The organism is Nocardioides sp. CCNWLW239 (assembly GCF_037137035.1).
In the GTDB taxonomy this organism is placed as follows: domain Bacteria; phylum Actinomycetota; class Actinomycetes; order Propionibacteriales; family Nocardioidaceae; genus Nocardioides.
In genome coordinates this window covers 111,465-167,982 of record NZ_JBBBNW010000007.1, presented here as the reverse complement: position 1 = coordinate 167,982, position 56,518 = coordinate 111,465, and the positions used below count along the sequence as shown (strand labels likewise).

The 56,518-nt window shown below is 69.9% G+C and carries 53 protein-coding genes (2 of these 53 only partly in view); 18 read left to right on the top strand and 35 right to left on the bottom strand.

Annotated features, from left to right (window positions below; translation table 11 throughout):
- Both WBG06_RS23095 and WBG06_RS23090 read right to left on the bottom strand, forming a co-directional pair.
- Window positions 1–902, bottom strand: partial view of an AurF N-oxygenase family protein gene (locus tag WBG06_RS23095; protein ID WP_336739649.1) — the 5' portion only. 136 nt of this gene lie to the left of the window's left edge; only the first 902 of its 1,038 coding nucleotides appear in the window; its start codon is at window positions 900–902; the stop codon falls past the left edge of the window.
- An 84-nt stretch (window positions 903–986) separates the two neighbouring features.
- The gene (locus WBG06_RS23090) at window positions 987–1,652 is read right to left on the bottom strand and encodes a DUF2470 domain-containing protein (protein WP_336739647.1); all 666 of its coding nucleotides are present in this window, start codon (window positions 1,650–1,652) and stop codon (window positions 987–989) included.
- A gap of 174 nt (window positions 1,653–1,826) precedes the next feature.
- Between WBG06_RS23090 and WBG06_RS23085 the strand changes: the two genes are divergently transcribed.
- Window positions 1,827–2,894 (top strand): class I SAM-dependent methyltransferase, encoded by a 1,068-nt coding sequence (locus tag WBG06_RS23085; RefSeq protein WP_336739643.1) that lies wholly within the window; start codon window positions 1,827–1,829, stop codon window positions 2,892–2,894.
- An 83-nt stretch (window positions 2,895–2,977) separates the two neighbouring features.
- On the opposite strand, the gene WBG06_RS23080 is transcribed toward WBG06_RS23085, so the two are convergent.
- The 16 genes from WBG06_RS23080 to WBG06_RS23005 all read right to left on the bottom strand — a co-directional run bounded on the left by WBG06_RS23080 (window position 2,978) and on the right by WBG06_RS23005 (window position 18,665).
- Window positions 2,978–3,406, bottom strand: a complete 429-nt coding sequence (locus tag WBG06_RS23080; RefSeq protein ID WP_336739642.1) for an Ohr family peroxiredoxin — start codon at window positions 3,404–3,406, stop codon at window positions 2,978–2,980.
- A complete protein-coding gene (locus WBG06_RS23075; protein WP_336739640.1) occupies window positions 3,406–4,197 on the bottom strand; it encodes an aspartate/glutamate racemase family protein in 792 nt (263 codons plus the stop codon). The genes WBG06_RS23080 and WBG06_RS23075 overlap by 1 nt, the downstream gene beginning before the upstream one ends.
- Window positions 4,194–5,225, bottom strand: a complete 1,032-nt coding sequence (locus WBG06_RS23070) for an NAD(P)H-quinone oxidoreductase (protein WP_336739639.1) — start codon at window positions 5,223–5,225, stop codon at window positions 4,194–4,196. The genes WBG06_RS23075 and WBG06_RS23070 overlap by 4 nt, the downstream gene beginning before the upstream one ends.
- Window positions 5,222–6,226, bottom strand: a complete 1,005-nt coding sequence (locus tag WBG06_RS23065) for an amidohydrolase family protein (protein WP_336739637.1) — start codon at window positions 6,224–6,226, stop codon at window positions 5,222–5,224. Before WBG06_RS23065 ends, WBG06_RS23070 begins: the two co-directional genes overlap by 4 nt.
- A 5-nt stretch (window positions 6,227–6,231) precedes the next feature.
- Window positions 6,232–6,768 (bottom strand): 3-hydroxyanthranilate 3,4-dioxygenase, encoded by a 537-nt coding sequence (locus WBG06_RS23060; RefSeq protein WP_336739635.1) that lies wholly within the window; start codon window positions 6,766–6,768, stop codon window positions 6,232–6,234.
- Window positions 6,765–7,202, bottom strand: coding sequence for a RidA family protein (locus WBG06_RS23055; RefSeq protein WP_336739633.1), 438 nt, complete (start codon window positions 7,200–7,202; stop codon window positions 6,765–6,767). The genes WBG06_RS23060 and WBG06_RS23055 overlap by 4 nt, the downstream gene beginning before the upstream one ends.
- A complete protein-coding gene (locus WBG06_RS23050; protein ID WP_336739631.1) occupies window positions 7,199–8,038 on the bottom strand; it encodes a 2-keto-4-pentenoate hydratase in 840 nt (279 codons plus the stop codon). The genes WBG06_RS23055 and WBG06_RS23050 overlap by 4 nt, the downstream gene beginning before the upstream one ends.
- On the bottom strand, window positions 8,035–9,489 hold the full coding sequence (locus WBG06_RS23045; protein ID WP_336739629.1) for a 2-hydroxymuconic semialdehyde dehydrogenase: 1,455 nt from the start codon (window positions 9,487–9,489) through the stop codon (window positions 8,035–8,037). Before WBG06_RS23045 ends, WBG06_RS23050 begins: the two co-directional genes overlap by 4 nt.
- Complete coding sequence (locus WBG06_RS23040; protein ID WP_336739627.1) at window positions 9,482–11,386, bottom strand: ATP-dependent acyl-CoA ligase; 1,905 nt, start codon at window positions 11,384–11,386, stop codon at window positions 9,482–9,484. Before WBG06_RS23040 ends, WBG06_RS23045 begins: the two co-directional genes overlap by 8 nt.
- Window positions 11,383–12,534 carry a thiolase family protein gene (locus tag WBG06_RS23035; protein WP_336739625.1) on the bottom strand — a complete coding sequence of 384 codons (1,152 nt, stop codon included), beginning with the start codon at window positions 12,532–12,534 and terminating at the stop codon, window positions 11,383–11,385. Before WBG06_RS23035 ends, WBG06_RS23040 begins: the two co-directional genes overlap by 4 nt.
- Window positions 12,535–12,625: 91 nt before the next feature.
- Window positions 12,626–13,585, bottom strand: a complete 960-nt coding sequence (locus WBG06_RS23030; RefSeq protein ID WP_336739623.1) for an ABC transporter substrate-binding protein — start codon at window positions 13,583–13,585, stop codon at window positions 12,626–12,628.
- Between the two features lie 88 nt (window positions 13,586–13,673).
- A complete protein-coding gene (locus WBG06_RS23025; RefSeq protein ID WP_336739621.1) occupies window positions 13,674–14,477 on the bottom strand; it encodes an ABC transporter ATP-binding protein in 804 nt (267 codons plus the stop codon).
- 20 nt (window positions 14,478–14,497) lie between these two features.
- On the bottom strand, window positions 14,498–15,313 hold the full coding sequence (locus tag WBG06_RS23020; RefSeq protein WP_336739619.1) for an ABC transporter permease: 816 nt from the start codon (window positions 15,311–15,313) through the stop codon (window positions 14,498–14,500).
- A complete protein-coding gene (locus tag WBG06_RS23015) occupies window positions 15,310–16,188 on the bottom strand; it encodes an ABC transporter permease (protein WP_336739618.1) in 879 nt (292 codons plus the stop codon). Before WBG06_RS23015 ends, WBG06_RS23020 begins: the two co-directional genes overlap by 4 nt.
- Before the next feature lie 24 nt (window positions 16,189–16,212).
- Window positions 16,213–17,856 carry a thiamine pyrophosphate-binding protein gene (locus WBG06_RS23010; protein WP_336739616.1) on the bottom strand — a complete coding sequence of 548 codons (1,644 nt, stop codon included), beginning with the start codon at window positions 17,854–17,856 and terminating at the stop codon, window positions 16,213–16,215.
- Window positions 17,856–18,665: a cyclase family protein gene (locus tag WBG06_RS23005; protein ID WP_336739614.1), complete on the bottom strand. Its 810-nt coding sequence runs from the start codon at window positions 18,663–18,665 to the stop codon at window positions 17,856–17,858. The genes WBG06_RS23010 and WBG06_RS23005 overlap by 1 nt, the downstream gene beginning before the upstream one ends.
- A gap of 137 nt (window positions 18,666–18,802) precedes the next feature.
- Between WBG06_RS23005 and WBG06_RS23000 the strand changes: the two genes are divergently transcribed.
- Together WBG06_RS23000 and WBG06_RS22995 are read left to right on the top strand one after the other, a co-directional pair.
- On the top strand, window positions 18,803–19,753 hold the full coding sequence (locus WBG06_RS23000) for a LysR substrate-binding domain-containing protein (RefSeq protein ID WP_336739612.1): 951 nt from the start codon (window positions 18,803–18,805) through the stop codon (window positions 19,751–19,753).
- 101 nt (window positions 19,754–19,854) lie between these two features.
- Window positions 19,855–21,042 (top strand): MBL fold metallo-hydrolase, encoded by a 1,188-nt coding sequence (locus tag WBG06_RS22995; RefSeq protein WP_336739610.1) that lies wholly within the window; start codon window positions 19,855–19,857, stop codon window positions 21,040–21,042.
- A 21-nt stretch (window positions 21,043–21,063) separates the two neighbouring features.
- Here the strand turns inward: WBG06_RS22995 and WBG06_RS22990 are convergent, their stop codons facing one another.
- Window positions 21,064–22,239, bottom strand: coding sequence for a 4-hydroxybenzoate 3-monooxygenase (locus tag WBG06_RS22990; RefSeq protein WP_336739608.1), 1,176 nt, complete (start codon window positions 22,237–22,239; stop codon window positions 21,064–21,066).
- A 181-nt stretch (window positions 22,240–22,420) separates the two neighbouring features.
- On the opposite strand from WBG06_RS22990, the gene WBG06_RS22985 reads away from it, so the two are divergent.
- The 4 genes from WBG06_RS22985 (at window position 22,421) to WBG06_RS22970 (ending at window position 28,000) form a co-directional block, all read left to right on the top strand.
- On the top strand, window positions 22,421–24,274 hold the full coding sequence (locus WBG06_RS22985) for an AMP-dependent synthetase/ligase (protein WP_336739606.1): 1,854 nt from the start codon (window positions 22,421–22,423) through the stop codon (window positions 24,272–24,274).
- A gap of 162 nt (window positions 24,275–24,436) precedes the next feature.
- Window positions 24,437–26,119 carry a sugar ABC transporter substrate-binding protein gene (locus tag WBG06_RS22980; protein ID WP_336739604.1) on the top strand — a complete coding sequence of 561 codons (1,683 nt, stop codon included), beginning with the start codon at window positions 24,437–24,439 and terminating at the stop codon, window positions 26,117–26,119.
- Between the two features lie 97 nt (window positions 26,120–26,216).
- A complete protein-coding gene (locus tag WBG06_RS22975; protein WP_336739602.1) occupies window positions 26,217–27,089 on the top strand; it encodes a ribonuclease HI in 873 nt (290 codons plus the stop codon).
- Between the two features lie 11 nt (window positions 27,090–27,100).
- Window positions 27,101–28,000, top strand: a complete 900-nt coding sequence (locus tag WBG06_RS22970; RefSeq protein ID WP_336739600.1) for an amidohydrolase family protein — start codon at window positions 27,101–27,103, stop codon at window positions 27,998–28,000.
- On the opposite strand, the gene WBG06_RS22965 is transcribed toward WBG06_RS22970, so the two are convergent.
- Both WBG06_RS22965 and WBG06_RS22960 read right to left on the bottom strand, forming a co-directional pair.
- Complete coding sequence (locus tag WBG06_RS22965; protein WP_336739598.1) at window positions 27,997–28,470, bottom strand: hypothetical protein; 474 nt, start codon at window positions 28,468–28,470, stop codon at window positions 27,997–27,999. The genes WBG06_RS22970 and WBG06_RS22965 overlap by 4 nt on opposite strands.
- Before the next feature lie 70 nt (window positions 28,471–28,540).
- Window positions 28,541–29,656: an MGDG synthase family glycosyltransferase gene (locus WBG06_RS22960; RefSeq protein ID WP_336739596.1), complete on the bottom strand. Its 1,116-nt coding sequence runs from the start codon at window positions 29,654–29,656 to the stop codon at window positions 28,541–28,543.
- A 114-nt stretch (window positions 29,657–29,770) separates the two neighbouring features.
- Here WBG06_RS22960 and WBG06_RS22955 point away from each other — a divergent pair, with 114 nt between their 5' ends.
- Window positions 29,771–31,969: an Eco57I restriction-modification methylase domain-containing protein gene (locus WBG06_RS22955; RefSeq protein WP_336739594.1), complete on the top strand. Its 2,199-nt coding sequence runs from the start codon at window positions 29,771–29,773 to the stop codon at window positions 31,967–31,969.
- On the opposite strand, the gene WBG06_RS22950 is transcribed toward WBG06_RS22955, so the two are convergent.
- On the bottom strand, window positions 31,966–32,814 hold the full coding sequence (locus WBG06_RS22950; protein ID WP_336739592.1) for an acyl-CoA thioesterase domain-containing protein: 849 nt from the start codon (window positions 32,812–32,814) through the stop codon (window positions 31,966–31,968). The genes WBG06_RS22955 and WBG06_RS22950 overlap by 4 nt on opposite strands.
- Window positions 32,815–32,948: 134 nt before the next feature.
- On the opposite strand from WBG06_RS22950, the gene WBG06_RS22945 reads away from it, so the two are divergent.
- From WBG06_RS22945 to WBG06_RS22920, 6 genes are all read left to right on the top strand, one after another.
- Window positions 32,949–34,331, top strand: coding sequence for an NAD-dependent succinate-semialdehyde dehydrogenase (locus WBG06_RS22945; protein WP_336739590.1), 1,383 nt, complete (start codon window positions 32,949–32,951; stop codon window positions 34,329–34,331).
- A gap of 43 nt (window positions 34,332–34,374) precedes the next feature.
- On the top strand, window positions 34,375–35,133 hold the full coding sequence (locus WBG06_RS22940; protein WP_336739588.1) for an alpha/beta hydrolase family protein: 759 nt from the start codon (window positions 34,375–34,377) through the stop codon (window positions 35,131–35,133).
- A gap of 323 nt (window positions 35,134–35,456) precedes the next feature.
- Window positions 35,457–37,664 carry a DEAD/DEAH box helicase gene (locus WBG06_RS22935; protein WP_336739586.1) on the top strand — a complete coding sequence of 736 codons (2,208 nt, stop codon included), beginning with the start codon at window positions 35,457–35,459 and terminating at the stop codon, window positions 37,662–37,664.
- Between the two features lie 81 nt (window positions 37,665–37,745).
- On the top strand, window positions 37,746–37,886 hold the full coding sequence (locus tag WBG06_RS22930; protein WP_328529202.1) for a hypothetical protein: 141 nt from the start codon (window positions 37,746–37,748) through the stop codon (window positions 37,884–37,886).
- A gap of 94 nt (window positions 37,887–37,980) precedes the next feature.
- Entirely contained in the window at window positions 37,981–38,349 is a 369-nt protein-coding gene (gene trxA / locus WBG06_RS22925) for a thioredoxin (RefSeq protein WP_336739583.1), read from the top strand.
- 43 nt (window positions 38,350–38,392) lie between these two features.
- Window positions 38,393–38,692 carry a chorismate mutase gene (locus WBG06_RS22920; RefSeq protein ID WP_336739581.1) on the top strand — a complete coding sequence of 100 codons (300 nt, stop codon included), beginning with the start codon at window positions 38,393–38,395 and terminating at the stop codon, window positions 38,690–38,692.
- Between the two features lie 79 nt (window positions 38,693–38,771).
- Here the strand turns inward: WBG06_RS22920 and WBG06_RS22915 are convergent, their stop codons facing one another.
- A complete protein-coding gene (locus tag WBG06_RS22915) occupies window positions 38,772–40,022 on the bottom strand; it encodes an FAD-binding protein (protein ID WP_336739579.1) in 1,251 nt (416 codons plus the stop codon).
- A 127-nt stretch (window positions 40,023–40,149) separates the two neighbouring features.
- Here WBG06_RS22915 and WBG06_RS22910 point away from each other — a divergent pair, with 127 nt between their 5' ends.
- Window positions 40,150–41,298, top strand: a complete 1,149-nt coding sequence (locus WBG06_RS22910; RefSeq protein ID WP_336739578.1) for an endo-1,4-beta-xylanase — start codon at window positions 40,150–40,152, stop codon at window positions 41,296–41,298.
- Window positions 41,299–41,380: 82 nt separating this feature from the next.
- Complete coding sequence (locus WBG06_RS22905; protein ID WP_336739576.1) at window positions 41,381–41,569, top strand: hypothetical protein; 189 nt, start codon at window positions 41,381–41,383, stop codon at window positions 41,567–41,569.
- Between the two features lie 11 nt (window positions 41,570–41,580).
- Here the strand turns inward: WBG06_RS22905 and WBG06_RS22900 are convergent, their stop codons facing one another.
- The 6 genes from WBG06_RS22900 to WBG06_RS22875 all read right to left on the bottom strand — a co-directional run bounded on the left by WBG06_RS22900 (window position 41,581) and on the right by WBG06_RS22875 (window position 48,321).
- Window positions 41,581–43,095 carry a CoA-acylating methylmalonate-semialdehyde dehydrogenase gene (locus WBG06_RS22900; RefSeq protein ID WP_336739574.1) on the bottom strand — a complete coding sequence of 505 codons (1,515 nt, stop codon included), beginning with the start codon at window positions 43,093–43,095 and terminating at the stop codon, window positions 41,581–41,583.
- Between the two features lie 19 nt (window positions 43,096–43,114).
- Window positions 43,115–44,416 carry an aspartate aminotransferase family protein gene (locus WBG06_RS22895; protein ID WP_336739572.1) on the bottom strand — a complete coding sequence of 434 codons (1,302 nt, stop codon included), beginning with the start codon at window positions 44,414–44,416 and terminating at the stop codon, window positions 43,115–43,117.
- A gap of 161 nt (window positions 44,417–44,577) precedes the next feature.
- Window positions 44,578–45,603: a TIGR03842 family LLM class F420-dependent oxidoreductase gene (locus WBG06_RS22890; RefSeq protein ID WP_336739570.1), complete on the bottom strand. Its 1,026-nt coding sequence runs from the start codon at window positions 45,601–45,603 to the stop codon at window positions 44,578–44,580.
- A gap of 4 nt (window positions 45,604–45,607) precedes the next feature.
- Window positions 45,608–47,041, bottom strand: a complete 1,434-nt coding sequence (gene hydA / locus WBG06_RS22885; RefSeq protein ID WP_336739569.1) for a dihydropyrimidinase — start codon at window positions 47,039–47,041, stop codon at window positions 45,608–45,610.
- A 17-nt stretch (window positions 47,042–47,058) separates the two neighbouring features.
- A complete protein-coding gene (locus WBG06_RS22880; protein WP_336739567.1) occupies window positions 47,059–47,907 on the bottom strand; it encodes a nitrilase-related carbon-nitrogen hydrolase in 849 nt (282 codons plus the stop codon).
- A 114-nt stretch (window positions 47,908–48,021) separates the two neighbouring features.
- Window positions 48,022–48,321 carry a hypothetical protein gene (locus WBG06_RS22875; protein ID WP_336739565.1) on the bottom strand — a complete coding sequence of 100 codons (300 nt, stop codon included), beginning with the start codon at window positions 48,319–48,321 and terminating at the stop codon, window positions 48,022–48,024.
- A 273-nt stretch (window positions 48,322–48,594) separates the two neighbouring features.
- Here WBG06_RS22875 and WBG06_RS22870 point away from each other — a divergent pair, with 273 nt between their 5' ends.
- Complete coding sequence (locus tag WBG06_RS22870) at window positions 48,595–49,872, top strand: DUF445 domain-containing protein (RefSeq protein ID WP_336739563.1); 1,278 nt, start codon at window positions 48,595–48,597, stop codon at window positions 49,870–49,872.
- Between the two features lie 161 nt (window positions 49,873–50,033).
- On the top strand, window positions 50,034–50,240 hold the full coding sequence (locus WBG06_RS22865; protein ID WP_442945501.1) for an RNA-binding S4 domain-containing protein: 207 nt from the start codon (window positions 50,034–50,036) through the stop codon (window positions 50,238–50,240).
- 66 nt (window positions 50,241–50,306) lie between these two features.
- Here WBG06_RS22865 and WBG06_RS22860 read toward each other — a convergent pair whose 3' ends face one another.
- From WBG06_RS22860 to rsgA, 6 genes are all read right to left on the bottom strand, one after another.
- On the bottom strand, window positions 50,307–50,681 hold the full coding sequence (locus tag WBG06_RS22860) for an FKBP-type peptidyl-prolyl cis-trans isomerase (protein ID WP_336739558.1): 375 nt from the start codon (window positions 50,679–50,681) through the stop codon (window positions 50,307–50,309).
- 6 nt (window positions 50,682–50,687) lie between these two features.
- Window positions 50,688–53,306 (bottom strand): DUF4153 domain-containing protein, encoded by a 2,619-nt coding sequence (locus WBG06_RS22855; RefSeq protein WP_336739556.1) that lies wholly within the window; start codon window positions 53,304–53,306, stop codon window positions 50,688–50,690.
- Window positions 53,303–54,004 (bottom strand): response regulator transcription factor, encoded by a 702-nt coding sequence (locus WBG06_RS22850; RefSeq protein WP_336739554.1) that lies wholly within the window; start codon window positions 54,002–54,004, stop codon window positions 53,303–53,305. Before WBG06_RS22850 ends, WBG06_RS22855 begins: the two co-directional genes overlap by 4 nt.
- Window positions 54,005–54,075: 71 nt before the next feature.
- Complete coding sequence (locus tag WBG06_RS22845) at window positions 54,076–54,510, bottom strand: CBS domain-containing protein (protein ID WP_336739553.1); 435 nt, start codon at window positions 54,508–54,510, stop codon at window positions 54,076–54,078.
- 56 nt (window positions 54,511–54,566) lie between these two features.
- Window positions 54,567–55,439, bottom strand: a complete 873-nt coding sequence (locus WBG06_RS22840; RefSeq protein ID WP_336739551.1) for an inositol monophosphatase family protein — start codon at window positions 55,437–55,439, stop codon at window positions 54,567–54,569.
- A 113-nt stretch (window positions 55,440–55,552) separates the two neighbouring features.
- On the bottom strand, window positions 55,553–56,518 hold the 3' portion of the coding sequence (gene rsgA / locus WBG06_RS22835) for a ribosome small subunit-dependent GTPase A (protein ID WP_336739549.1). 57 nt of this gene lie beyond the right edge of the window; the window shows 966 of its 1,023 coding nt (coding positions 58–1,023); the start codon falls outside the window, past its right edge; the stop codon is at window positions 55,553–55,555.

The following is a 56,518-nucleotide window of genomic DNA, read 5'->3' as shown; positions in this document are numbered from 1 at the left end:
TGCCTGCGGAAGGCCGCGGCCTCGGCACCTTCGCCCCACACCTCGCGGACCACCGAGTCCGGCATGCCCATGAGCTCCCGGTCGGCGCGGGAGGGGATGATGATGGCGTCGGCGCCGAGCCGCATCGCCAGCGGCGTGAGGATGCCGAGAGCGATCCGGGAGACCGGGTTGAGCGAGGGGGCGTGCTCCTCGAGCCAGGCGTGGGCGAACCCGATGTGGCGGGCCTCCTCGGCGATGTGGATGGCCATGATCCGGTCCAGGAGCGGGTGGGTCCCGCCGGAGCGCATGACCTCCTTCTGCACGTGGTCGATCGGCTCCTCGCCGGCGAGAATGATGGCGAAGAAGAGTGCCGGGTAGAGCCCGCCGAGATGTCCCACGAGCGGGATGGCCCGCATCAGCCACTCCGGCGCTCCGGCGACGTCGGGGCACACCCGGTTGGTGAACTCCTGGAACATCTGGATGTGGTGGGTCTCTTCGGTGAGCTCGTGCATGAAGTAGCGGAACTCGGGGTCGCCGTTGTCGACGCCCATCAGGAACTGGGTGCCGCCCAGGAGCAGCAGCTGCTCGAACTGGGAGCCGGTCTTCACCATCGCGGTGAGGCGGTGGCGGCCGACCTCGATCTGCCGCGCCTTGGGCAGCGACTGATACCAGGGGTGGGCGCCGAGCAGGTCGAGCGGAGGCAGGATCCAGCGCTCGTCGTCCTCGTCGACGGCCATCTCCGGGGCGTCCCAGTCGACGTCCTTGAATGCGTTGAAGTATTTCTCGACGGAGGCCTCCGACAACGTACGCAGCGTCTCGTCGTACTCCCGGCGGGGGTGCGAGCGAGGAGCGATCACGCGGGCCGGAGTGCCGGCCACGGCGCCCACGTAGCCACCGATCGAGCGAAGTGTCTGCACAACCATCCGAGCCTCCTTGCGCGATGTTGATACATCATCAAGGTACATGGGATTTGTGTCCCGGAAAACGGTTCCGGTGGCGTGTCTCGCTCAGCAGATCTCGGCAGCCAATGCCTTGCGCACGCCGGCGACCAGATCGTCAGGGGTCCGCGCGGGTCGGTCGAAGGTGGTGCGTGCGCTGTGCGCCCCGCGCTCGTCGACCCACTGGAATTCGAATCCATCGGCGTCGAGGCCGGTGATCTGGGCGGCCAGGATGCTGTCGACCGGGAGGTAGGTGCGGGTCGCGACCGCCGCGCGAAGCTCGTCGGGGTGATGGTTGTTGAGGTGATCCTGGTTGCGGTGGAGCACGCCGTCGTTCAGGTCGAGACTGTGATCGGTGAAGGTGTCGAGCGGGATCGGTAGCGCAGCTCCGTCGGGGCGGACCAGCATGACGCCGGACACGTCCATGACGACCTCCTCCCACTCTGTCTCGCAACAGGTGCAGGCGTCGGTACGCAGCCACCTGAGCGTGCCGGTGAGCCGGATCGCCTCGCCGGCGCCGAGAGTGCCCTGCAGGACCAGGACGACATGGCTGCCGCGCCGGCCGGCGTACGCCATCCGCCGCTCGGGTGGGCACAGGAAGGTCGGCCGCCCGCCGTCGTCGGCGAAGCCCTGCATCTCGAGCTCCTCCATCGAGTAGGGGATCCCGTCGATGACCACGCTTCCGCCGCGAGGGCAGGACAGGATGCTGCGGGCGATGCTGGCGGTCGAGTCCATGACACCTCCATGTTTAGGTAAGGCTTACCTAAACATGAGTTGATCGGACGGGCAAGGCCGAGGCGGCATCCGCGCTTCAGATCGTGAACTATCCGGCCGCTGGCGGCGGAGCTAGCGTCGAGGTGATCCGGTCGACCGACCGGACATTCTCGGGCACACGAGAGGGGGAAATCAATGACCGTCACCGACATCGACACCGACAAGCTGATGGCATTCGTCTTCAGGGCCGTCGACGAGGTGGGTGCCACGCTCAACGCCGCTCTGGTCGTCATGGGCGACAAGCTGGGCTACTACCGCGACCTCGCCGCCCACGGACCGTCGACGGCCGAGGAGCTGGCGCGGCGTACCGGCACCGTCGAGCCCTATGCCCGCGAGTGGCTGCGGGCGCAGGCTGCCGGCGACTACCTGACCTACGACGCCGAGACCGACCGGTTCACGCTCCCCGCGGAGCAGGCGGTGGCGCTGACCGTGGAGGACAGCCCGGCGTTCCTGCCGGGGTTCTTCCAGATCGCCCTCGGCACCGTGCACGACACCGCGCACATCATCGAGGCCGCTCGGATGGGGACAGGCGTCGGCTGGGGAGACCACGACAGCGACGTACACAACGGCTGCGAGCGGTTCTTCCGCCCCGGCTACAACGCCAACCTCATCCCGGCGTGGCTGCCCGCGCTCGAGGGCGTGGTGCCGAAGCTGGAGGCGGGTGCGTCCGTCGCCGACGTCGGCTGCGGCCACGGGGCCTCGACGATCCTGATGGCCCAGGCCTACCCGCGCTCGACCTTCGTCGGGTACGACGCCCACGGCCCCTCCGTCGAGATGGCCCGCAGGCGCGCCGCCGACGCCGGCGTCGCCGACCGGGTGCGGTTCGAGACGGCCACGGCCCAGTCGTTCGGCGGCGAGGGCTACGACCTGGTCACGATGTTCGACTGCCTCCACGACATGGGCGACCCGGTGGGCGCCGCCCGTCAGGTCCGTGCCGCCCTCGCTGACGACGGCACCTGGATGATCGTCGAGCCGAGGGCGGGCGACCGCGTCGAGGACAACTTCAACCCGGTCGGGCGGGCCTACTACGGCTTCTCGACGCTGCTCTGCACACCGGGCTCCTACTCACAGGAGGGCGCCGCGGCACTGGGCACCCAGGCGGGACCCGCGCGGATCCGAGAGGTGACCACCGAGGGTGGCTTCAGCTCCTTCCGGACCGTCGCGGAGACGCCGTTCAACCTGGTCTACGAGGTGAGGGCCTGAGGTCCTCGGGGCTGCCCGGCCACAGGATGACAGGGCAGCCCCGTCCCGCCACATCGTCGGGGCGTCGATCAAGGTGCCCGTCGTCAGGGCTTCTGGGCCAGCGACAGCGTCACCGGGATGTTCCCGTTGACAGCCCTCGAGTAGGGGCACTTGCGATGTGCCGCCTCGAGCAGCGCCTCGCCGGTCTCCACCGGGACGTCGGGCATGAGGGCGACCAGCTCGACCGCCAGATCGAAACCGGCGCCGCCCCCACTGATCGTCACCTTCGCCTGCACCTGTGCGTCGCGGAGCTTGACGCGTCGCGCGCGGGCGACCGAGTTCAGGGCCGAGAGGAAGCACGCCGCGTAGCCGGCGGCGAACAGCTGCTCGGGGTTGCTGACCTCCCCGCCCGCGCCACCCAGGTCCTCGGGGATGCCGAGATCCAGGTCGACGAGGGCGTCGCTGGAGCGGACGTGTCCGTTGCGGCCGTCACCGGTGGCCACGGCGTCGGCGGTGTAGCTGAGTGTCGTCATCATCGATTCCCTTTCACGAGAGCGAGAAGCTCGTCTACTGCTTGCTGGGTTGCTCGCGCGAAGGTGCCTCCGCGAGAAACCGGGGTTCCGGCGGCGCGGGCGATCGCGACCGACGCCTCGGCCTGGCGCACCGCGAGGAGCGTCGGGTTCACCACCAGGGCACCCGGCACCTCGACGTGGTCCTCGGCGCTGAGGAGGGCGAACAGGCCTCCGGCCGACATCACCACGTCGACCTGGCTCTCCTGAACCATGGCGCTGGCCTGGGAGATGAAGGTGTCCTTGATCGACTGGTAGGCCCGCTCGTCGTCGTACGCGGCGACCGCCTGGTCCGGAGTCAGCCGGAACGCGCGGACGTCGACCACCCGAGACTCCAGGCCGTAGCGTGCGATCTGCTCGCGGTGCCACGGGAGATAGACCGGGTCGAGGGTCACCAGGCCGATGCGGCCACCGAGCATGCACGCCTGGAGCATGCTCGCCTCCCCGTGCCCGATGACGGGAATGTCCACCGCGGTCCGCGCCTCGTAGAGGCACGCATCCTGGAAGTGGCCGACGAGGACCGCGTCGAAGCCCTCCGCCGCCGCCTCGACGATGCCGTCGATCGACTGGACACCGCAGCGCAGCTCGCTGAGTCTGCCCAGCTGGGTGTCGGCCGGGCTGATTCCCCTGACCTCGTAGGTGACCCCCGGCGCCGCGATCTCGGTGAGATAGGCCTCCAGCCGCTTCAGGTAGGGCTGGTGCACCGCCGGGTCGGTGAAGCTCTGGTAGAGGATCCGGGTAGGAGAGGTGTTCATGTCTGCCTATCGGGTGTCGGGGACAGGTCCGGGTCCGCGAGGAGCAGGACCTTGCCGCGGTGGTGGGATCGCTCGAGCAGGAGATGCGCCTCGGCAGCCTGCTCGAACGGGAACGCTGCGTGCGTGGTGGGGACGACGGCGCCGCGTTCGTAGAGCGGCCAGGCGTTCCGGACGAGATCGTCGATGATCCGGTCCTTCTCGTGGTCGGGGCGCATCCGCAGACCGCTGCCGCTCACCGTCAGGTTGCCCAGGAGCAGGCGGGTGAGGTCGATCTGGGCCGACGAGCCGCTCTGGTGCCCGATGATCACCAGACGTCCGCCTCGCCCGAGCACCTGCAGGTTCCGCTCCAGGTAGTCCGCACCGACGATGTCGAGGACGGTCGCCGGGCGGATATCTCGGTCGAGCAGCTCATCGGCGAAGTCCTGGCGGCGATGGTCGATCACCAGCTCCGCGCCCAGCTTCTCGACGAACAGGCCCTTCTCGGGGGAGCCGACCGTGGTCGCCACCCGCACGCCGTGCGCGACGGCGAGCTGGACGGCGAGCGAGCCGATGCCGCTGGCACCGCCGTGCACGAGCATCCAGGAGCCGGGCTCGGGCGGGCCCGGCAGGTAGAGGTTGGACCACACGGTCGCGGCCGCCTCCATCAGGCCGCCGGCGTCCCGGAGGGAGACCCCGGCCGGCACCGGCGCGAGGTGGGCAGCCCGCACGGCGACGTACTCGGCGTACCCGCCGCCCGGGAGCAGCGCACACACCTCACGGCCGACCAGGTCGTCCGAGACACCGGTGCCGGTGGCGACCACCACGCCGGAGACCTCCAGGCCGAGGATCGGGTCAGCCGCCGCCGCGGGGTACGTCCCGGCCCGCTGCATCAGATCGGCGCGGTTGACCCCGGCGGCGGCGACGCGGACCAGCGCCTCGCCGTCTCCTGGCTGCGGGACGGCGCGCCGGGTCACAGAGAGCACCGCCGGCCCGCCCGGCCGGCTCGCGACCACGGCCCGCATCTGCGTCGGTAGTGGCTTCTCGGTCACGACGCCGTGGCCATCCGGTCGGCGCCCAGCCAGGTGGTCGCGTTCCCGCGCAGCAGGAGCTCGCGGTCGCCGTCGCTGAGGAAGCTCGCCCTCCGCACGACCGCGCCGACCGGACGTTCCCCCAGCGGGTAGGGGTAGTCGCTACCCACCATCACCTGGCTGGCGCCCAGGGTGTCGACCAGCAGACGCAGCGGCGCCTCCTCGAAGACCACCGTGTCGACGGAGAACCGGTCGCGGTAGTGCGAGGGCGGGTGCTCGGAGGTGCCGATGACGTCGTGCCGCTGGCGCCAGGCGTTGTCCATCCGGCCCAGCCAGTAGGGGAAGGACCCGCCGCCGTGCGCGAAGCAGATCCGCAGGTCGCTCGACACCCGGTCGAAGACCCCGCCCAGCACCATCGCCAGGATCGAGAGGTGCGTCTCCGCGGGCATCCCGGTCAGCCACTGCGCCATCCACCGGTCGAGGCGTGGTGAGCTGGGCAGGTCCCAGGGGTGCACGAAGACGGGCACGCCGAGGCTCGCGCAGTGCTGGAGGAAGGTCACGACGCCGGCGTCGTCGAGGTCACGGTCGCCGACGTGGTTGCCGATCTCCACACCGACGTGGCCGTTCGCCAGGGAGCGCTCCAGCTCGGCGCAGGCGAGGTCGGTGTCCTGCAGCGGCACCTGGCAGAACGGGAGCAATCGCGACGACTCGGCGGTGGTCTCGAGCGCGAGATCGTTGAAGATGCGGGCGATCGCGGCCGCGTCGGACGGTGCGGCGTCGTAGCTGAAGAACACCGGTGTCGGTGAGACGACCTGCATCTCCACGTCGTCGGCGTCCATGGCGGCGAGACGGACGTCGGCCGCCCAGGCCGAGGAGCTGATCCGCCGGAACTCGCGCGAGCCGATCATCATGACCGCCTCGCGCTCGCTGGTGACGTCGAGCCACAGCCGAGGCTCCGGTCCGGGAAGCTGCGGCCATCCGTGGGGTACGGAGTGCGTGTGTACGTCGATGGCCGAGGTCACGCGCCTCAGCCCTTTCCGGGGTGGAGGGCCTGGCACCGGCCGCATGTGCGGGCGGCCTCGTCCTCGTAGAACGCGGTGAACACAGGGGGAAGGTCGGCGACGATGTCGCGCACCTGGAGCTCGACCTCGTGCACGAGCGCCGAGCACTCGAGGCAGTACCACTGGAACTTCTCCAGCGTTCCCTCCTCACGGATCCGCTCGATGACCACGCCGATCGACCCGGCCTCGGGACGCTGGGGAGAGTGCGGGAGGTTGCCGGGCAGCAGCCAGGTCTCGCCCTCCTTGATCTCGACGGTGACCTTGCCCTCCTCGGTCATGACGTCGACGTGCATGGAGCCCTTGATCTGGTGGAACCACTCCTCGTAGGGGTCGACGTGGAAGTCGGTCCGCTGGTTCGGTCCGCCGACGACCTGGACGATGAAGTCGTCGCCGGTGAAGATCGCCTTGTTGTTGACCGGCGGCTTCAGGTCTTGCTCGTTGTCGCTGATCCACGTCATGAAGTCGAGGACCGGGGGGACGCTGGTGGTGGTCGGCTGGGTCATTTCGTTTCCTCCTGAGGGGTGGTGGCGGGAAGGTGTGCCACGGCCTGGATCTCGATGAGCAGGTGCGGGTGGGGCAGCTGATGGACGGCGACAGTGGTCCGGGTCGGCCCGGACTCGTCGAAGTAGGAGCCGTAGACGTCGTTGTAGCCGCCGAAGTCGTTCATGTTGACCAGGTAGGACGTCACCTGGACCAGGTCGTCGAGATCGCCGCCGGCGGCTCGCAGGATGTCGCGGATGTTCTCGATCACCGCGGCGGTCTGGGCGCGGATGTCGAGCCGGGTGGTCCCGAGCTCGTCGACCTCGACACCGACGAAGGTGTTGTCGGGCCGGCGGCTGCTGGTGCCGGAGACGAAGAGCAGGTCGCCGGCCCGGCGGGCGTGCGGGAAGCGTCCGCGGGGCCGCGCCTTGGTCTCGACCAGGAACGCGTCGCTCATCGGCCACCGTCCTCGCCGAGCGGACGGGCGCGGTCCGGGACGCCGACGGCGCGGACCGTGCCGAGCCCGGCGACCTCCGCGCTGACCGGTCCGGGCGGAAGGGCTACGGCCTCGGTCGCGGCGCCGGCGAGGACGACGGAGCCGGCGGGCAGCCGCAGGCCCAGGCGGCCCCCGAGGGCGACCAGGCGTGGCAGCGTACGCAGGGGGTGGCCGAGGATGGCCGCGGTCGTGCCTTCGGCGATGACCTCGTCCCCGGAGCGCAGGGTGACCGGGACGTCGTCCAGGTCCACCTCGTCGGGGGAGTGCCACGGCCCCAGGACGAACATCGCGGCTGAGGTGTTGTCGGCGACCACGCGCGGCAGGTCGAACCTGAACCCGTCGTAGCGGGAGTCGATGATCTCGAGCCCTGCGGCCACGCCGGTGATCGCCGCCGCCAGGTCGACGTCCGGATCGGCGAGGTCGATGTCGGTGCCGATCAGGAACGCCACCTCGGGCTCGACCCGCGGGTGGATGAGGCTCGCCAGGTCGATCGTGCCCCCGTCCGGGACCTGCATCCCGTCGGTCAGCTGGCCGACGATGACCTCGTCGACCCCCATCTGGCGCATCTTGGCCTCGCTGGTGAACCCGAGCTTGAGCCCGACCCCGTGCTCGCCGCGCTCGTGGCGGCGAGCGATCAGCGCCGACTGGCTCGCGTACGCCTCGTCGAGGCCGAGCTGCGGCCACGGCGTCTCCGTGCCCACCGGGATGGCGTTCTGCTGGGCGGTGTCGAGGAGCCGGGCGACCTGGGAGACCACGTCGACGGGCGTCGTCCCGTCACGTCCTGCTGCCGCGTTCACAGTGCCACGCACACGTTCGTCGTCTCGGTGTAGAAGTCGAGCGAGTGACGCCCGCCTTCACGACCGATGCCGGACAGGCCGATCCCACCGAAGGGCGACCGCAGCTCGCGCAGGAACCAGGTGTTGACCCACGAGATCCCGGTCTGCATCCGGCCCGCCACCCGGTGCGCGCGGCTGAGGTCGGTCGTCCAGACCGCCGCCGCGAGCCCGTAGTCGGTGTCGTTCGCCAGATCGATCGCCTCGTCCTCGGTGTCGAACGGCATCAGCGCCGCGACAGGCCCGAAGATCTCTTCACGGACCGGTCGGTCGTTGTTGGTGAGACCCGTCCACAGGGTCGGCTCGACCCAGAACCCGCCGTTGAGGGCGCCTCCCGGTTCGGCGGCCCGTCCACCGGTCAGGGTCTTGGCGCCGGCCTGCTCGGCGAGGTCGACGTAGTCGAGGATCTTCTGCTGATGGGCTCGGGAGATGACCGGACCGGTGGTCGTCGCGGGGTCCGACGGGGCCCCGAGGCGGAGAGCCTCGGCAGCCGCGACGAGCCGCTCGGTGACCTCGTCGAAGACCGAGCGCTCGATGTAGACGCGCTCGGTGCACAGGCAGACCTGGCCGGTGTTGGCGAACACCGAACGGGTCAGGCCCGCGATGGTGGCGTCCAGGTCGGCGTCGGCGAAGACGAGCGCGGCGTTCTTGCCGCCCAGCTCGAAGGAGACCGGTCGGATGCGGGGTGCGACGGCCTTCATGATGCCGGCGCCGGTCGTGGTCGAGCCGGTGAAGGTGACGCCGTCGATACCCGGGTGGCTGGTGAGGTGCTCGCCGGCCGATCCAGTCCCGAAGCCGTGCACGACGTTGTAGACCCCGTCCGGTACGCCGGCGGCCGTGAGCACCTCGGCGAGCACGGTCGCCGAGCCGGGCGTCTCCTCGGACGGTTTCACCACGAGCGTGTTGCCGCAGGCCAGGGCCGGCGCCAGCTTCCACGTCAGCAGCAGCAGCGGGAGGTTCCAGGGAACGATGGCGGCCACCACCCCCAGCGGCTTGCGGACGGCGTAGTTCAGCGCCTGCCGGCCCTCACCCAGGTCCTGGAGGTAGGACTCCACGCCTTCGGCGCCCATGACGTCGGCGAAGGCCCGGAAGTTGGCGGCGGCGCGGGCGATGTCGAGGGCCCGTGCGCCGGCCTCCGGCTTGCCGGTGTCGGCGACCTCGGCCGCCAGCAGGTCGTCGGCTCGGCGGTCGATCTCGTCGGCGACGCGTCGGAGCAGGGTGCAGCGCTCCTGCACCGACGTACGCCCCCAGGGGCCGTCCAGGGCCTCCCGGGCCGCCCGGACGGCCTGGTCGACGAGGCCCGCATCGGCCTCGTGCACCCAGGCGACCTGCTGTCCGGTGGCCGGGTCGATGTCGGCGAACGCCTCGGCGCCGTCGGTGAACCGACCGCCGATGAAGTTCCTGTACTCACGCATGCGCTGTTCCTTCCGTTGGTGCCGAGACGGGAGCCGTCGGGCGGGGGCGGGGCGGTTGCCGATCCCACGCGCCGTCGGTCCCACGGCTGCGAAGCTCTGGTTTGCGGACCTTGCCGTTCTCGGTCAGCGGGAGAGCGTCGAGCCGGAGCATGAATCTGGGGATGGCGTACGCGGCGAGGCGTGGCCCGCAGAACTCGACGAGCTCCTCGAAGTCCAGGTTCTGCGCGTCCGTGGCGACGAGCGCCGCCATGACCTCGTCCTCGCCGAGCTCGGAGTCGACGGCGTAGACGGCGACGTCGGCGACGGCCGGATGGGCCCGGAGCACGTCCTCGACCTCCACCGACGAGATGTTCTCGCCGCGGCGACGGATCACGTCCTTGATCCGGTCCACGAAGCGCATCGACCCGTCCGCCTCCACGGCGACGCGGTCCCCGGTGTGGAACCACAGGTCCTGCCACGCCGCGGTCGTCGCCTCCGCCATGCCGAAGTAGCCGGAGGCGAAGGCGAACGGCTGGTCGCTGCGCAGCAGCAGCTCGCCGGGGGTCCCGGGCGGTACGTCGGCGCCGTCGGCGTCTACCACCCGCATGCGGAATCCCGGCTGCAACCTCCCCATGTAGCCCGGACGCTCCTCCCCGGGCCGGGTGGCGATGACCGCGTTGGTCTCGGTCGCCCCGTAGCCGTCGAGCAGCGTGACGCCGAACCGCTCGCGGAACGGAGCCAGCAGACGGCCGGGCGTCGCCGGCGACAGGGCCTTGCGCACCCGATGGGCCCGGTCGAGCTCCGAGGGCGGCCGGCTGTCGAGGATGCCGACCATCGCCCCGAGCAGGTAGGTGACGGTGGCGCCGCTGTCGACCATCTGCGACCAGAACCGGGAGGCCGAGAAGCGGCCCCCGAGGACGTACGTCGCCCCGCTGACCAGCGCCTGGCTGAACGCGTTGAGGGCGTTCGTGTGGAACAGCGGGAGACACGTGTGGAGCACGTCGTCGGACCGGATCCCGATCTGCTCACTGACGTTGCAGCCCCACCACCAGAACTGTGCGTGGGGGCACACGACACCCTTGGAGACGCCTGTCGTCCCGGAGGTGTAGAGGATCGCGGCCGGGTCCCCGGGCGCGACCGCTGCGGCCGGCACCGGAACGCCCATCTCGGCGGTCTCCTCGCCGAGGATCCACCTCGCCTGCAGATCGGGGAGGTCTGGGAGGGCGTCCAGGTGGGGCTCGATGTCGGCCTCGACGACCAGCAGACGCGCGCCGGAGTTGGCCAGGATGTGGTGCAGCTGGCTTCCGCGAGCAGCGGTGTTGATCGGGACCGCGACCGCGCCCAGCCAGGCGGCACCGAGCACCAGGTCGAGCAGCTCCACCCGGTTGGACGCGAGGAAGGCGACCCGCTCGCCGGGCGTGACGCCGCGCTCGGCGAGCGCACCCGCGCCACGGGCCACCGCCTCGACCATCTCGGCCGCGCTGCGGCGTACGTCACCACACACGAGCAGCGGTGCCTCGGGGGTCAGCGACGCCCGCGCCAGCAGCATCCCGGGGACGGTGCACTCGCTCAGCGGGGTCTCTCGCGGCAGCCGGGCCGGATCGTGGGCCGGATCGTCGGCCGCGGCGGCGGGGTCCGGGACGTACGCCGCGGGACCGGGGGTGAGGAGCGAGGAGGTGAGCGGCAGCTCCCGCTCGAGGTCGTCGGCCTCGCCGAGCAGGCGGGCGACGACGTGCAGGTCGGGTCCGCACTCGACGGTGAGCAGCGTCGTCCCGTCGCTCGTACGCGTGGACGCCGTGACGCGGCCGCGCTCGATCGGTGCGTCGGTGAACTCGGCGCACCCGCAGGTCGGGCACAGGATCCGGCGGGGGAAGCACTTCCTGCCGCACGCGCGGCAGCGCTGGGCCTGGATACTCATGCCGCCTCCAGCACGGCCACGTTCCCGCAGGACCCGTGCCGGTAGAGCACCATGCCGTAGCCTGTCACGACCCCGATCCGGGCCTCGACCTGCCGGCCGGGGGCTCGTCCGCGCAGCTGCTGCACGACCTCCACCATCCCGTGCATGCCGCCTCCGGCGCCGGCCTGACCGGCGGAGAGCTGACCGCCTGAGGTGTTGACCGGAAGGCGCCGGGTGGCGATCTGCTCTGCGACGACCGCCTGGATCGCCTCGGGCTCGGTCACCCCGAGGTCGACGAGCTGGGAGAGCACCATCGCGGGGTAGTCGTCGTACACGCTGATCACCTCCGCATCCGTCGGCGCGACGCCCGCGCGCTCCCAGGCAGCAGGGGCACAGGCGGCGACGGCGGTCCGGATCCCGTCGCCGACCTGGTCGTCGCCGTTGTAGGCGGCGGTGACCGCGAGCACACGTGCGTGCCTCCCCGTGGCCCGGTCCGCCGAGGTGACCACGATGGCGTCGGCGCCGGTGACGGGCGGGACGCAGTCGTAACGGCCCAGCGGGGTCGCGACCTGCGGTGCGTCGAGATAGTCGTCCAGCGTCATGGGCGCCCGGTAGACCGCACCCGGGTTGAGCCCGGCCCAGGTGCGCTGGGCCACCACGAGGTTGCCGTAGTCCTTGCGGTCCAGCTGCCACGCGGACATCTGCCGCTGCGTCAGCATGGCGAAGAGCGCGTTCGGCCCGGTCATCGGAAGACCTGCCAGGTGGTCGACGGTCGCCTGGTTGTACGCCTTGACCAGCCGTTCGTGCGCCGCGTTGTCCATGGCGTCACCGGCGACGAGGACGATCACCGAGGCGTCGCCGGCCTCGACGGCGCGCACGGCGTGCTGGAGCATGGCGCCGGCGCTGGCACCGCCGTTGGTGTCCTGCATGAGCCAGCGCAGGTGGAGCCCCAGGCGCCACGCGAGGTCGACCGCGTGGTCGGGGCCGAGCGTGAAGCTGGCGACTCCCAGTCCGTCGACGTCGCCGGGTTCGAAGCCGGCATCGCGCAGGGCACGGGTGACGGCGTCCCCCAGCACACCGGCGGTGGTGGTGCCGGCGGCAGGATGGCGGGTGTAGGGCGACTCCCCGGCGCCGGTGATGGCGACGTGATCGCGGGTGTGGTCAGGCATTGATCTCCTCCGACGGGCCGTACCGGTGGCGGTACGGCCCGCGCTGGTGGCGGTTGGGTCGTTCGGGGTCAGGTGCGCCGGGCGGTCGCGCTCAGCTGGCGTCTTGGTAGAGCTCGCTCGCGTCGAACGACTTCTCGAGCAGGCCCACCTCGACCATCAGGTCCACGACCTTCTGGACGCCGTCGGCGTCGTAGTCGACCTGGTACTCGGGAAGTCGCATCTTGGCGGCGACCTCCGGGGTCATCTCGGTGTACTCGGGCATCATCGCCTCGGCGACCGCGCGCGGATCGGCCTCGATGTCGGCGACGGCCTTGGCCAGGGCGGCCCGGAACCGCTCGACCACCTCGGGACGCTCCTTCATCAGCTTCTCGGACGTCGCGAAGAGGCCCTGCGGTCCGTTCTGGAACCCGATCGGCCGGATGTCGACCTCCGCCTCGGTGGCGCTGAGGGTGGGCTCGGTCTGGAAGATGCCGTCGACGTCCCCGGCCTCGAGCGCCGCAGCCATGTTGGCCTGCGGGATCTCGATGTAGGTGACGCTGTCGGGGTCGAGGCCCTCCTCCACCAGCTCCCCGCGGAACCAGATGTCGCCCACGGATCCCAGGGACGGTGTGGCCATCTTCTTGCCGGCCATGTCGGCGGGCTTCTGGATGTCGGAGTCGGCCAGCACGTAGAGACCGGACTCGTACTCGTCGGTCCCCGCGATCGCCGGTGCGGCGATGGTGACCGGCAGGTCCGAGGAGTAGGCGGTGATCAGCGACGGATAGGAGACGAGGGCGAGGTCGGTGCTGCCCGAGACCAGGGCGTTGATGGTGGTGGCGCCGTTCGCGGCCGGGGTGAGCTCGACGTCGAGACCCTCGTCGGCGAAGTAGCCCTTGCTGATCGCCTCGTACACCGGCAGCGAGTCGCCGACCGGCGGGATCGAGAGCGTGACCTTGCTGCTGTCGCCGGCGGACGCCGACGGGGTGGCTTCGCTGCCGCACGCGGCGGTGGCGCCGGCGAGCACGAGCGCGAGCCCGAGCGCGCCGAGGCGTCGATGGGTACGCAGGTTCATCTGTGTTCTCCTTGGGGGTTGCGTCGCTCGCGGTGGAGGCGTGACATCTGTCCAGAGATCCGGGCCGGTGGCGATGGGCAGGCGTCGCTCAATGAACGCTGGCCGCAGCGGCCAGCCCACCGGGGCTCGCCTGCCGGATCAGCCGGGCCACCTCGCTCCTGGTCTCGACGAACGACGGGTCTTCTCGGGTGTTGATCTGGTCCCGGGGGAAGGCGAGGGGGACCGGGACGTCGGCCGTCTTGACGGTCGGCGCCTTGCTGAGCGACAGCACCCGAGTGCTGAGGTAGACGCTTTCGTCTACGTCGTGGGTGACGAAGAGGATCGTCATGTCGAACTGCTCGCGGACACGGAGCAGGAGGTCCTCGAGGTCCGAGCGGGTCTGTGCGTCGACGGAGGCGAACGGCTCGTCCATCAGGAGGAGCTCCGGCCGCATGGCCAGCGCCCTGGCGATCGCCACCCGCTGCTGCATGCCGCCGGAGAGCTGCCAGGCGTACTTGTCGGCAGCGTCGGCCAGACCGACGGCCTTCAGCGACTCGACGGTGCGCGCCCGCCGCTCGGCCTTGGACACCCGGCCCAGCAGCGGGAACTCCACGTTCGCGCCGACGCGTCGCCAGGGAAACAGCGACGCCCGGTAGTCCTGGAAGACCATGGCGAGGCCCTTGGGTACGCCGGTGATCACGTTCCCGGACAGCGTGACCGTCCCGCCGGTCGGGCGGAGCAGGCCGGACAGCGTACGCAGCAGCGTTGTCTTGCCGCAGCCGGACGGGCCGACGATGGAGACGAACTCGCCGCGCTGGACGTCGAAGTTGATGCCGTCGAGGACCGTCTGGTCGCCCTGGCGGGTGCGGTAGGTGTGGCGGAGGTCGTCGACCTCCAGGAGCGTGGTGGACATCTGCGTTCCTTTCGGGGTGGTCAGTCCTGGACGGCCATCTGGAGCCGGTGCCAGCGCAGTACGCCGGACTCGACCCCGCTCAGGACGAGGTTGGACAGGTAGCCGAGCAGCGAGAGGGCGACGATGAACGACCACATGGGAAGCAGCTGGAAGGATCGTTGGGCCTGGGTCAGGCCGAACCCGATGCCGTCCGAGGCGGCCACCAGCTCCGAGGCGATGAGCAGGATGATGCCGAGCGAGGTGGAGACCCGGATGCCGGCGAAGATGCCCGAGCTGGCAGCCGGCAGAATCACCTGGAACAGGGTCCGCAGTCTCGAGACCCGCGCTGTGCGTGCTGTCTCCAGGTAGCCCTCGGGGACCCGGCGTACGGCGCTGTAGGTGTTGAAGAGGACCGGCCACACCGCCCCGAAGGCGATCAGCGAGACCCGCATCGTCGTTCCGGTTCCCACCAGGACCAGCGCCAGCGGGAGCAGCACCGGACCGGGCAGCGCCCGCATGAAGTGCAGGATCGGCTCGACGGTGTGGGCGACCGCGGGGATCCTGCCGAGGAGCACACCGAGCGAGATCCCGACCGTCCAGGCGACCAGCAGCCCGATCAGGAGACGCTCCAGGCTCGGGATGACATCGACGAAGAACGCGTCGGTCACGATGCCGCCGGAGAGCCCGTCGGAGAACCACCGCTCGCCGAGATCGTCGAAGATCTCCAGGGGAGTGGGGAAGAACAGCGAGTCGGAGCGCGCGGTCGCCAGCTGCCACACGACGAGCAGCAGCAGTGCGCCGCACCAGCCGACAGCGATCCTCAGCATGCGCTCGTTGGTCTGCACGGTGGTGCTCACGAGTCCTCCCGGGTTGCCCAGGCCGCGAAGCGGCGTTCGAGTACGGTGACGACACCGTTGATGAGGAGACCCAGCGCGCCGGCCACGACGACGCCGGCACAGACGGTCTCGATGCCGCCCGGCAGCATGCTCTGCTGGAGCAGCCAGCTGCCGAGCCCGTCGCGGCTCCCGCCGATGAACTCCGCGCCGACGCAGAGGATGAGCGCGACCGAGACGGTGATCCTCACGCCGGTGAGCACCGACGGGACTGCCGATGGCCAGACGACACGGAAGGCGACGGTCTGTGGCGACCAGCCGAACGAGCGGGCCGTGGCCTTCGCCGTGCCGTCGGTGGAGTGCACCCCGTGGATGGTGTTGATGAGCAACGGCCAGACGCAGCCGAGGGCGACCACCGCTGCCTTCATCTCGATTCCCTGGCCGACGACCAGGACCAGCAGCGGGACGAGGCCGACCGGCGGGAGCGGGCGGATCAGCTCGACCACGGTCGCAGTGGCGGCGTGCAGCCGGTCGGACAGGCCCAGAACCAGTCCGGCCGGGACCGCGATCGCCAGCGCCAGGACGTACCCGACCAGCGCTGCCCACAGGGTCGAGCCGATCTGCCCGAGGAACGCTCCGTCGCCGAGGAGCTGTGCGGCGTGCGCCAGCGTCGTGGATGCCGGCGGCAGCACGTCGCGGGGGAGCAGGTCGTAGCGCGCCACCAGCTCCCACAGGGCGAGGAAGCAGAGCACCCCTGCCACTCCTCGAACGGCGACGACGGTACGTTCGCTGGCCCGCCTGCGGCGGGGCGGCGTGACACGACTGCTGGCCTCGCCGGTCGGCGATATCGGGCCGATGCTCTTGGCCGCGGTCAGCACCGCGGGCCTGCTGCTCTCCATGTGTCCTCCAGACCTCGCGCCGGCTCAGTGGCCGAACGCCTCCTGCAACCACCAGGAGCCCTCGCGGGAGAGCACCTTGGCGTCGATGACCATCGGCCGGGTCGACTGTGACGACAGCCAGTCCTTGACCGGGGCGAGATCCGCGGTCTCCCGGACCGTGATCGCCTCGCACCCGTATCCGCGTGCGATCTGCGCGAGGTCGCTGTCGGGGAAGACGACGGTGTCCAGGGACGGACCGTCGAACCCGAAGTGATGCACCTCCGCGCCGTACATCGCGTCGTTGTAGATCACCACGAGGAGCGGCACCTCGAGCCGCACCGCCGTCTCGAGCTCGGTGATCCCCATGAGGAACCCGCCGTCCCCTACGCCCACCACCGGGAGCCGGTCGGGCTGTGCGAGAGCGGCTCCCAGGCCCGTCGCCAAGCCGAGGCCGACCGACTGGAACGCCTGGGTGAAGCAGAAACCGAACTCGTCCGGGACGTCGAGGTACATGCTCGGGTAACCCACGAAGTTCCCGGAGTCGACCGACACGATGCGCTCGCTCGGGAGGAGACGGTTGAGCTCCAGCGTGAGCGTCCGAGGGTCGATCCGTCCCTCGCCCGACTGGTCGGCGAAGTCGACCTGGTTCCAGCGCAGCGACGAGCGGATCCGGTCGCCGACCGCGGTGGTCCGGTAGCCGCTGCGGTCGCCGGGCTCGGTAGCCCGTAGAGCCGCAGTCGTCGCGCGGGCTGTCTCGGCGACACCGCCCCACAGCCCCAGATCGACATCGCGGTTGCGGCCGATCGCCTGGGGTTCGAGGTCGACCTGGACGACCTTGGCCTGGTCGCCGATGAGCCTGCCGTGCCTCATGGTCCACATGTTCAGCGCGCACCCGAACCCGACCACGAGGTCGGCGTCGGCGATGAGCTCGGCGCTGAGCGGCGAGCTGAACCCACCGGAGACGTCGATGCTCCACGGGTCGTCGTTGAACAGACCGCGCGCGACGGCGGAGGTCGCCAGCAGTGCGCCCGATGCGGCGGCGAGCTCTCGCAGCGCCTCCTTCGCGCCGTCGGCCCGGCCGCCTCGGCCCGCCACGAACACCGGCCGCTGCGCCGAGCGGATCAGCTCGACGAACCGGTCCACGTCCTCGGGTGCAGGCTGCGGCCTCCCGACGGGCTCGTACGTCCGGCGGGACGCCTCCGCGGGCAGCTCCATGTCCTGCACGTCGATCGGCACGTTCAGGACGACGGTGCGCTGCTGGTGGAGACACGCCGCGAAGGCACGGGCGACGTCGACCAGGGCGGTCTGCGGCGACCGGACGCGCATCGCCAGCGCGCCGGCGCCTTCGGCCATCCCGGCCTGGTCGATGAAGAAGTTCGAGGTGGGCTCGGTCGCCTCTGCGGTCAGCACGAGCAGTGGCGTCCTGCTCTTCGCTGCCTCGACAATGCCGGTGAGCGCGTTGGTGTAGCCGCACCCCTGGTGCAGCGACAGCACCGCGACCTCGCCGGACATCCGGGCGTACGCGTCGGCCATGGTGGCTGCGCCGCCTTCGTGGCGGGCGGCGACGAACCGTGCGCCGTGCTTCACGAGTGCGTTGGTGTAGTGGAAGTTCCCGCTACCGACCACGCCGAACACCGTCCGGACGCCGAGGTCGGCGAGCACCTCGCCGATCGCATCACGTACCAGCATCAGTCCACCTCCTGCCCGGCAGTGGGGACCAGGGCGAGGACCCGTGCGGGGCTGCCGGAGCCCCCCACGATCGGAAGCGGTGCGACCACGAGCAGGGCGCCCGTCGGTGGGAGCTGCGCCAGGTTCTGCAGCTGCGTGATGCCGTACTTGCCGGCACCGAGGAGGTGGCTGTGGACCGGGAAGGCCGGTTCGAAGGTGAACGCCTGCCCGGCGTCGGTGCCGACGGTCTCGACGCCGAACCCGATGATGTCGGTCTCGAGGGCGAGCCACTTGGCGCACTCGGGGTCCACGCCGGGGGTGTGCGGACCATCGCCGTCCGCGTTGAGGAACAGCTCCTGGTCGTGCGAGCGGGAGGCCCATCCGGTGCGGTAGAGGAGCCAGCCCCGCGGAAGCGGTCCGTGCTCCTGCTGCCACGCCTGGACGTCCTCGATGGTGAGCAGGTAGTCCGAGTCCTCGGCGACCTCGGCCGTCTTGTCGATGACCACCGCGGGGCCGACGAGCCGCTCCGGCGGCACCTGCGACACGTCGCCGTGCTCGATGCCGGTCACCCAGTGGCACGGCGCGTCGAAGTGGGTGCCGACGTGCTCGCCGGTGTGGATGCCGTTCTGGTAGGACGTCTCGCCGCGTTCGTCGTACTTCGCCAGCTCCTCCAGCTCGAAGCGCGGGATCGGGGCCATTCCCTCGGGCAGGGGGAGGACGGGTGTCGAGGCGGAGAGCTTCGCGGTCAGATCGACGACCGTGACGGCGCCCGAGGCCACGGCGCTGGCCAGATCCGACGGCGTGCGGTCCAGGTGAGACGAGGAGTGCATGCCTGCATCCTGCGGCCGTTGAGATCTACATCACCAATGCCAATCCGGAGGTAGGCATATCAGGGAAATTATATCTAGGCAGCGCGATATAAGGCGTTCTACGATGGCTCATCCGTCGTCGGCGAGAGGCGCCCAACGTGCAGACCCATGAACTGTTCGGCGGCAAGCTGAAGCTGCGCCACCTCGTCCTGCTCACGACGATCGCCGACGAGGGATCGTTCGTCGGTGCCGCCGAGGAGCTCTACATCTCCCAGCCCGCCGTGACCCGCAGCGTCCGAGAGCTCGAGGACCTCGTCGGCGCCGAGCTCTTCGTCCGCGGCCCTCGCGGCGTGTCGCCCACCCCGGCAGGCGAGATCCTGATCGAGCAGGCACGTTCCGCGCTCGGCAACCTGCGGCGCGCCTCCGAGCAGATCGAGGAGGTGCTCCAGGGCGGCGCGCGGCCGCTTCGGGTCGGGACCAACCTGGCCGGCGCCTACGCGCTGCTTCCACGTGCCGTGGTCGCGCTGAAGCGGGCCGAGCCGGACATCGCGGTCTCGGTCGTCGAGGGCACCGCGGAGCAGCTGACCACCAGTCTCCATCGCAGCGAGGTGGATCTGCTCGTCGGTCGCCTGGACCCCGGGACCTACCGCGGGGCGCTCCATCACATCCGGCTCTACGACGAGGCGGTGCGGGCCGTCGTACGCCGTGGCCACCCGGCCCTCTCCGTGACGCCGCCACGCCTCGTCGACCTGCAGGCCTACCCGTGGATCCTGCCGTTGCAGCCCAGCACCCTGCGGGCCGAGCTCGACGACATGTTCGCCCGTGAGGGCCTCAGCCCGCCGCGCGACGTCACCGAGTGCTCCACCCTGCTCACCTCCCGGGCGATGCTCCTGGAGACCGAGGCGATCGCGCCGCTGCCGATGCTGATCGGCGTACGCGACGAGCTGCTCCAGATGCTGCCCCTCCGCCTGGACACCGTCCCGCGTGCCATCGGCATCACGCTGCCTGCGGACCGTTCCGTCAGCCGGGAGGCGCGCCTGCTGGTCGACGCGCTGACCGCGACCGCGGCGGTGATCGCCACCGAGCTCGAGCACGCTGACTCGGCCTGATCGGAGCGGCGAGCGTCGCCGCCCGTTATGAGCAGGCGCACATATCCGTATCGGTTTTGGTATTGGTGGTCCGGACCGGGTGCTGCCCAGGATCTGTTGTCATGAACGTTCCCGAGGATCCAGTCAGCTCGACGCCAGGCTCCGGCGTCTCCCGGCGACTACTGCTGGCGGGGGCCGGTGCGGCGGGTGTGCTCGCGGGGTCGGGCACGCCGCCCGCCGCCGCAGCCGCGTCGCCGGCCTCCCGGAAGTTCGGGGCAGGCAGGCGGACCCGCCTCGTGCTCCTGGGGACGTCCGGCGGTCCGCCCTGGTGGCCGGGGACGGACCGGTCGGGAGTGTCGTCGGCTCTGGTCGTCGGCGACGCGTACTACATCGTGGACGCGGGTCATGGGGTGGGCCGTCAGGCACGGGACGCCCGGCTCGGCAGCTGGAGGCATGACACCGACGGCCCACTGGATGCTCTCCGCGCGATCTTCCTGACCCACCTGCACTCGGACCACACCATCGACCTGAACAACCTGCTCATCGAGGGGCTGTCCAACGGGCTCGCGCGGGTGACCGAGCCGGTGCAGGTGTGGGGTCCGGGGAATCGGGGCGCGCTGCCGCCTCGCTTCGGGCCGCCGCCGGACCCGCCGGTGACGGCACCGGAGAACCCGACGCCGGGGACCGCGGAGATGATCGACCTCATGATGCGGACCTTCGCGACCGACATCAACGACCGGGTCTTCGACACCCGCAAGCCCCCTCCATCGGCCCTGGTCTCCGGGCATGACGTCCCGATCCCGGAGAGGTATCTCGCCGATCCCAACGGGGACCCGCACCCCCGGATGAGCCCCGTACCGTTCTACGAGGACGACCGCGTCCGCGTCTCGGCGACGCTGGTTCAGCACGCTCCGGTCTTCCCGGCGCTCGCTTTCCGCTTCGAGACCGACGACGGGGTGGTCGTGTTCTCCGGCGACACCTCGCCGAGCGAGAACCTCGTCGAGCTGGCGCGCGGTGCCGACATCCTCGTGCACGAGGTCATGGACCGGCAGTGGGCCGAGGAGCTCTTCCCCGAGCCTCGAGACACCTCGGCCGAGGGCCGTTTCCAGCACCTGATCAGCTCGCACACCACCATCGACGAGGTGGGACCGATCGCCGAGGCGGCCGGGGTGGGAACGCTCGTCCTGAACCATCTGGTGCCTGCCAACTGGCCGGAGCACAGGTTCCGCCGGGCCCAGAAGAGATTCTCGGGTCTGGTCGTGGTCGGCCGCGATCTCGACGAGTTCGGGGTCGGTGCAGCGCTCGGCTGATCGCTGCACCGACCCCGTCGCTCAGAAGCCGATCGGCAGCCCGGCGTAGTTCTCCGCCAGCCCGGCGGCGGCGTGCTCGCTGGAGGTCACCCAGCGCAGCTGGGAGAGCTGGAGCTGGGCGTCGAACGGGTCCTCGGGCGTGTGGAGCATCGTGGTCATCCACCAGGAGAAGTGGGTGCAGCGCCAGACGCGGCGCAGGGCAGTCTCGGAGTAGCCGTCGGCCAGGCGGGGGTCCCCCTTGAGCAGTGCGGTGAGCGCGGGGGCCAGCAGCGCGACGTCCGCGATCGCGAGGTTGAGCCCCTTGGCCCCGGTCGGCGGGACGATGTGGGCGGCGTCGCCGGCCAGGAAGAGCCGGCCGTGGCGCATCGGGGTGGAGACATGGGACCGCATCGGCAGCACCGACCGGTCGGTGATCTGCCCGGGGTTCAGCGTCCAGCCGTTCTGCCCGTGGCCGAGCCGAGTGGCGAGCGCGTCCCAGATCTGGTCGTCGGACCAGGTCGCCGGGTCGGTGCCGTTGGGCACCTGGAGGTAGAACCGCGAGACGCTCTCCGAGCGCATCGAGTGCAGTGCGAAGCCATCGGGGTGCCAGGCGTAGATCAGCTCGTCGGTCGAGGGCGCTACATCGGCGAGGATGCCGAACCAGCTGTAGGGATACGTGCGGTCCCAGCTCTGTCGGGCGGGAATGGCGGCGCGGCTCGGGCCGAAGGATCCGTCGCAGCCGACGACGGCGTCGGCGGTGATCCGGCGAGCGACTCCTGAGGCGTCGGTGAAGGTGACCGAAGGCCGGTCGGACTCGAGATCGTGCAGCGCGGTGTCGCTCACCTCGTAGTGGACGACCTGTCCCGCGGCGCGCCGCGCGTCGATCAGGTCCTTCTGCACCTCGGTCTGCCCGTAGACGTAGACAGCCCGGTCGACCAGGTCGACGAAGTCGAGGTGGTGGCGCTCCTCGGGCCACTGCAGATAGATGCCGCGGTGCTTGTCGGCGTCGCGGGCCAGCCGGTCGCCGAGACCGACCTCGGTGAGCAGGTCGACGCTCGACTGCTCCAGGATGCCGGCTCGGATCCGAGCCGCGACGTACTCCTCCGACCGGGTCTCCACCACGACCGAGTCGACGCCGTCGGCGGCAAGGAGATGGCTCAGCAGCATCCCCGCGGGGCCGGCGCCGACGATCACAACCTGCGTACGTTCATCTGCCATGGCACGAGTCAACTCCCGGTCGGGGCGACTCGACCAGGCCCATTTTCCGTTGAGTGGAAAGTGCGAGGGCAAGCCCTGTGTCACATGGCACGGACGGGCTCTTGTGTCGGCGCCAGCGTGTCCCTACGGTCTAGGCAACCCAGTTGTGACACGAGTCACACAAACGCTTAGGAGCGCCCTGATGACCGACGTCCTCGCAGACCGCGCCGCCATCGAGTCCCAGATCGGCGACCGGACCATGATCGCCATCCTCGCCGAGGTGGTCGCCCGACGCGGCGACGAACCGGCCTTCTCCGACCGGCACACCGCCGATGGCACCGGATGGCGCACGCTGTCCTGGACCGAGCTGCACCAGCGGGCGCGCGAGCTCGCTGCTGCGTACGTCGACGCCGGTCTGAAGCCGGGGGAGTCGGTCGCGATCATGGCGGCCAACCGCATCGAGCACATCGTCGCCGACCTGGCCGCGGTGCTCGCCGGCGGTGTGCCGATCAGCATCTACAACACCCTCGCGCCCGACCAGGTCGGCTATGTCGCCGAGCATGCCGACCCGCGGATCGTGGTGCTGGAGACCGACGACCACGTCGCCCGCTGGGCGCTCGGGCTGAAGCGGGAGGAGGTCGTACGCGTCGTCACCATCGACACCGCGGTGGAGGGGGACCCGCGCGCGGTCGCCTGGGACGACTTCATGGCCTCGGGAGCGGCGGCGCTCGCCGATCTCGGCGAGGAGCTGGACGCGCGCGCTGCCGCGGTGACCCTCGACGACACGATCACCATGCTCTACACCTCGGGCACGACCGGGCAGCCCAAGGGTGTGGTGCTCACCCATCGCAACATCGTCTTCGAGACGACCAGCTCGCTGTCGGTCTCCGGGGTCACCGAGCCGGGGGTCCTGGTCTCCTACCTGCCGTTCGCGCACATCGCCGAGCGGGTGCTCAGCCTCTACATCCCGCAGTTCAACGGCGGCCACGTCTATCTCGTCCAGGACCCGTCGCTGCTGCTCAGCACCCTCCAGGAGGTGCACCCGACCAGCTTCTTCGGGGTGCCGCGGGTGTGGGAGAAGATCCGCACCGGCATCACCGCACTGCTGGCGGCCGAGACCGACGAGACCAAGAAGGCCGGTGTCGAGAAGGCGATGGCGGTCGGGCTGGCCTATGTCGAGTCGCAGCAGTTCGGGCAGACCACCTCTCCCGAGCTGCAGGCCGCCTATGAGCAGGCTGATGCGGCGGTGCTCTCGACCATGCGCGCGCTGCTCGGTCTCGACAAGGTCGAGTGGGCGGCCAGCGCGGCCGCTCCGATGCCGCTCGAGGTGGCGAAGTTCTTCGCCGGGCTCGGGCTGACGATCTACGACGTCTACGGCCTGACCGAGACCACCGGCGCAGCCACCGGCAATGGCCCGGAGGGCTTCCGGCTCGGCACCGTCGGGCGTGCCCAGCCCGGGATCGAGGTGCGCATCGCCGAGGACGGCGAGATCCTGTTCCGTGGTCCGATCACGACCCCTGGCTACGTACGCCGGCCGGAGGCGACCGCCGAGCTCATCGACGCCGAGGGCTGGCTGCACACCGGCGACATCGGCTCGCTGGACGAGGACGGCTTCCTGACCGTGGTCGACCGCAAGAAGGAGATGATCATCAACTCGGCGGGCAAGAACATCGCGCCCTCCAACATCGAGAACCTCCTCAAGGAGAGTCCGCTCGTCGGGCACGCGATGGTGATCGGTGACGGCCGCTCGTACGTCGTCGCGGTGCTCACCCTCGACGGCGAGATCGCTCCCGTGGTCGCCCAGAAGCTCGGGGTCGAGGCCGGCTCGCTCGCCGAGCTCGCCCAGCACCCGGTCATCCGCGGTGCCGTCGCCGAGGCCGTCGAGGCCGCCAACGCCCGCCTCTCCCGGCCCGAGCAGGTCAAGGCCTTCGAGCTGCTCGGCGAGGAGTGGACCGCCGAGTCCGAGGAGCTCACCCCGACCCTGAAGCTCAAGCGCCGGGTGGTGAGCAAGAAGTACGCCGACATCATCGACGGGTTGTACGCCGCTGGGGAGTGAGCCGCACGAGTTGTGAAGCCGAGAGCGGCCTATGGGTCACTCTCGGCTTCACAACGTCGGTGATCGGCTGCGCGGTGCTGATTCCGCGGCGCTTGAATAGGCCCTGAGACTGCCTGATGATTTGCCGACGCGCACCGACGCGGGAGCGATATCGTTCCGGCCATGCTTTCAGCGGTCGCGGCCGGTATCTCGGCGATGGACGGCATCATATCGGGGGCGAAGGCATTAGGGGCCGTTATTGCTCCGATCGTTGCGTTATCCCCGCTTGTCGTCTGGTGGTGGTCGCGGAGACGGGTCGTCCGCGCACGCCGGCTCAAGGTCGACTGGGACGTGGAGCGGGAACCGGGCGTCGTCATTCTCAACGAGTCGAAGACAACATTCGAAAGACTGGTTCTCACGGTTTCCTGCGGAATCCGAGGGCGAACCGCACGCACCGATATCACGCTGCTGCAACCGAACGATCCGCATCGTTGGCCGTCGGAGCAGGTGCATCAATCACCCGCGTTCGCCAGCCATCGAACGGAATCCGAACGTCACGACCTCAGTCATCATGAAACCTCGCTGACATTTCGAGACGGAAAGAGATATTGGTCTCGAGAAGGTGCGATGCTGAAGCGCGTGGATGAGCTGGTGATCTGGGCGGAAAAGACACGTGCAGCGACACTGAGGCAGTATTTCGGTCGGCGGAGCCAGTTCCGCCGCGCCTTTGCGGTTGATGTGAAAGTCGAGGCGTTCGACCGAACCGAGTCTCTCGAGTCCGCCTTCGCGCGACTGGCGGCGACCGGCCGTCCGCCGTCAGGGCGGCGGGTCCCGGACGTGATCGCCGGCCCGCACGACTGGATCGGCCGGGTGGTGCGGGACGAGGCGATTCAGCTGCCGCCGTTGTCGCGCGAAGGCCTGGGACGCGTATCGCCGGTCGCGATCGACGCGCTCAGCATCGACGAAGACCTCTACGCGATCCCTTACGCGTTCGACAGCGTCGCGCTGATCCGGAACAACGCACTCGCCGGAGACGGGCCGATGCCTGATCTGTTCGACGACGTGGTCCGGGGCGGGGCGGACGCACTTGCGCGTGCGGAGATCCCCGACGGCCGCGCGGTTGCACTGCAGGTCGGGTCGCCGGACGCTGAGGGGAACGCTGGGGACCCCTTCCACATGTGGCCGTTGTTCACCAGTCTCGGTGGGTCCTTCTTCGGGCTCCGCCGGACGCCGGGCGATGCCAGCCTCGATGATGAGTTCGACGATCCGAGCCAGTGGCGTGACGGGTTCGTGAACGCATTCGTTCGGCTCGCGGAGCTCGGTCGTGGACCCGGCGGCAGCGGCGTGCTGCAGGCGTCTCTGGGACGGGCAGACGCGCTGCCGATGTTCCTCGACGGCAAGGCGCCCTACCTGGTCTGCTCGTCGCGTGCGCTTGCGGCGATCACCGCCACGGGAATGCAGATCACCGTCGGGGCGGTGCCTCGGGCCGGCGAGCTCGATGCTGTGTCGATGGTGTCGGTCTACGGGCTCTACATCTATCGCGATGCTCCCAACCTGCCCGCCGCGCGAGACCTCCTCACCACCTTCCTGAGCGAGCAGCGGGCAGGCGAGGAGCTCAGCAGGATCCAGCCACTGGTGCCCGTCCAGAAGGCCGCCATGGACAGCGTCGCCCGACGTGACGCGAACCTGCGTCCCTACGTGGAGGCATGTCACGACGGGTTGGTCATGCCCTCGTGGGGCCAGATGCGCAGGCTGTGGCAGATCCTGGGCAGGGCTGAACACGACGTGCTGGCGGGTGAGGGGGACCCGCGGCAGATCGCCGAGGCGGCAGCGGACGCCGGCTGGGAGATCATCACCCGGTCGTGAGGTGCCGGGCGTCCGGATCCTGACGCCGTAGTCTCGCCCTCCGGGGCCGCCCGGTAACGTCGAGACTGACTTGTTCGGGCGGGTCAGGAGGTCTGCAATGCGTTGCTTCATCGTCGTCAGAGAACGCAGCGACGCCGAGAGCTGGGACTGGGTTCTCGCCGGTCCGGGGCTGCAGGCGGCTGGATCGCTGAGGGCGCGTGGGACCGAGGACGCGATCATCGCCGCGATCGGTGCGGCGTACGACTCGCTGGAGCCGCGAGCACCGGTGCAGGTCGTGGTGGCGCTGCCGTCCAACTCGCGGTTCTGGATGTTGACCGACGAGATCGCGGCCGCCTATCGCGGGGTCGCCGTCGTGCCGTTCGACGACGCGGACGCCGGCATCCGGGCGGAGGCGGTCGAAGCGATGGCCGTCCACCGGTCGGGTCCTCTGCAGCCGCTGGTGGTGGCGACGGACGGGTCGGCGCACCGAGGGTTCATCGGGTGGGGCTGGCTCGCCGGCGACGGCCAGCACGGTCTCGGGCGACAGGTGCCCAACGCCCGGATCCGCGACCCGCAGTCGCTGGTGGTCCTAGCCGAGCTCCAGGCCATCGCCGAGGCGGTCCGGGCGCTTCCACGACGGACGTTGACCATCCGGAGCGATTCCCGCCTCGCGCTCGCGCTGATCGAGGACTGGCTGCGGGGCGAGGAGTCGATGCCGAAGGGTTACGAGACCGAGCATCGGGCCGAGCTCGCCGGGCTGACCCGGATGCACGACGACCTGTGCCGCGAGTCCGAGCGGCTCTCGTTCGAGTGGGTGCGCGGCCATGTCGGCGAAGCGCTCAACGAGGGTGCCGACTCGCTCGCGAAGCTCGCCCGACGCTTCGCCGAGGGCACCTGGGGACTGACCGCCGAGGAGATTCCCGGGAGGGCACAGGCGATCGCGGAGACGTTCGCCGCGCCCGTGACTTCGGGACCCGCCCCGGCGGGGTAGGTTCGCCTGCTGTGAATCCTCCTGCGGTCACCATCGCCCCCGACGAGCCCGCGCAGATCCGCGCGCGGCTCGATGCGTTGGGCCTGGACGGCATCTTCGACGTACACACCCACTTCCTGCCCGCGCGGATGCTCGAGAAGGTCTGGGCCTACTTCGACTCGGCGGGCCCCTTGACCGGTCGGGCGTGGCCGATCGCCTACCGGCACTCGGAGGAGGAGCGGCTCCGCGTGCTGCGGGGTCTCGGCGTACGTCGGTTCACGGCCCTCACCTATCCGCACAAGCCCGGGATGGCGGCGTGGCTGAACCAGTGGGGCGCGGAGTTCGCGGCCGACAAGCCGGACTGCCTGCAGTCGGCGACGTTCTTCCCGGAGCCGGGTGCAGGTGACTATGTGCGCGAGGCGATCGAGGCGGGTGCGCGGATCTTCAAGGCGCACGTCCAGGTCGGCGACTACGACCCCAACTCACCGCTGCTGGATCCGGTCTGGGAGGTGCTCTCGCACTCGCGTACGCCGCTGGTGATCCACTCCGGGCACGGGCCCGCCCCCGGCCGGTTCACCGGACCGCAGGGCATGGAGGCGCTCCTGGGGCGCTATCCGGACCTGGTCCTGATCGTGGCTCACATGGGGCTTCCGGACTACTCCCGATTCCTCGATCTGGCCGAGAAGTACGACGGGGTCCACCTGGACACGACGATGGCGTTCACCGCGTTCACCGAGGCGTCGACCCCGTTCCCGCCCGACGAGCTGCCGCGGCTGAAGTCGCTGGGGGAGCGGGTGCTGTTCGGGACCGACTATCCGAACATCCCCTATCCCTATCTGGAGGCCGTCGACGGCGTCCTGGGGCTCGGGCTCGGGGACGAATGGGCGCGCGGGGTGCTCTACGGGAACGCCGCGCGGATCTTCGGGCCCTAGCCCCGCTCTCGATCGAGGAACGCGCGAGCCCTGTCGACCACCTGGGTGAGCGCGGCCCGCGACGCGTTCCGCCCCTCGCCGAACTCCTCCGAGGTGCTGCCGGGTGCCATCGCGTCGACGGCCTCGAGCGCCAGCTGACATTGCGCTCGGAGGTCCCGGTCGTCGACCAGCAGCTCCACCCGCAGCCGTGCTGCCACCGCTGCCGCGCGCACCTCGTAGTCGTGCCGACGAAGGGCCTCCTGGTCATCGCGACCCTCGTCGACGGCGTGCCAGCGGTCCATCTTGACGCGCCGGTAGGTGGTGAGGGCCTCGGCATAGGCCGAGATCGCGTCCACCCGTTCCTGCCGCCGGCGCTCTGCCCCGGCCAGTGCCTGCTGCTGGCGGATGGTGCTCCGCTGGATCGCATACGTCGCCAGAGAGCCCAGGAGGGTGCCGAGCACGGCCACCACGCTCGCGAAGATCGCTGCCACCCGCGTAGCCAACCAGGTCGGCGCTCGTCCGGGTGGGGATTGGCGGAAAGTGTTCCGCTCGGAGGACCGCTCAGGCCACGGCGGTCTCCTCGAAGCCGCCCGTGAGGAGCTGGACGATGTCGGGGAACCCGAGCGCGAGCCGGTTGAACCGGGGCGAGTCCGCGGCCACGACCAGGTGCTTGGCGAGCTCTCGCTCGTCGCGCGCCCACGGGATCAGCCCGGCGCGGTCCAGGTTGGCCGAGTTGGCGGCGCCGTGGCCGGAGATCGAGCGGTAGGTGATCACCGGGGTGCCCGATGCCAGGGCCTCGAGCGAGGTGAAGCCGCCGGCGTTCTGGACGACGCAGTCGCTGGTCGCCATCAGGGCGCGTACGTCGGTGCGCCAGCCGAGCGCCACGACACCGGGGATCCGGTCCAGGCGGCGTTTGAGGCGGTGGTCGGTCGCGCAGAGGACCACGGGGGTCATGTCGCTGCACGCGAGGATGTCGCGGGCGGTCTGCTCGAGAGCACCGGCTCCCAGCGATCCGCCGGTGACCAGCGCCCGCGGGCCGTTCACGTGGAGGCCGGCCAGCGGGTCGGGGTAGACCTGCCCCGGGACGTACGCCGCCCCTGGCGGGACCAGCGCCTGGACCACGGCCGCATGGCCGCCGAGGAGGCGTGCCTCCCGAGCGGCGACCTCGTGGATGGCGAGGTTGAGGTTGATGCCCGGGGCGATCCACAGCGCTGGGACCGCGGCATCGGTGAGGTAGGTGACGGCGGGCACGGTCAGCCGCCCGGTGGTACGCAGCCGGCCGACGATCTGGGAGCTGAACGGATGGGTGGAGATGACCAGGTCGGCGCCGCGTACGGCTTCGGTGACGTGCCGGGTGGAGAGGCGGAGAAGCTGGTGGAAGGGGCGGTGGAGCGGGCGTCCGGGCATGACCACGCTCATCGTGGATCCCCAGGAGTCCGGGCTCACCCGGAGCTGCAGGGTGTAGCCGGCCTTGAGCCCGCCGCCGATCCGCCAGGGCATCAGGTCGACGAAGTCGAAGATCTCGGTGGCGCATCCTGCTCGGGTGAGTGTTCGGGAGATCTCTCGGGAGGCCGAGCTGTGACCGGCGCCGTAGCTCGCCGAGATGATCGCCACGCGAGGTGTCGCGCCGGGCCGGAGGTGCAGGAGGGGCCCGAGCCGCTCCGAGTCGATGGGCATGCGCGGGATTCTGTAAGCCGGGTATGACGTCGTGGTGAACGTGGCGCCTCGATGCGCGACTCTTCACCGTCGGTTCGTCTCTCCCGAACCTGCGGGCGTTCTATGGTTCATCCTGTGATCACGGCCCAGACACTGCGCGCACGTGCGCGGTCGCTGGTCGCCGAGCTGGGCGGTGGCCCCTCGGCGGTGACCGCGGTGATGCGCCAGGTCGTGATGGGCTTCGCGAGGGCGCGCGGGATGGTGCTCACCGAGGATGCTCTCGACGCGGCGGGGCTGCTGACCGTGCCGCACCCCGTCGATGATTCCAGGGATCATCTGCTGTCGAACTATCTGTTCGCGGATGGAATCTCGGCGGATGATCTGGTGCTGGAGGAGATCGGGTACGTCTACGAGGCGCTGCTCGAGGACTCCTCACGGCGTGACAACGGCGCTCACTACACCCCGCCCGAGCTCGCCGACGAGGTCGTCGCGCACACCTTGGCCGGGGTCGCTTCCCCGGAGGCCGCGGTGGTCGACATCGCGGCCGGGAGCGGCGTCTTCCTTCTCGCGTCCGCTCGCTATCTGGCGTCCTCGTGCCGGGTGCCCGTGGCCGAGATCGTGACCCGCTGCCTCTACGGGGCCGATATCGACCCGGTCGCGGTCGACATCGCGAAGCTGTCCCTCTGGCTGCTCTGCGAGGACCCCGCCCTCCCGCTCGGCTTCCTCGACGACCGCATCCTGTGCGGCAACTCGCTGGTGGGGATCGTCGACCCGGCGGAGATGCCGGAGGACGTACGCGATCCGAGGGCGTATGCCGACGCCATGATCGCGGTCGCGCTGCCGCTGGGTGGCCGTCCTGGTCGGCGGCTGGACGATGCGTACGCGGCGCTGCGCCGTGCTCGGCGCCTGCCCGTGCCCGCTGTCCGTCCGATCCACTGGGGGCTCGTCGCGCCCGAGGTGATGGCGCGCGGCGGTTTCGACGCGGTGGTCGGCAACCCGCCCTACCTCGGGGTGAAGCGGGTGCGGGATGCGATCGGCCAGCAGTTGCGCGACTACCTTGCCCATACGCTCGCCGCCGGCACGACGAGACGGGCCGACTACGTCATCTACTTCCTGCTCCGGGCCGCTGCCCTGAGCCGTGGCGAGATCGGGCTGATCACGACCGACTCGATCAGCGAGGGGGACACCGCGCGCTTCGGGCTCGGCGCGCTCCTCGATCGCGGCTGGCAGGTGGCCCGGGCGGAGCGGTCGGCGCCGTGGCCCACAGCGGGCGTGAGGTTCGCGAAGATCTGGCTCACCACCCGCCCGCTCGAGACAGCGTGGCTCGACGGTCGCCCGGTCCCGGCGATCACCGGGACGCTCGAGGACGGCTTCTCGCTCCCGGAGCCGGCGCGGCTGGATCTCGAGGTGCCGCTACCCCACGGCTACCAGGGGACCATCGTCCTCGGCCGCTCGCTCGTGCTGACGCCTGCTGAGGCGGCGTTGCTCGCTCGCGGCCCGCTCGGGCACACCGTGCGGCCGTATCTGAGCGGTGAGGACCTGGTGAGGCCGTGCGGTTCGACCGCTTCGCGGTTCGTCGTGGACGTCGGCAAGCTGGGGCTCGAGGAGCTCGCCGAGGACCGCGCGATCGCGCGCCTGGTGCGGTCCAAGGTGCGGGTGGAGCGTCGCCGCCAGTTTGTGAAGTACCCGCAGCTCAAAGAGCGGTGGTGGGGCTTCCTCAGCCCGGTCGACGAGCTCTACCGCGACGCCTCCGGACTCTCGCACGTCATCGCGTTCAGCAAGCACAGCAAGCACCTGTGGCCGGTGCTGGTCGGTGCCGACCACGTGTTCTCCAACGGGCTGGTCGTCTACCCGACGCAGGACCCGGCCGCGTACGCGTTTCTCGCCTCCGACCTCCATCGCGTCTGGGCGATGCGCGCCGGCGGCACCATGCTCAACACCGCCTACCGCTACAACCCCTCGCGCCTGCGCGCCACCTACCCGTTCCCCTCGGATCTCGGGCCGCTCCACCCGGCAGGTGTCGCCCTCCTCGCCGCCCTGGAGCGTGTCGGCGTCGAGCGAGGCATCGGCATCACCGGCGTGCTCAATCTCGTCGGCGACCCCGACACCCAGGATCCTGCGACCGCCGACCTCCGTCAGGCGATCACCGACGTCAACCACGCGGCGGCCCACCTCCAGGGCATCGAGGAATCCCTCGTCACCCCTGACCTGACCCCCGCTGGCTTCGGCCTCACGCCGACCCGCCAGCGAGCTCTCATGGCCGCCCTCATCACCCAGAACCTAGCCCTCGCCGACGCGAGCGACGCCTCGGCGCTTCGCGGCCCGCTCGGCTAGACCGGGGTGGCGGGACCACCCTCGACAGGCGCGGTGAAGTCGACGGTGCGCTTGGCGTTGGCCAGTGCGGTGACGGTGGCGGTGCCGATGGTGCCCTCGCGGTCGAAGACCTCGGCGGTGCCGACGGAGATGCCCTCGTGGGCGACGTGGTCGATGGTGGCGAGACCGACCTCCATGCCGGCGGGGCGGCGGGCGAGGGCGAGGGAGATGTCGGTGTTGATCCACTCGACGCCGTTGCTGCCCCAGTTGGTGACCATCGAGGTGGCGTCGGCGATGGAGGCCACGGTCTGGAACGGGGTCATCGGCTCGTCGGCCACCGTCGGGACCGCGACCTGCCAGGTGATGTGACGCCCGGCGTTCTGGTGCTTGCCGAAGTCGTCGGACCAGGGGTTCTCGGAGACGAAGAAGGGCACGTGGGGCTCCGAGGTGGGCGGCGCCACCGAGAGCGGCGGGGGAGTGGCACGCTCGGTCGCGGACCAGACCTCGCCGGCCGGGTTCTCGCCGGCGAGCAGGTAGGTGCAGGTCGCACGTGCCACGACCTGCTCCGAGCCCTCGCGCGACGTCTGGACCATCTCGGCATCGAGCAGCGCGATGCGGGGGCCGTTGCGTACGACCCTCGTCCGGATCCTCGTCGGCACCATCCGCGGCGGCCGGAACAGGTCCACGTGATAGCGCGAAGGCACCAGCTCCGAGGCGCGTCCGAGCTCCTCGATCTGGTCCTCGAGGCCGCGGGCGATCAGGCCGCTGGCGGCCACTCCGTGCATGTGGTCGTCGGCCCACATGCTGCGAGCCATCGGCGTAGGGTCGAAACCGTCATCGGTACGCCGGAAGAATGCGAGATCCATGCGGACATTCTAGAACGTGTCCTAACTTCGGATTCAGTTGCGAAAACCGGAAAAGAGCAACGGTTTCGTCATCAAAAGCGCTGTAAAACCACGTACCATCGCACCACAGCAACCGCCGATCGAAGAGGATGACGATGAGCACCACGCCTCCCTACCAGGTGACCGACCCCGCTACGGGCGAGGTGATCGAGACCTTCCCGTTCGCCACCGACGCCGAGGTGGAGGAGGCGCTGGAGCGGTCCCAGAAGGCGTACGCAGCCTGGCGCTCGACCCCGATCGAGGAGCGCTCCGCGATCGTGAAGCGCGCCGCGGACCTCTTCACCGAGCGCGCCGCGGACCTCGGGAAGATCATCCGCACCGAGATGGGCAAGAAGACCTCGTCGGGCGCCGGTGAGGCCGAGTTCTCCGGCGAGATCACCGCCTACTACGCCGACCACGGCCCTGAGCTCCTGAAGGAGACCGACCTGCCCGGCCACGAGGGCAAGGCGGTCATCCAGCGCCTCCCGCTCGGCCCGGTGCTCGGTGTGATGCCGTGGAACTACCCCTACTACCAGGTCGCCCGCTTCGCCGCGCCCAACCTGGTCGCAGGCAACACCGTCATTCTCAAGCACGCCGAGAACTGCCCGCGCTCCTCGGCTGCGATCGCCCAGATCTTCGCGGACGCCGGCCTTCCCGAGGGCGTCTACCAGAACCTCTACGCCACTCACGAGCAGATCGCCACGATGATCGGCGACCCGCGGGTCCGGGCGGTGTCCCTGACCGGCTCCGAGCGTGCCGGCACGGCGGTCGCCGAGGCCGCGGGCCGCAACCTGAAGAAGGTCGTCCTCGAGCTCGGTGGCTCCGACCCCTACATCATCCTCGACTCCGACGACATCGACGAGGCCGCCGAGACCGCCTGGGCGACCCGCATGGAGAACGTCGGCCAGGTCTGCAACGGCAACAAGCGGATGATCGTGAACGAGGGGGTCTACGACGACTTCGTCGCAGCGCTCACCAAGCGTGCCGCCGCGATGACCCCCCTCGACGGCGAGGACGGCGACGACACGGTCTACTCCCCGCTGGTGGCCCGCAAGGCGGCCGAGGCGCTGCGCGAGCAGATCCAGGACGCTGTCGACAAGGGCGCCACCCTCCACGCCGGCGGCGAGATCTCCGACGGGCCCGACGCGTTCTTCGCTCCCGCCGTGCTCACCGGTGTCACCCCGGAGATGCGCGCCTACACCGAGGAGCTCTTCGGGCCGGTCGCCGTCGTCTACAAGGTCAGCACCGACGAGGAGGCCGTCGAGCTGGCCAACGCGGTCGAATACGGCCTCGGTGGCGCCGTCTTCTCCACCGACGAGGCCCGCGCGATCGCGGTCGCGCAGCAGCTCGAGGTCGGCATGGCCAACGTCAACACGCCGGCCGGTGAAGGCGCCGACGTTCCCTTCGGTGGCACCAAGCGCTCCGGCTTCGGACGCGAGCTCGGCCCGCTCGGGATCGACGAGTTCCTCAACAAGCGCCTTTTCTACGTCGAGCGCTGAGTGGACCCGATCAGTCGCCCCAGGATTCTGCGAGAATCCTGGGGTGGCTGAGAAGGTGACCTTCGCGAGTACGTCCGGACCCATGCTGGCCGGTCTCATCGACCTGCCCGAGGGTGAGGTGCGCGGCTGGGGAGTCTTCAGCCACGGGTTCACCCTCGGGAAGGACTGTCCGGCTGCCGCTCGGATCTGCAAGCAGCTCGCCGCCGAGGGCATCGGGATGCTGCGCTTCGACAACCTCGGGCTCGGCGACTCCGAGGGCGACTGGGGCAATGGCTCCTTCACCCACAAGGTCGCCGACACCGTCGAGGCCACCCGGTTCATGGCCGAGCGCGGCACCCCGGCCGAGCTGCTCGTCGGCCACTCCTTCGGCGGTGCCGCGGTCCTCGCCGCGGCCAGTGACTCGATCGGGGTCGACGCCGTCGCCACCGTCGGCGCGCCGTTCCAGCCGGCCCACGTGGAGCACAACTACGACGCCGTGCTCTCCCGGGTGATGGAGGACGGCGAGGCGCCGTGGATGGTGGGCGGCAAGTCGCTGACCCTGCGCAAGGCCTTCGTCCACGACGTACGTCGCGCCGACCTGCGCCACAAGATCATGCAGCTCAAGAAGCCGCTCCTGGTCATGCACAGCCCCACCGACACCACTGTGGGGATCGAGAACGCCTCCGACATCTTCAACACGGCCCGCCACCCGCGCTCCTTCGTGGCGCTGGAGGGCTCCGACCATCTCCTCACCAAGAAGGGGCAGGCGCAGCGGGCCGCGCGGATCATCTCGGCCTGGGCGGATCAATACCTGGTCGACTGAGTCGAGGCGGGGGACGGGCTCCTCCGTGCCCCCACCCTGACGCCGATGTTTGATCAATTGACAGAAAACGCGGAACGAGACTTCCGCGAACCGGTGTGGGTGGGGTTACACTCGCTGCAAGCGCCCGGCTCGTGGACGTTCGTCGTGGGGACCGAACGAGTCACTGGCCCGGTCGATGAGGCGCCGATCGTGCGTACCCGCTGTTTGAATGCGGTCGCCAGTCGTCTGCCATCGATCTGCGTGAGCCCTGGGAGGGCGACCGGCCGATGAGGGTCGGCATTTGGACATGCCACTCACCCGTGCGTGGCCCAAGGAGGATTCAGTTGGCTCAGGGAGCCGCTACCCGGCGCAACAACCGGTCAGGCCGTTCGCGTAGCAACGGCGGTGCCGGCAAGTCCGGGCAGAACGGTCGCCGCAAGGGCGTCCACAAGGACAACGAGGGCATCATCCCGGTGCTCGCTCAGGTCGTCCGCGAGGTGGAGTCGGCCGTGCAGCGCCGCTCGGCCATGCCCGACGTACGCACCAAGTTCCAGGTCGTCGCGCTCCTCGCCCGAGACGAGCGCCACCGCGTGCTGGAGGACGAGACCCTCAACGAGGGCCGCCGCGCCGAGCAGCTCAAGCGTCTGGACGGGATCGCCACGATCCTCGCCAAGACCGCGACCATGGACTCGCGTCTGTTCGAGCTCCTCGCCGAGGACGCCGAGATCTCCGACGCCGCGCTCGACCTCAAGCACGAGCTGATGGCCCGTGGTGGCGTCGACGTGCCGGAGGACGAGGAGGAGGACGAGGCCGAGACCCCCGCCGTCGCCGTACCCGACAAGCGGGTGATCCCGACCAGCGTCATCCAGCGCCAGCTCTCCAACCCGTTCCTGGTGCCCGACTTCACCAACGCCCGTCCGCCGGTGCACGCCCGACGCCTGGCCGGCTGGGAGCTCCTCGGCCCCCTGTTCAGAAGCTTCGAGTACGCCGACTCCGGGCCCTCCTGCATGCCGCTGCCCGACCCGCCGGCGTACGGCCCGGGTCACATCGACGCGCCCGGCACCCGGGAGCTCATGCATCACCAGGCGCAGCTGGTCGCGTCGGCGGCCGAGGGGCACCGCTCCTACCTGCTGGCCGACGAGCCCGGCCTCGGCAAGACCGCGCAGGCCCTGCTGGCCGCGGAGGCCGCCGACGCCTACCCGCTGCTCGTCGTCGTGCCCAACGTCGTCAAGGCCAACTGGGCGCGCGAGGTCGACCTCTGGACACCGTCGAAGAAGGCGACCGTCGTGCACGGCAACGGCGAGGACATCGACGGCTTCGCCGACATCATCGTGGTCAACTACGAGATCCTCGACCGTCACGTCGGCTGGCTCGGCGAGTTCGGGTTCAAGGGCATGGTCGTCGACGAGGCCCACTTCATCAAGAACAAGTCCTCGCAGCGCTCCCAGCACGTGCTGGCCCTCTCCGAGAAGATCCGGCAGCGTACGGCCAACCCGCTGCTGATGGCGCTGACCGGCACCCCGCTGATCAACGACATCGAGGACTTCCGGGCGATCTGGCAGTTCCTCGGCTGGATCGACGACGTCAAGCCGCTCAACGGGCTGCTCGAGGGCCTCGAGGAGACCGGCCTGACCCCGCAGGACAACAGCTTCTACGGCGCCGCCCGACGTGTCGTCGTCAACCAGGGCATCGTGCGCCGACGCAAGATCGACGTCGCCAGCGACATCCCGGCGCGCCGCGTGGCCGACCTTCCGGTCGAGCTCGACGACGCCGAGGGCCGCTCGATCCGGGCCGCCGAGGCCGAGCTGGCCAAGCGGATGGTGCAGCGCTACGACACCGCGATCGAGACCCGGGTGACCGGCGCCAAGCCGGCTCCGGGCGAGCTCGACCTCGAGCTGATCCGCCGCGTCGCCACCTGGGAGCGCGAGGACCAGGACGCCTCCACCGGCGAGAACGTCTTCGGCATGATGCGCCGCATCGGCAAGGCGAAGGCGAGCCTGGCTGCTGACTACGCCGCCCAGCTGGCGCGCAACGTCGGCAAGGTCGTCTTCTTCGCCAAGCACATCGAGGTCATGGACGCCGCCCAGAAGCTCTTCGAGGAGCGCGGCATCCGCTACTCCACGATCCGTGGTGACCAGACCTCGAAGGCGCGCGAGAAGGCCATCGACGAGTTCATGAACGACCCCGAGGTCAAGGTGATCGTCTGCTCGCTCACCGCCGCGGGTGTCGGCGTCAACCTCCAGGCCGCGTCCAACCTGATCCTGGCCGAGCTCTCCTGGACCGACGCCGAGCAGACCCAGGCGATCGACCGGGTCCACCGGATCGGTCAGACCGAGCCGGTCACCGCCTGGCGCATCATCGCGAGCCAGACCATCGACACCCGGATCGCCGAGCTGATCGACTCGAAGGCCGGCCTCGCGGCCCGCGCCCTGGACGGTTCCGACGAAGAGGTCACCGACTCCGCCGACATCCAGCTCGAGGCCCTGGTCTCGCTGCTGACCGACGCGCTCCGCAAGCGCGAGTCCGGCCGTCGGGGTCGTCGCACCGCCTGATCCGCCCCTGGCACGATCCAGGCGCCATCTCAGGGAGAATCCTGAGGTGGCGCCTGGGTGCTGCGGCGTAGGCTTCATCACATGTTCTGGATCATTCTCCTCGTCATCGCGGCAGCCGTCGGCGGCTACGTCTTCCGGGTGCCGATCGTCGCCAAGCTGACCGGTCAGCCACGCAGTCGCATCGAGCGGCACATCGGGCCGAAGACCAAGCGCCTTCCCTGACCCCACCGGGAATCCTCAGCCGCACGCGTGCGTTGAGGCGTACGTGTCCGTCGACCCGGCGAGCACGCGACTCCTGACCGGAAGTGAGACTCCCATGCCCACCGTCGAGCTCGGCGCAGAGAACTTCGAGAGCACCGTCACCGACAACGAGATCGTCCTCGTCGACTTCTGGGCGTCCTGGTGCGGCCCGTGCCGCCAGTTCAGCCCGATCTACGACGCGGCCTCCGAGGAGCACCCCGAGATCGTCTTCGGCAAGGTCGACACCGAGGCCGAGCAGGCGCTCGCCGGTGCCGCCAACATCACCTCGATCCCGACGCTGATGGCCTTCAAGAAGGGCAACCTGGTCTTCTCCCAGCCCGGTGCGCTCCCCGCCCCGGCCCTGAAGCAGGTCATCGACGCGGTCGTTGACCTCGACATCGACAAGGCGCTGGCCGAGCAGGCCTCCCAGAAGTCCGGCGAGTAAGACCCGGTGCCGCACCCGGCTTTACATCAGGTTGGATAGCGGTGTGACCGAACCCGATAGTGCCGCCCACGACGAGCTCCTCCGCCTGCGCGGCAGCATCGACAACCTCGACGCCGCCCTTGTCCACCTGCTCGCCGAGCGCTTCAAGTGCACCGAGCAGGTCGGCCGGCTGAAGGCGCGTGCGGGTTTCCCGCCCGCCGATCCCAGCCGCGAGGCCGTCCAGATCGAACGGCTCCGCCGCCTCTCCGACGACGCCGGTCTCGACCCCGAGTTCGCGGAGAAGATCCTCAACGTGATCATCGCTGAGGTGATCCGCAACCATCGCCAGTTCATCGAGGACTGAGTCGTCGGGGTAGTCCGGTAGCGAACTGCCCATTTACCCGCGGGTAATAGGCAGTTCGCTACCGGACTACCCCGAAATGTCAGCCGAGCACCCGCTCCAGCCAGGCGTTCCAGAACCGGCGGTCCGGGTCGAAGCGGCGTGCCAGGCCTTTGAAGTCCTCCCAGCGCGGGAAGCCGGCGCCCGGGTCCTCGGTGGCGAAGAGCTTGCCCCAGTGCGGCCGGGTGCCGGTCGGGAGCCGCTGTTCCAGGTCGGGCAGCAGGGAGCGCACACCCTCCGGATCGGCGTTCCAGGTGAAGTGCAGCGCCAGCACGTCGGTGCCGTAGGCGGGGGAGAGCCAGAGGTCGTCGGCGGCGACGGCGCGGATCTCGCTCACCTGCAGCAGTGGCCGTACGCGGTCGGCGAGCGACCGGACGGCGTCGACCGCTTCCTGAGCGCGGTCGAACGGCACCAGATATTCGCTCTGCAGCTCCGCGCCGACGCTCGGCTGGAAGTCGAGCCGGAAGTGGGGCAGGCGCTGGTGCCACGGCCCCGGGACGCCGAGCTGCTCGGTGCAGGGGGCGGGGTCCAGACCGGGGACGACATGGCGAGGCTCGCTCGCCGGCACCGTCCCGGGGATCCCCGGCGTCGTCGAGCGCGACTTCACCCATACCCGGCCGACGGAGCCGTCCGGCTCGTCGGCCCAGCGGGTGAAGATCGACACCGAGTAGGCGGCTCCGAGGATCTCGGTGAGGTGTTCGCGCAGGTCTGCGTAGGTGAGTCCGTCGTGCACGGTCTGCGAGATCTGAAAGGTCGGTGAGGTGAGCAGCTCGAGGTGGGTCACGATGCCCAGGGCGCCGAGGCCGACCACGGCGCCGGCGAAGTCGGGCGAGCCGGCCTCCAGGCGCACCAGCTCGCCCCGGCCGTCGACGATCTCCACGGCGGTCACGGAGGTGGCCAGCGAGCCGTTGCCGAGCCCGGATCCGTGCGTGCCGGTCGCGACCGCCCCGGCGACCGAGATGTGGGGGAGCGAGGCGAGGTTGGGCAGCGCTCGACCGCGCTCCTCGAGCCAGGCAGCGAGCTCGCCGTAGCGCATCCCGCCGGTCACGCGGACAATGTCACCGGCCAGGGTCGGCGCCGACTCCAGGGCTTCGAGCGACACCAGCACCCCCGGTGTGTCCGCGAGGTCGGTGAAGGAGTGCCGAGACCCCAGGGCGCGCAGCCGTGGCTCGCGGAGCACGAGGTCGCGTACGTCGTCCACGGAGCGTGGCCGCACGAGCTCGCGAGCGGTGTAGTCGTAGCTGCGGGCCCACGTCGATCCGGGAGCGTCGAGGGCAGGGGTCTCGGAGCGCATGAACGGGATCGTAGCCGGAGAGCGGGCAGAGTGCGCATCAATGGAAAACGTTATCGACAACGATTGACAACGCTCCCTCGCTCACGCCAATCTGTGATGCCGATCACATCCCCTTCCTGGAGGCATCGTGAAGATTCGTCACCTGGCCGCGGCCGTCGCCGCAGCTTCGATTGCAGTCGCCGTCACCGCATCGTCCACCGCCCACGCTGAGTCCCGCGGGTTCCAGCCCCCGTCCGACTCGCTCCGCTCCTACGCCTCGCAGATCGGCCTCCGCGTCGGTGTCGCCGTCAATCCCGAGGTCCTGGCCGACAAGGAGCTCGCCGGCATCGCCGCCGACGAGTTCTCCAGCCTCACCCCCGAGAACGAGATGAAGTGGGAGACCGTCGAGCCCACCCGTGGCAGCTACGACTGGTCGGGTGCCGACGCTGTCGTCGAGTTCGCCGAGGCCCATGGCCAGAAGGTGCGCGGTCACACCCTGCTCTGGCACAACCAGAACCCGGCCTGGCTGACCGACGGTGTCGCCGACGGCACGATCAGCAAGGTCGAGCTGCGGGCGATCCTCCAGAAGCACATCACGGACGAGGTCAGGCACTTCCGCGGCAAGGTCTACCAGTGGGATGTCGCCAACGAGTTCTTCGCCGACTCCTGGAGCCCCGACCCCCTCCCCAACGGCATGAACGGCGACAACTTCTGGGTCAAGCACCTCGGCACCGGCATCGTCGCCGACGCCTTCCGGTGGGCCCATGCCGCCGACCCCAAGGCCCAGCTGTTCTACAACGACTACAACATCGCTGGCGAGGACGGTGACAGTGCCAAGTCGACCGCGGTCTACAACTGGGCCAAGAAGGCCATCGCCCAGGGCGTGCCCATTCACGGGATCGGCAACCAGGGCCACCTCGACACCCAGTACGGCTTCTCCGGCGAGCGGTTCCGCGCCGACCTGCAGCGCTACGCCGACCTGGGACTGAAGGTGGCGGTCACGGAGGCCGACGTACGCACCTTCGTCGACTCCGCCGAGACCCAGGTCCCGACGGACAACCTGGCACTCTTCGCGCACCCCTACGAGTTCTCCCAGATGCTCCAGGCCTGTCTCGCCGTACGAGCCTGCACCTCGTTCACGGTCTGGGGCATCGACGACAGCCACTCGTGGGTACCGGGCTGGTTCGAGGGGCAGGGCTACGCACTGCTCTGGGACGTGAACCGGCAGCCGAAGGAGGCCTACGCCACCCTGAAGCAGGATCTCCGGCTGGCCCTGGGGGCGCCGCGCCGGCGCTGAGGCGCGGCTCGGCCGTAGCGGCTCCCGGGCGCCGGTGGTCTACTTGAGTCCGAGCACATCGATCGATCTGAGCGAGGGGTAGATGAGCGAGTACGCAGCAGAGGCAGACCTCGAGGAGCAGGCGACCGACGTCGTCAAGACCACCGTCGACGACGAGGCGCCGCTGGACGCCGAGGAGAAGGTCACCTCGGCTCCGGACGACGTCGACGAGGCCGACTACGCCGAGCAGAAGCTCGACGCAGGCGGCCCCGACGACGACTACGACTACTGATCCGACGGCCCCTAGGAGTTCTGCGGGAACCCGAGGTTGATCCCGCCGTGCGAGGGGTCGAGCCAGCGAGTGGTGACGGCCTTCTCGCGGGTGAAGAAGTCCAGGCCGGCGGGGCCGTACGCCTTCGCGTCTCCGAACAGCGACGCCTTCCACCCGCCGAAGGAGTGGTAGGCCACCGGCACCGGGATCGGCACGTTCACACCGACCATCCCGACCTGCACCTCACGCTGGAACCGGCGGGCGGCGCCGCCATCGTTGGTGAAGATGGCGGTGCCGTTGCCGAACTGGCCGGAGTTGATCAGCTCCAGACCCTCCTCGTAGCCGGAGACGCGGACGACCGAGAGCACCGGACCGAAGATCTCCTCGGTGTAGACGGTCGACGTGGTCGGCACCCGGTCGATGAGGGTCGGCAGGATCCAGAAACCGTTGGGGTCGCCGTCGACCGAGCCCTCGGAATCCAGTGCCGCGCGGCCGTCGACGACGACCTCGGCCCCGTCGGCCGCAGCCACGTCGACATAGCTGGCCACCTTGTCGCGGTGGGCTCCGGTGATCAGCGGTCCCATGTCGGTGCCGCGCGTGCCGTCGCCGGTCTTGAGCGTGGCCATCCGCTCGGTCACCTTCTGGATGAGCGTGTCCGCCACCGAGTCGACCGCGAGCACCACCGAGATCGCCATGCAGCGCTCGCCGGCTGATCCGAAGCCGGCGTTGACCGCTGAGTCGGCGACCAGATCGAGGTCGGCGTCGGGCAGCACCAGCATGTGGTTCTTGGCTCCGCCGAGGGCCTGGACGCGCTTGCCGGCGGCGGTGCCGCGCTCGTAGACGTAGCGGGCGATCGGGGTGGAGCCGACGAAGGAGATCGAAGCGACGTCGGGGTTGTCGAGGAGGGCGTCGACCGCCTCCTTGTCACCGTGGACGACGTTGAACACACCGTCCGGAAGCCCCGCCTCGGCCCACAGCTCCGCGATCCAGTTGGACGCGCTCGGGTCCTTCTCCGAGGGCTTGAGGACCACCGTGTTGCCGGCCGCGATCGCGATGGGGAAGAACCACATCGGCACCATCGCGGGGAAGTTGAACGGGCTGATGATGCCCACCACGCCCAGCGGCTGCTTGAGCGTGGTCACGTCCACGCCGTTCGAGACCTGCTCGGAGACGGTGCCCTTGAGCAGGTGGGAGAGGCCGCAGGCGAACTCGACGACCTCGAGCCCCCGCGCGATCTCACCGGCCGCGTCGGAGAGCACCTTGCCGTGCTCGGCGGTCAGGATCTCGGCGAGCTCGCCCTTGCGGGCGTTGAGCAGCTCGCGGAACGCGAAGAGCACAGCCGTACGCCGCGTCAGCGAGGTCTCGCTCCACTCTTCATAGGCCTTCTTGGCCGCCGAGACGGCGGTGTCGACGTCGGCGGCCGCGGCGAAGCGTACGTGCTTCTGGACGGTGCCCAGCGCAGGGTTGTAGACGTCGCCCAGACGGGTGCCGGTGCCGGGGCTGGTGGCCCCGCCGATCCAGTGGTCGAGGATGGGGAGGTCGGTCATTTCATGCGTCCTTTGCGTGTTACAGCGAGCCGAGCACGTCGTCGTAGATCGAGATCGCCTCGGCGACCTCGTCGGGGGTGACGACGCACGGAGGCACCACGTGGATGCGGTTCTCCATGGTGAACGGGATCAGGTTGCGGGCGATCAGGTCGGACTTGATCCGGCCCATCGTGGCCGTGGGCAGCGGCTCCCGCGTCTCGCGGTCGGCGACGAGCTCGAGGGCCCAGAAGACCCCGGTGCCGCGTACCTCGCCGATCACGTCGTGCTTCTCGGCCAGCGAGGCGAGCCCCGGGGCGATGTGGTCGGTGCCGATGGTCGCGGCGTTGTCGACGATGCCCTCCTCGTTCATCGCCTCGATGGTCGCCACGATCGACGCCATCGCGAGCGGGTGGCCGGAGTAGGTGAGGCCGCCGGGGAAGACCTGGTCGTCGAAGGTCGCCGCGATCGGGTCGGAGATGATCACCCCGCCGGCGGGTACGTAGCCCGAGTTGACCCCCTTCGCGAACGTGATCAGGTCGGGGACGACGTCGTAGGCGTCCAGGGCGAGCCACTCGCCGGTGCGACCGAAGCCGGCCATGACCTCGTCGAGGATGAGCACGATCCCGAACTCGTCCGCCAGGGCGCGGACCCCGGGCAGGTAGCCCGGTGGCGGGATCATGATCCCGGCGGTTCCGGGGATGGTCTCGAGGAGGATCGCGGCGATCGTCGCGGGGCCCTCGGCCTCGATGACCCGGCGGAGGTGGTGCAGAGCGCGCTCGGACTCCTGCTCCGGCGTGGTCGCCCAGAACTCCGAGCGGTAGAGGTAGGGGCCGAAGACGTGCACGTGGCCGCGGGCGTACTCGTTCGGGATCCGCCGCCAGTCGCCGGTCGCGACGATCGCCGAGCCGGTGTTGCCGTGGTAGGAGCGGTAGGTCGAGAGCACCTTGTCGCGGCCGGTGTGGATGCGGGCCATCCGGATCGCGTTCTCGACCGCGTCGGCGCCGGCGTTGGTGAAGAAGACCTTGTTGAAGCCGACCGGTGCGATGTCGGTGATCCGCTCGGCCGCCTCGCCGCGTGCCAGGTTGGCCGTCGTCGGCGCGATCGTGGTCAGCGTCTCCGCCTGCTTCTTGATCGCCTCCACCACCCGGGGGTGCTGGTGACCGATGTTGGTGTTGACCAGCTGAGAGGAGAAGTCGAGATAGGTGTGCCCGGAGTCGTCCCACACCCGTGAGCCCTGGCCGCCGGCGATGACGAGCGGTTTCAGCGACCCCTGGGCGGACCAGGAGTGGAAGACGTGGGCTCGGTCGAGGTCGTAGGCACGGGCGTCGCTGGCGCTGGTCAAGGCTGTCCCCTGGGTTCGTGGATGGACATGGATCTGGATGCTCACTCTACGCCGGGATCGAGGAGGTCGCCGTCGATCCGGAATACTGATTACGACGGTATATCAGGACAAAGCCTACGTTTTCGCTACATTCTCATGCCTCATGCAACGAAATCGCGCGCTCAGATCTTCGCAGTCACCGGGCGGTTCACCTGCGGGATCACCAGATCGCCGTACGCGGCCAGGGTCTGATCCATCGCGTCGTGCTGCAGATAGACGGCGAACTGGTCGACGCCGAGGCGCTTGAGCTGCTCGAGCTTGGCGACCTGCTCCTCGACCGAGCCGAGGAGGCAGAACCGGTCGACGATCTCGTCGGGCACGAACCGGGTGTGGGTGTTGTCGGCCCGCCCGTGCTCGTTGTAGTCGTAGCCCTCGCGGCCCGCGATGTAGTCGGTGAGCGCCTGGGGGACCGCGCCGCTCCCGTACTTGGCGACGATGTCGGCGACGTGGTTGCCCACCATCCCACCGAACCACCGGCACTGCTCCCGGGCATGATCCAGCGCGTCGGGCGACCCGTCGGTGACGTACGCCGGGGCCGCCACGCAGAACGTCAGCGACTCCGGGTCGCGGCCGGCGTCGGTGGCCGCCTTCTTGACCGCCCCGATCATCCACTCGGTGATGTCGGGGTCGGCGAGCTGCAGGATGAACCCGTCGCCGACCTCCCCGGCCGCCTTCAGCGCGAGCGGGCCGTAGGCGGCGATCCACACCTCGAGCTCGGAGCGCTTGGCCCACGGGAACTGCAGCGTGGTGCCGTTGACCTCGACCGGTCGCCGATTGGCCAGCTCACGGATGACCTGCGTCGCCTCGCGCATCTCCCGGATCGTCGACGGCTTCCCGTTGAGCACCCGCACCGCCGAGTCGCCGCGGCCCATGCCGCACACGGTGCGGTTGCCGTACATCTCGTTGAGGGTCGCGAAGACCGACGCGGTGACGGTCCAGTCGCGGGTCGCCGGGTTGGTGACGAACGGGCCGACCTTGATCGTGCGGGTCTCGGCGAGGATCTGGCTGTAGATGACGTACGGCTCCATCCACAGCAGGTGGCTGTCGAACGTCCAGACGTAGTCGAAGCCGTAGGCCTCGGCCTGCTTCGCCAGCGAGACGACCCGCCAGGCGGGCGGGTTGGTCTGGAGGACGACACCGAAGTCCATGGCGTCACACCAGGTACTGCGACAGGTCGCGCTTCAGGTAGCTGCCGTGGCCTTTGGTGCCCGCGAACTCGCCGTCGGCGACCACCACGGAGCCGCGGGAGAGCACCACGTCGACGTGGCCGTCGATCTCGTAGCCCTCCCAGGCGGAGTGGTCCATGTTCATGTGGTGGGTTCGGCCCTCCCCGATGCCGATGGAGGTGTGGCCGGCCGGGTCGTAGACGACGATGTCGGCGTCGGCGCCCGGCGCGATGACGCCCTTGCGACCGTAGAGACCGAACATCCGCGCCGGCGTGGTCGCGATCAGCTCGACCCAGCGCTCGAGCGTGATCTGCCCGGTCACCACGCCCTGGTAGAGCAGGTCGACGCGGTGCTCGATCGAGCCGATCCCGTTGGGGATGGCCCGGAAGTCGTCCTTGCCGAGCTCCTTCTGCTCCTTCATGCAGAAGGGGCAGTGGTCGGTGGAGACCATCTGCAGGTCGTTGGTGCGCAGCGCCTGCCACATCGCGTCCTGGTGGCCCTCCGCGCGCGAGCGCAGCGGTGTCGAGCAGACCCACTTGGCACCCTCGAAGTCGCCCCACTCCTCCGAGGACGCACCGAGCTGCTCCTCCAGGGAGAGGTAGAGGTATTGCGGGCAGGTCTCGCCGAACACGTTCTTCCCCCGGTCGCGGGCGGTGGCCAGCTGCTCGACGGCCTGCTTGGCGCTGACGTGCACCACATAGAGCGGTGCCCCGGCCACGTCGGCGAGCATGATCGCGCGGTGGGTGGCCTCCTCCTCCATCTGCCAGGCACGGGCGATGCCGTGGTAGTAGGGGCTCGTCCTGCCGGACTCGGCCAGCTGCGCGGCGAGCACGTCGATCGCCGGCCCGTTCTCGGCGTGCATCATGGTCAGCAGCCCGTGGTCGGTCGCCTTCTGCATCGCCCGCAGGACCTGCGCGTCGTCGGAGTAGAAGACGCCCGGATAGGCCATGAACAGCTTGTAGGAGGTGATCCCCTCGTCCACGAGCGTGTCCATCGCCTTGAGTGCGTCGTCGTCGACCCCGCCGATGATCTGGTGGAATCCGTAGTCGATCGCGCAGTTGCCGGCGGCCAGCTCGTGCCAGCGCGCCAACCCGTCCTGGACGCGTTCTCCGTAGCGCTGCACCGCGAAGTCGATGATCGTCGTGGTGCCGCCCCAGGCCGCGGCCCGGGTGCCGGTCTCGAAGGTGTCGGAGGCGTTGGTGCCGCCGAACGGCAGCTGCATGTGGGTGTGGGCGTCGACGCCGCCGGGGATGACGTACTTCCCAGTCGCGTCGATGGTCACGTCGGCCTCGATCGGGCCGAACGGGCTGGAGCCGGGAGAGATGAGCGCGACGATCTTCTCCCCGTCCACCAGCACGTCTGCCTGGGTGCGCCCGGTCGAGGAGACGACCGTGCCGCCGGTGATCAGGGTGATGCTCATGCGGTGCTCCTATCCACTCAAGGTCGGGGGATAGCGGTGTACGAGTCGGGCCGCCGGTCGCGGTAGAACTGCCAGTCGTCGCGCATCTCCTGGACCATGTCCATGTCCAGGTCGCGTACGAGCAGCTCCTCCTTCTCGCCCGAGCCGAGCTCGCCGACGTAGTTGCCGCGGGGGTCGACGATCTGCGACATCCCGTAGAAGTTGACCGCCTCCGGGCCGTATTCGTTGTCCTCGAGGCCGACCCGGTTGGGCGCGAGCACGAAGTAGCCGTTGGCGACCGCGGCCGCGGGCTGCTCGATCTCCCACAGCCGGTTGGAGAGGCCGGGCTTGGTGGCGTTGGGGTTGAAGACCATGTGGGCCCCGTTGAGGCCGAGCTCGCGCCAGCCCTCGGGGAAGTGGCGGTCGTAGCAGATGTACATCCCGACCTTGCCGACCGCGGACTCGAAGACCGGGTAGCCCAGGTTGCCCGGGCGGAAGTAGAACTTCTCCCAGAACTTCTCCACGTGCGGCAGATGGTTCTTCCGGTACTTGCCGAGGATGGTGCCGTCGGCGTCGACGAGCACGGCGGTGTTGTAGTAGATCCCGACCTCCGCCTCCTCGTAGATCGGCAGCACCATCACCATGCCCAGCTCCTTGGCCAGGCTCGCGAAGCGCTGCACGATCGGTCCGTCGGCCGGCTCGGCGTAGCGGTAGTACTTCTTGTCCTGGGTGATCCCGAAGTAGGGCCCGTAGAAGAGCTCCTGGAAGCACATCACCTGGGCGCCCTGAGCGGCGGCGTCACGCGCGAAGCCCTCGTGCTTGTCCAGCATGGAGGCCTTGTCCCCGGTCCAGGTGGTCTGGCTGATTGCGGCTCTGACGATGGTCATGCGGCTACCTCCCCCTCCATAGAAACATGCCGCCGCGGCCCGTGGGGCCACGACGGCATTTCTTCAGGAACAATCTTTCCTGGAAGGAGGGGCGGTGCCTGAAAGTCTCTCGCTCTACGCGGCCGTGGCCGGATGACGTACGACCACGTGCTCGACGGCCTTGGCGAGCTCCTCGCGGAGCTCGGGCGCGAGCTGGGGGCAGTCGACGGAGAGGAACAGCTCCATCGCGGAGCGGGTCGCGCGAGCACGCTCACCGGCGGTGCCCTCCGGGAGGGTGGGCGCGATCTCCGCGAGGTGGGCACTCGTCTCGACCACGGTGTTGCAGTCGTGCGGGGTGAGCGGGGCGCGGGCTTCCCTGCCGGCGCGGACGAGGACGCTCAAGACCTCCACCTTGGCGGCGGTGGTCAACGACATAGCGCTCCTCGACGAGTCGAACAGATGCGAACCCACACTGTTCGCGTGGTGCGACGACATGTATCTCCTCGGTGGGACGTGTGCCTCCCCCGAGGCACTCTCGTCCACTCCAACGAACAGGGGAAGGGATCGGTGACGCCCTTGGCTGCTTTGTAACCCACCTGTGGGCCGACCAGTGAGTAACCTATAGAAACCCCCGTCTTGGTGTTGCAGTCCGGTGTTGCCCGGTGTCGCCGATCGCCGTCCGTGGAGCGACCCGGCACAATTGAGCCCATGAGTTCTCCTGGGGGCGCCGGCATCGGCGGCCTGATGGTCGAGACCGAGGCCGATGTCGTACGCCGCCAGGCACTGCGCCGCATGCGCATCGTCGCCACGGGACTGCTGGTCGTGGCCGCCATCGTCTATCTGCTGACCCTCCGGATGGACGGGTTCTGGGGTTTCGTGAATGCCGGAGCCGAGGCGTCCATGGTCGGCGCGATCGCCGACTGGTTCGCGGTGACCGCGCTCTTCCGGCATCCGCTGGGCCTGCCGGTGCCCCACACCGCGCTGATCCCGAAGCGGAAGGACGAGCTCGGGGCGAGCCTGGAGGAGTTCGTCCAGGACAACTTCCTGCAGGAAGAGACGATCCGTGAGCGGCTCGGCGTCGCGATGCCGTCGCTACGGCTCGCGCTGTGGCTCGCCGAGGAGCCCAATGCCAAGCGGGTCGTCGACGAGGTCTCGGTGGTCGTCGCCGACGGGCTGTCCCGGATCAGCAACCAGCACATCGTCGAGATCATCCAGGACGGCTTCGTCCCGCGCTTCCGAGAGGAGCAGATCGCCCCGCTCCTCGGTGGCATGATCCAGGCGGCGCTCGACGACGGCGTCCACCACGGACTGGTCGACCTGGCGCTGGTCGAGCTGCACGGCTGGCTCGAGGAGAACGAGGAGACCGTCACCGAGGTGCTCGGTGAGCGGGCACCCTGGTGGACCCCCCAGGTGCTGCGCGAGCCCGTGACCGCCCGCATCCATGTCGAGCTGGTCCGCTGGATCGCCGACATCCGCGACGATCCCGAGCACCGCGCCCGCAAGGCGATCGACGCCATGCTCGCCGACCTCGCCGACAACCTGCAGCACGACCCCGAGACCATGGAGCGCGCCGAGCGGCTCAAGGAGCGGGTGCTCGACCATCCCGGCGTCATCGACACCGCCATCTCCCTCTGGGACGCGCTGCGCCGCGCGCTGACCACCTCGCTGCGCGATCCCGACGGCGTCGTCCGCCGCCGTGCCCTGGACGAGGTCGTCCGCTACGCCCAGAAGGTCGTCCTCGACGAGACCCTCCAGCGCCGCTACGACGCGCTCGCCTCCGACGTGGCCGTCTACGTCGTCAAGCGCTACGGCCGCGAGGCCACCACCGTCATCACCCACACCATCCAGCGCTGGGACGGCAAGCAGGCCGCCCGCCGTATCGAGCTCTTCGTCGGCCGCGACCTGCAGTTCATCCGCATCAACGGCACCATCGTCGGCGGCCTCGTCGGCGTGATCATCCACGCCGTCGCCGTCCTGGTGACCTGAGCCTGCCGAACCTGCCGAGGCGTCACTCCCGTCGACCGAGACGTCACCTGATGACGTCTCGGCCGGCGGGAGCGACGCCTCGGCCGATTTTTGTGACGCCTCGGCGGGCGGGGGAGGATGTGAGGGTGAGCGAGCCCTTCGACGTACCCATCACCGACGAGATCATCCGGCTCGGTCAGTTCCTGAAGCTGGCCAACCTGGTCGAGACCGGGTCCGAGGCGCGGCCGGCGATCACCGCCGGCGAGGTGAAGGTCAACGGCGAGGTCGAGCTGCGCCGCGGTCGCCAGCTCCGCGTCGGGGACATCGTGGAGTACGCCGGTCAGGCCGCCCGGGTCTCGGACGAGGCCGACTTCGACGTCCCCTGGTGAATCCGGCCGGAACGAGCGCGAGGCGGTGACCCCGAAGGGTCACCGCCTCGCTGCGTACGGAGCTGCTTACTTCTCGACCTTGACCAGGTCGCAGAGGAAGACGAGGGTCTCGCCGGGCTTGATGACGTTGCCGGCACCGCGGTCGCCGTAGCCGAGGTGGGGCGGGATGACGAGCTGGCGGCGGCCGCCGACCTTCATGCCGAGGATGCCCTGGTCCCAGCCCTGGATGACCTGGCCGATGCCGACGCGGAAGTCGAGCGGCTCGCCACGGTTGTAGGACGCGTCGAACTCCTCGCCGGTGGACAGCGCCACGCCGACGTAGTGGACCGAGACGCGGTCGCGCTCGGTGGCCTCCTCGCCGTCACCGATGGTGATGTCCTTGATGACGAGGTCGGTCGGAGGGGTCGGGTCGACGAAGTCGATCTCAGGCTTCTGGCTCATGGCAGATCAGTCTACGTTTCGATTCTCGCTGGGGCACACCGCCGCCGTCGCGTCGTCGGCCCCGTCGCTCGCCGGCACGTGGTAGGTCGGGGTCAGCCCGTCGGCCCGCTCGCGACCGAGGTTCCACTCCAGCCAGTCGCCCTGGCGGTCGTTGGGCCCGAGGACGCACGCGCGCAGGTCGTCGGGCAGCTTCTCGAGGGCAGGCACCGCGTCATCGCTGAGCCCGGAGAGGAAGTCGGTGTCGATCTTCCCGGTCTCCTCGTAGCGGGTGACGTTGTGCTCGGCGATCCATCCGTCGGGGTTGATGGCGGCGATCCCGAGCAGCGCGACCGCACCGCTGACCAGCGCGAACCGGCCGAGCCAGAGCTTGCGGCCGAGCGCCCCGCCGGCCACCGCGGCGACGAGCCCGGCGATCACCAGCAGCCCCAGCCAGGCCTCGAAGACGTCGACGAGCAGGCGGAGCTGCGTGAAGCCGTACGCCTCCTGGTAGAGGTGCATCCGATACAGCGCCGATCCGACGACGACCAGCGCCTCGGCGGCCAGCAGCCCGAGCGCCGCTCGCAGCCACAGCCGGTCGGCGAGGGTCTCCACCGGCGCCTTGCGGGCCGCTGCCCAGATCACCAGCAGGGTCAGCGCGGTGGCGACGGTGAGCTGGCCGAAGCCCTGGTGCACGTACTCCGCATACGTCAGCCCGGTGGTCTCACGCAGGTAGTCCTCGCCGCCGAAGACGGCGGCGGCCTGCGCGGCCAGGAACGCGGCGAAGACGGCGACCACGACGCCGACCGGAGCCAGCCACTCGTAGCGGTTGGCGACAGGCTGGGACGTACGCTCGCTGCGGTCGATCCGGGGCGGGTTCACGGCCAGGTACGCGGCGCCCAGCACCACCCCGAAGACGAAGACGGTCATGAAGATCCGAGCCGCGAAGGTGTCAGGACGTACGTCCGGCACGAACCGGTCGACCCAGCTGCCCAGCACCGCGTCGGCGGTGGTGAACAGGAGCCCGAAGATGATCAGACCGAGCAGCGAGAGCACCGTGGTGCGCGCGACCGCAGCGCCGTGCCCGTGGCCGGAGACGCTGGTCAGCGTGCGGCCGAGCCACGGGATCCCGCGCAGCCCGGCCAGCGGCCAGGAGATCCCGGTCAGGATGATGCCCAGCAGCGTCCGCGCGCCGGTCGAGGCACACAGCAGCACCGCGATCGCGGTGATCAGGCACAGGACGACGATCCACTCGGCGTCGCGGAAGACGGCGACCGAGGAGAGCAGCGCGAAGAGCACGTAGCAGACGATCGAGAACCCGGTACGCCGCTCCCGACCCGCCAGCATCACCACCCCGCCGGCGGCGAGCAGCACGATGACGGTGCCGAGCCCGGCGTTGCGGTCGGGAATGAGCAGACCGCCCAGCAGGCCGGCGACCACGGCGCCGATGAAGAGCCCGAACCGTCCGGCGACACCGGAGTCGGGCCAGTAGGTGCCGAAGATGTCGTCGAGGACGGACGGGGTGGCGGCCGCGGTCCCGGGTCTCGTGACCGGGGCGGCGGGCGGGATCGGCTCGGCAGGCTCGGCCGGCCGGGGAGTGGTGGGCATCGGGTGCTCCTCCTGGGTGGGGGTGAGGTGATGGGTCACGGTGCGGGCCGGTGGCCGCAGCGGAAGATCGACGCGCACGCGGGCACCTGCGGTGCCGGGCAGCGGGTCGAGGAAGGCGATGGTGCCGCCGTGCAGGTCGGTGACCCACCGGGCGATGGCGAGCCCGAGCCCGGTCCCGCCGCCCTCGGCGGATGCGCTGAGGGTGCCGAAGGGCTCGAAGACGCGCTCCCGGTCGGCGACCGGGACGCCGGGCCCGGAGTCGAGGACCTCGAGGTGGTAGCGCTCGCCGTCGAGGCCGGCCCGCACGGTGACGGCACCGTCTCGCGGACTGTGCCGGGAGGCGTTGTCGAGGAGATTGACGACGAGCTGGCTGAGCCGATCCGGGTCGGCATCGACGACGAGCGAGGCCGGCGCGTCGATCTCGTAGGTCACCGGACGCCCGTTGACCCGAGCCTCGGCGACGCAGGCCTCGAGCAGCGGGCCGAGGTCGACCGACGAGGTGCTCAGCGGTGCCTTGCCGGCGTCGACGCGCGCCAGGTCGAGCAGGTCCTCGACCAGGCGGCTCAGGCGTTCGGCCTGCCCGAGCGCGGTCTGCAGGGCGGCCGGCTCGGACCCGACCCCGTCGACGAGGTTCTCCAGGACGACGGTGAGGGCCGCCAGCGGCGTACGCAGCTCGTGGGAGACGTTGGCGACGAGCTCCCGGCGTTGGCGGTCGACGGCGCCGAGATCGCTGGCCATGGTGTTGAACGCGCGGCCCAGCTGGCCGACCTCGTCGGCGCCGCCGGCCGGCACCGAGACCGAGTAGTCGCCGCGGGCCATCTGCCGGGCCGCGAGGGTCATCTGCCGCAGCGGCGAGGTCATCCCGACCGCCAGCAGCTGGGTGACGGCGAGCGCGATCCCGATCGTGACCGGGATCGAGATCCACGGCGAGACCCCGGCGACCCGACCGACGGAGGCGACGACCGCTGCCACCAGCGCGCTCGCGGCGACCAGGAGCCCGAGCTTGACCTTGATCGAGGAGACCCGTTCCAGCGGGGTCATTCGCCGGCCTCCAGCGCGTAGCCGACGCCGTGCACGGTCCGGATCCGCGCGGACCCGATCTTGGCGCGCAGCCCCTTCACGTGGCTGTCGACGGTGCGGGTGCCCGAGGCGTCGCTCCAGCCCCACACCTCGGCGAGCAGCCGCTCGCGGGTGACCACCGCGCCCGGGTCGGCGGCCAGGCAGGCCAGCAGGTCGAACTCGGTCGGCGTGAGCCTGACCTCGGCCTCGTCGACCCACACCCGCCGCGCCGCCGGATCCAGCCGCAGACCTCCGATCTCAGCCGTACGCCGCGGCGACGCGGCCAGCTCGGCGGCCCGCTCCACCCGCCGCAGCAGGGCGTTGACCCGAGCGACCAGCTCGCGGGCCCGGAACGGCTTGGTGAGGTAGTCGTCGGCCCCGACTCCGAGCCCGACCAGGATGTCGGCCTCGTCGACGCGCGCGGTGAGCATGAGCACCGGCACCGGACGTACGGCCTGGATCCGGCGGCACACCTCCAGACCGTCGTAACCGGGGAGCATGACGTCCAGGACGACAAGATCGGGCGAGGTCTCCTCGAAGGAGGAGACCGCCCCCGGCCCGTCCCAGGCCCGGACGACGTCGTACCCCTCGGCGGTGAGCCGGTCCGAGACGGCCTGGTTGATGATCGGCTCGTCCTCGACGACGAGGATCCGGCGCGCGACGCTCACATGTTCTGGCACATGCTCAGGCTAGAAGCCCGAGCGGCCGGAAAGGCTGCAGAAGTTGTGCAGGTCCTGTGAAGAAGCGACCCCTACGTCTGGTGAACGTAGGCCTCGAGCTGGTCGCGCTCGAAGGCGAGCTGGTCGATGCGGTGCTTGACCAGGTCGCCGATGCTGACGATCCCGACCAAGCCGCCGTCAGCGGATACCACCGGCATGTGCCGGATGCGGCGCTTGGTCATGATGCCCAAGATGTCGTCGATGGTGGCCTCGGGATCGCAGGTCTCGACCTCGGCGGTCATGATCGAGGAGACCTCGGCGGCGAGCAGCGCGTCGTTCTCGTGGAGTCGACGCACCACGTCGCGCTCGGAGACGATCCCGGCCACGGCGGTGCCGTCGCTGCTGACGACGCAGGCTCCGATGCCGTGGTCGGCGAGCACTCCGAGCAGGTCACGCACGGTGGCGGTTGATGCGATCGTGACGACTTCAGCGATCGCCTTGCGAGTGAGTACGTCCGCGATCTTCATGAATCAACGGTAGCGGCTGTGACAGGCGTCACGCCAGAGGTTGGTGTGGCGGCGCGCTATTCGCTTGCCGGACGACGGAACGCGGTGACAGACCCCGGCTGAGCGGCCGGCCAGTCGGCGTCGTTGCTGCCGTCGGGCAGCCCGCCGAGGAACGAGAGCACCGCATCGTGCAGGTGACCGTTGGTGGCCAGCGCGTTGCCGCCCCACGGGCCCGGGTCGCCGGCCAAGGAGGAGAAGGACCCGCCGGCCTCGCGCACGATGATGTCCAGCGCGGCCATGTCGTAGACCTCGAGCTCCGGCTCGACGGCGATGTCGACGGCGCCCTCGGCGACGAGCATGTAGGACCAGAAGTCGGAGTAGGCCCGGGTGCGCCAGCAGCTGCGCATCAGCGCCAGGAAGTCCTCGAGCCGGTCGCGCTCCTCCCAGCCGTGCAGCGAGGAGTAGGACATCGAGGCGTCCTCGAGACGACGGACGTCGGAGACCTGGCAGCGGGTCGACTTCATCAGCGACTTGCCGGTGTGGGCGCCCTGACCCTTCGCCGCCCACCAGCGCCGCCCGAGCTGCGGAGCGGAGACGACCGACATCACGACCTCGTTGTCGACCGCGAGCGCGATCAGGGTCGCCCAGACCGGCACCCCGCGCACGAAGTTCTTCGTCCCGTCGATCGGGTCGACGATCCAGCGTCGGCTGGACGAACCGGAGGAGCCCGACTCCTCTCCGGTGATCGCGTCACGCGTGCGCGCGCGGGAGAGCGTGCGCCGGATCGACTCCTCCACCGCCTTGTCCGCGTCGGAGACGGGGGTGAGGTCGGGCTTCGTCATGACGTGCAGGTCGAGCGCCTTGAACCGCGACGTCGACAGCGAGTCGGCGTCGTCGGCCAGCAGGTGCGCCAGCCGCAGGTCGTCGTTGAAGTCAGGAGTGCTCGCCACGATGATCCACTCTAGTGGCTGGGACGCCGCCGCGAAGCCTCCCCTGGTAACCGGTTCGCCACGAAAACACCGCCGGGGGCATCCTGATCCACGGAGTCCGGGACGCCACCGGGTCAGAGCGCGTACGTCGGCACCGACCGCGCTTCGAGCAGACGCCGGAACGAGGCGACCCGTTCCGGATCGAGCCGGCCGGCCTCGATCGCGGCGTCCAACCCGCACTCCGGGGCGTCCGCCGCGTGCGAGCATCCGCGCGGGCACTCGGCCGTCGCCTCCTGCAGGTCCGGGAAGGAGACGATGAGCCGTTCCGGCTCGACGTGGGCCAGCCCGAACGTACGGATCCCCGGGGTGTCCACGATCCAGCCCCCACCGTCGGCAGAGTCCGGAAGCCGCAGCATCAAGGCCGAGGTGGAGGTGTGCCGGCCGCGTCCGGTGACTGCGTTGACGTGCCCGACCTCGCGCCCGGCGTCGGGGACGATGGCGTTGACCAGCGTCGACTTGCCGACGCCGCTGTGCCCGAGCAGCACCGACGTACGTCCCTCGAGCTCGCTCTGCAACGCACTCATGTCGCCGCCGCGCTGGGTCACGACCCACGGCACACCCAGCGACCGGTAGATCGACACCAACGACTCCGGGTCGGCCAGGTCGGCCTTGGTGATGCACAGCAGCGGGTCGATGCCCGCCTCGTAGGCGGCCACCAGCGCGCGGTCGATGAACCCCGTGCGCGGCTCCGGGTCGGCGATCGCGGTGACGATCACCAGCTGGTCGGCGTTGGCGACCACGACCCGCTCTACGGGGTCGTCGTCGTCAGCCGTACGCCGCAGCACCGTCTCCCGTGGCTCGACCTCGACGATCCGGGCCAGCGTGCCCTCCGCGCCGGAGGTGTCACCGACGACCTTGACCCGGTCACCCACGACCACCCCCTTACGGCCGAGCGGGCGGGCCTTGACCGCCCACACCTCGACGTCGGGGGCAGCGTCCATGACCAGCGTGAACCGGCCACGGTCGACCGTGATCACCCGGCCGAGGTCCGCATCGTCATAGCTGGGCCGGTCCTTCGTACGCGGCCGGGTGCGGCGCCG

Excerpts from the sequence above, each read along its gene's own strand:
- WBG06_RS23090 (WP_336739647.1), bottom strand. The coding sequence starts at position 1,652 with ATGGACTCGACCGCCAGCATCGCCCGCAGCATCCTGTCCTGCCCTCGC.
- WBG06_RS23085 (WP_336739643.1), top strand. The coding sequence starts at position 1,827 with ATGACCGTCACCGACATCGACACCGACAAGCTGATGGCATTCGTCTTC.
- WBG06_RS23080 (WP_336739642.1), bottom strand. The coding sequence starts at position 3,406 with ATGACGACACTCAGCTACACCGCCGACGCCGTGGCCACCGGTGACGGC.
- WBG06_RS23075 (WP_336739640.1), bottom strand. The coding sequence starts at position 4,197 with ATGAACACCTCTCCTACCCGGATCCTCTACCAGAGCTTCACCGACCCG.
- WBG06_RS23060 (WP_336739635.1), bottom strand. The coding sequence starts at position 6,768 with ATGACCCAGCCGACCACCACCAGCGTCCCCCCGGTCCTCGACTTCATG.
- WBG06_RS23055 (WP_336739633.1), bottom strand. The coding sequence starts at position 7,202 with ATGAGCGACGCGTTCCTGGTCGAGACCAAGGCGCGGCCCCGCGGACGC.
- WBG06_RS23045 (WP_336739629.1), bottom strand. The coding sequence starts at position 9,489 with ATGCGTGAGTACAGGAACTTCATCGGCGGTCGGTTCACCGACGGCGCC.
- WBG06_RS23040 (WP_336739627.1), bottom strand. The coding sequence starts at position 11,386 with ATGAGTATCCAGGCCCAGCGCTGCCGCGCGTGCGGCAGGAAGTGCTTC.
- WBG06_RS23035 (WP_336739625.1), bottom strand. The coding sequence starts at position 12,534 with ATGCCTGACCACACCCGCGATCACGTCGCCATCACCGGCGCCGGGGAG.
- WBG06_RS23030 (WP_336739623.1), bottom strand. The coding sequence starts at position 13,585 with ATGAACCTGCGTACCCATCGACGCCTCGGCGCGCTCGGGCTCGCGCTC.
- WBG06_RS23025 (WP_336739621.1), bottom strand. The coding sequence starts at position 14,477 with ATGTCCACCACGCTCCTGGAGGTCGACGACCTCCGCCACACCTACCGC.
- WBG06_RS23015 (WP_336739618.1), bottom strand. The coding sequence starts at position 16,188 with ATGGAGAGCAGCAGGCCCGCGGTGCTGACCGCGGCCAAGAGCATCGGC.
- WBG06_RS23010 (WP_336739616.1), bottom strand. The coding sequence starts at position 17,856 with ATGCTGGTACGTGATGCGATCGGCGAGGTGCTCGCCGACCTCGGCGTC.
- WBG06_RS23005 (WP_336739614.1), bottom strand. The coding sequence starts at position 18,665 with ATGCACTCCTCGTCTCACCTGGACCGCACGCCGTCGGATCTGGCCAGC.
- WBG06_RS22995 (WP_336739610.1), top strand. The coding sequence starts at position 19,855 with ATGAACGTTCCCGAGGATCCAGTCAGCTCGACGCCAGGCTCCGGCGTC.
- WBG06_RS22990 (WP_336739608.1), bottom strand. The coding sequence starts at position 22,239 with ATGGCAGATGAACGTACGCAGGTTGTGATCGTCGGCGCCGGCCCCGCG.
- WBG06_RS22985 (WP_336739606.1), top strand. The coding sequence starts at position 22,421 with ATGACCGACGTCCTCGCAGACCGCGCCGCCATCGAGTCCCAGATCGGC.
- WBG06_RS22980 (WP_336739604.1), top strand. The coding sequence starts at position 24,437 with ATGCTTTCAGCGGTCGCGGCCGGTATCTCGGCGATGGACGGCATCATA.
- WBG06_RS22975 (WP_336739602.1), top strand. The coding sequence starts at position 26,217 with ATGCGTTGCTTCATCGTCGTCAGAGAACGCAGCGACGCCGAGAGCTGG.
- WBG06_RS22960 (WP_336739596.1), bottom strand. The coding sequence starts at position 29,656 with ATGCCCATCGACTCGGAGCGGCTCGGGCCCCTCCTGCACCTCCGGCCC.
- WBG06_RS22950 (WP_336739592.1), bottom strand. The coding sequence starts at position 32,814 with ATGGATCTCGCATTCTTCCGGCGTACCGATGACGGTTTCGACCCTACG.
- WBG06_RS22945 (WP_336739590.1), top strand. The coding sequence starts at position 32,949 with ATGAGCACCACGCCTCCCTACCAGGTGACCGACCCCGCTACGGGCGAG.
- WBG06_RS22930 (WP_328529202.1), top strand. The coding sequence starts at position 37,746 with ATGTTCTGGATCATTCTCCTCGTCATCGCGGCAGCCGTCGGCGGCTAC.
- trxA (WP_336739583.1), top strand. The coding sequence starts at position 37,981 with ATGCCCACCGTCGAGCTCGGCGCAGAGAACTTCGAGAGCACCGTCACC.
- WBG06_RS22915 (WP_336739579.1), bottom strand. The coding sequence starts at position 40,022 with ATGCGCTCCGAGACCCCTGCCCTCGACGCTCCCGGATCGACGTGGGCC.
- WBG06_RS22905 (WP_336739576.1), top strand. The coding sequence starts at position 41,381 with ATGAGCGAGTACGCAGCAGAGGCAGACCTCGAGGAGCAGGCGACCGAC.
- WBG06_RS22900 (WP_336739574.1), bottom strand. The coding sequence starts at position 43,095 with ATGACCGACCTCCCCATCCTCGACCACTGGATCGGCGGGGCCACCAGC.
- WBG06_RS22890 (WP_336739570.1), bottom strand. The coding sequence starts at position 45,603 with ATGGACTTCGGTGTCGTCCTCCAGACCAACCCGCCCGCCTGGCGGGTC.
- hydA (WP_336739569.1), bottom strand. The coding sequence starts at position 47,041 with ATGAGCATCACCCTGATCACCGGCGGCACGGTCGTCTCCTCGACCGGG.
- WBG06_RS22880 (WP_336739567.1), bottom strand. The coding sequence starts at position 47,907 with ATGACCATCGTCAGAGCCGCAATCAGCCAGACCACCTGGACCGGGGAC.
- WBG06_RS22875 (WP_336739565.1), bottom strand. The coding sequence starts at position 48,321 with ATGTCGTTGACCACCGCCGCCAAGGTGGAGGTCTTGAGCGTCCTCGTC.
- WBG06_RS22870 (WP_336739563.1), top strand. The coding sequence starts at position 48,595 with ATGAGTTCTCCTGGGGGCGCCGGCATCGGCGGCCTGATGGTCGAGACC.
- WBG06_RS22860 (WP_336739558.1), bottom strand. The coding sequence starts at position 50,681 with ATGAGCCAGAAGCCTGAGATCGACTTCGTCGACCCGACCCCTCCGACC.
- WBG06_RS22855 (WP_336739556.1), bottom strand. The coding sequence starts at position 53,306 with ATGACCCCGCTGGAACGGGTCTCCTCGATCAAGGTCAAGCTCGGGCTC.
- WBG06_RS22845 (WP_336739553.1), bottom strand. The coding sequence starts at position 54,510 with ATGAAGATCGCGGACGTACTCACTCGCAAGGCGATCGCTGAAGTCGTC.